Genomic DNA, 56216 nt, shown 5'->3' with positions numbered 1-56216 from the left:
ATTTCGTTGTATCTTATGCTTTTTACGCAGTTGTCAGCCAGCGGCGGCTATGAAAAATTCGTTAAATCAGAAGATTAATTGCCGCACGGGAGCAGTGATGAGCGCGAATCGCCTTGAGATGCATAACATTAGCCTGGCCTTCTCCGGCTTTCAGGCGCTGAACAAGGTGGCCTTCACCCTTCATGGCGGGTCGGTGCATGCCCTGACCGGCGCCAACGGCGCGGGTAAGTCGACGCTGATGGCGGTGCTGTGCGGCACCCACGCCCATTATCAGGGCGAAGTGACGATCAATAACCAGTCGGTCACTATTCGTTCGCCGCGGGATGCCAAACAGCTGGGGATCCACCTGGTGCAGCAGGAGGTGGACGTGGCGCTGGTGCCGGGCCTGAGCATTGCCGAAAACATCATGCTGGACAGGCTGGCGGAGCCGGGGACGACCTTCCGCTGGTCGCGGGTTCGGCAGCTGGCGCGTGAGGCGCTGGCGCAGCTGGACGTGGCGCTGGACGTCAGGCGCTCTATTGACAGCTGCACGCTCGCCGAAAAACAGCAGATCCTGCTGGCCCGCGCCCTGTCGCACCATTGCCGCTTTCTGATCCTCGATGAACCCACCGCGCCGCTGGATCAGCATGAAAGCGAACGCCTGTTTGCGGTGGTACGCCGTCTGCAGCAGCAGGGGATCGGGGTGGTGTTTATTTCGCACCGCATCCACGAGCTGAAGGCGATCTGCGACACCCTGACGGTGCTGCGCGACGGGCGTCTGATTGAGAGCGGCCCGATGGCGCCGCTGAGCGGGGAACAGATTGTCGAAAAGATGCTGGGCCACGAGCTGAGCGATATCTTCCCGCCGCCGCGTCCACCGCACGGTGAAGACGTGCTGCTGCAGGTGGAAGGGCTGCACGATGAGGCGCTGCTGCAGGATATCTCGCTGCGCCTGCGTAAGGGGGAAATTCTGGGTATCGCCGGGCTGGCCGGGGCGGGCAAAACCGAGCTGTGCAAAGCGCTGTTCGGCGCCAGCAAAAGCCGGGTGCAGCGCGGCGAGCTGAACGGCCAGCCGTGGCGGCCGCGGGATCCCGCCGACTCGGTGGGGCGCGGCCTGGCGCTGGTCCCGGAGGAGCGGCGCAAAGAGGGCATTTTCATCGAAGAGCCGATCGCGATGAACCTGGCGGTCAGCGCCGATAACCACTTTTCGCGCTGGAGCCTGTTCGGCCATCGCCAGGCCTGGCGCTGGGCGGAGGAGGTGATTGCCCGCCTCGGCGTGCGCGCCACCGGTCCCGGTCAGACGCTGCGCCGTCTGTCCGGCGGCAATCAGCAGAAGGTGGCCATTGGCAAATGGTTGCGCGGCGATGCCAACGTTTTGATTTTTGACGAACCGACCAAAGGGGTCGATGTGAAAGCGAAAACCGATCTGTTCATACTGATCGATGGTCTGGCGCGGGAAGGCAAAGGGGTGATTTATGCCTCGGGTGAATTCGCCGAGCTGGTCGGTTTATGCGATCGCATCTGCGTACTATGGGACGGACGGATCGTGGCGGAGATCCCCGGCGCGGAAGCCCGGGAAGAGACACTGCTTTATTATTCAACCGGAGGAGCGGCAGCGTGAGCAAGGCCCTGGCAGTGAACGCGACGGTATCGGGCCGTCAGCGATTTTTTGATTTTCTCTATAAGTGGGGCATGTTGCTGACCGTGGTGCTGCTGGTGGCGGTCTTTGGCTTCGCCTCGGACAACTTCCTTGACCCGTTCAACATCATCAACATTCTGCGCTCGATAGCCATCGTGACGGTGATTGCCATTGGGGTGTCGATTTCCCTCACCATCGGCGGCTTCGATCTGTCCGTCGGATCGACGGCGTCGCTGGCCAACGCCCTGGTGATCTCCCTGTTTGTCTGGCACGGCCTGGGGACCACCGAAGCCATCCTGATCACCCTCGCGCTCTGCACCCTGGTGGGGCTGTTTAACGCCTTTCTGATCGTGGTGCTGCGCATCCCCGACATGCTCGCCACCCTGGCCAGCCTGTTTGTGATTCAGGGGGTGGCAATGACATACAGCTACGGCGGGTCGATTACCGAAAACATGGTGCTGCCGAGCGGCGAGATGGCAGAAGGCACCCTCCCGGCGGCATTTGGCGCGTTGGGCCAGGTGCCGACCATCGTCATCATCATGCTGGTGGTGACGCTTGTCGCCCAGCTGGCGCTGTCCTTCACCACCCACGGCCGGCGGATGTACGCCATCGGCGGCAACCCGGAGGCGGCGCGGCTCTCCGGCCTGCGGATCACGCGTTATAAAGTGGCGGCGTACGTGGTTGCCTCGCTGCTGGCCGGGCTCGGCGGCATTCTGCTGGCCTCGCGTATCGGATCGTCGCAGGTTAACGCCGGCGGCGGCTATCTGATGGACGCGGTGGCGGCGGCCTGGATCGGCTTTTCGCTGGCCGGCTCCGGCAAACCGAACGCCCTGGGGACGCTGGTGGGGGCGGTGATCCTCGGCGTGCTCTCCAACGGGCTGGTGATGCTCTCGGTGCCGTATTACGCGATGGACATTATTAAAGGGCTGGTACTGGCTGGCGCGCTGGCACTGACCTATTTTCAGCGCCGTACTTAACATTTTACAGGGTAAACCGCATGAAAAAGATCGCACTCTCTCTCATTACGCTGGGTCTGCTGCAGTCGACGGCGGCGCTGGCCACCGCCCCGACGCCGGTGCCGGCGGCCATTGCCGAACACAATGGCCCGATCCGCATTGCAGTGATCCGCAACCTGGGGTCTGACGATAACACCACCCAGTTTGTCGCCGGGGCGCTGCAGGAAGGCAAAAAGCTCGGTTTCAAAATCAGCACCTTCCTGAGCAACGGCGATGACGCCAAATTCCAGGACTTCGTCAACCAGGCGATCAGCCAGAAATACGACGGCATTATTCTCTCCCAGGGGCGTGACCCCTATTCGACGGCCCTGGTGAAGAAGGCGGTGGACGCCGGGATCAAAGTGGCGGTGTTCGATACCGCGGTGAGCGGCGAGATCCCCGGCGTGACGGTCAGCCAGCAGGATGACGCCTCACTGACCGATCTCTCCTTTGGCCAGCTGGTGAAAGACTTCAACGGCAAAGCCAACATCGTCAAGCTGTGGGTGGCGGGTTTCCCGCCAATGGAGCGCCGTCAGGCGGCTTACCAGACACTGCTGAAGCAAAACCCGGGGATTAAAGAGCTGGAGTCGATCGGCGCCGTTTCGTCCGATGTGCAGGGCGACACTGCCAACAAGGTGGGGGCGATCCTCGCCAAATATCCGAAAGGGAAAATCGACGCTATCTGGGGCACCTGGGATGCCTTTAGCCAGGGGGCCTATAAGGCGCTGAAAGAGAACGGCCGCACCGAGATCAAACTCTACAGTATTGATATTTCCAACCAGGATCTGCAGCTGATGCGCGAAGCCGGCAGCCCGTGGAAGGTGAGCGTGGCGGTGGATCCGAAGCTTATCGGCGCGACCAATGTGCGGCTGATCGCCAATAAGATCGCCGGCGAGCCGACGCCGGCCACCTACGACTTCAAGGCGGCGGCGATCCCGCAGGCGCTGCTGGCGGCCCAGCCGGGGGCGGTGAACGTGGCCACGCTGGGGAAAATCATTCCGGGCTGGGGCCAGACGGAAGACTTTATCGCGCCGTGGTTTGCGACGCTGGAAGCGAAAAACAAATAAAACGAAGCCGGGTGGCGGCGGGGGCGGCCTGTTGCCCTTTCCCACAGGGAGAGGGGGAAAACCAACAGCGCCCGTAGGCCCGGTAAGCGCAGCGCCACCGGGCGAAAGGAATTCCCTATGTCAGCATTACCTTCCCCAGAATACAGCCGCAATATGCGGCTGATCGGCCATAGCGACCAGGGCGGTCGTCCGGACGGCGTCCAGCTGATGGTGCACCGCGGATTCGCCTATATCGGCCATATGGTGTCGCAGGGTTTTTCCGTGGTCGATGTTCGCGATCCGACCCGGCCCAGCACGGTCAACTATATTGCCGCGCCGCCGGGCACCTGGAACGTGCACCTCCAGGCGCATGACGATCTGCTGCTGGTGATCAACGCCCGGGATCTGTTTGCCGACGCCCGTTTTGCCGATGAGAAGGTGTACTACACCCGCTCGGTGGGTGACACGGTCAGCGATGTGCAGGACAAAGGCTGGAGCGCCGGGCTGCGCGTGTTTGATATCTCCACGCCGGATAAGCCGCGTGAAATTGGCTTTCTGTCGCTGAGCGGTATCGGCATTCACCGCATCTGGTACGTCGGCGGCCGCTGGGCGTATGTGTCCGCGCTGATCGACGGTTTTACCGACTACATCTTCCTGACCATCGATCTGGCCGATCCGCGTAAACCGCAGGTTGCCGGGCGCTGGTGGCTGCCGGGGATGCACCAGGCGGGCGGTGAAACACCGGACTGGCCGCAGGGTAAACGCTATGCGCTGCACCACGCCATTATTGCCGGGGATACCGCCTACGGCAGCTGGCGCGACGGCGGCCTGACGCTGCTGGATGTCAAAGACCGTACCCAGCCGACGCTGATTAGCCATCGCAACTGGAGCCCGCCGTTCGGCGGCGGAACGCATACCGCGCTGCCGCTGCCGGATCGCGATCTGCTGGTGGTGCTGGATGAAGCGGTGCTCGACAATCAGGAGGACGGCGAGAAGCTGATCTGGCTGTTTGATATTCGCGAGCCGGCGAACCCGGTGAGTATCTCAACTTTCCCACAGCCTGACGAAATCGACTATGCGGCGAAAGGGGCGCACTTCGGGCCGCATAACCTGCATGAGAACCGGCCGGGGAGCTTTGTCAGCTCAACGCTTATCTTCGCCACCTATCAGAATGCCGGCGTGCGGGCGTACGATATTTCCAACCCGTATCGTCCGCTGGAGACCGGGGCGCTGGTGCCGGCTGCTCCTGAGAGGATGATGGATACCCGTCCCGGCCGCCCGCGGGTGATCCAGTCCTGCGATGTGTTTGTCGATGCGCAGGGCATTATCTACAGCACCGATTACAACGGCGGGCTGTCGGTGATTGAGTATCTGGGGTGAGGACAAGGTAAACGCAAAATTGTGCTCGCATGTCTGCCGGGTGGCGGCTTTCGCCTTACCCGGCCTACAAAAGACTGCAATATCAAACCGTCATGCGGTTATCTGTAGGCCCGCGCAAGCGCAGCGCCGCCGGGCAATCCCTGAAGATTGCACTTTTTTAGGGTTTGCTCCCTCTCCCAGGGGAGAGGTCTGGGGTGAGGGCAAGGTCAACGCAAAATTGTGCTCGCATGTCTGCCGGGTGGCGGCTTTCGCCTTACCCGGCCTACAAAAGACTGCAATATCAAACCGTCATGCGGTTATCTGTAGGCCCGCGCAAGCGCAGCGCCGCCGGGCAATCCCAGAAGAATGCACTTTTTAGGCTTTGCTCCCTCTCCCTGTGGCAGAGGGCCGGGGTGAGGGCAAGGTAAACGCAAAAAGGCAATGACAATTGCCTTTTTCTGGCTGATGACAAACCTGTTTCGTTATTGTGCTCGCATGTCTGCCGGGTGGCGGCCTTCGCCTTACCCGGCCTGCGAAAGACTGCAATATCAAACCGTTATGCCGTTATCTGTAGGCCCGCGCAAGCGCAGCGCCGCCGGGCAATCTCAGAAGATTGCACTTTTTAGGCTTTGCTCCCTCTCCCAGAGGAGAGGGCTGGGGAGAGGGCAACAGGCCGCGCTCAGCTGTACTGGCGCACCCGCGCCAGCAGCTCGTCGACGCTGTCGATACGCTCGGCCAATACGATCAGCGCTTTGCCCAGGGTAATGGCGTGGCGCAGGCACTCATGCCGCATAGCGTCATCCTGGATAGTGTCGATATCCGCGACGTGCGACAGCCCGACGCTGCGGCGGATCAGTTCGCTGCCGCAGAAGCCGACCGCGTCCGCCCAGACCTTTTTCAGAAAGGCGGAGGCGTAGCCGGGGTAAGCCAGCGCCGCGTCGCGGGTTTTCTCCGCCGCCAGCGCCTGGAAGCGCTCGGCAAAGGTGGTCCACAGCTGGTGGATGTCGTTCAGCCGCTGCTCGCGCGCGGCGGCGGCGTCGCGAATGCCGAGCTGGCCCGGCAGGCCGCAGTAGTTCAGCAGCAGGTTGCCGATGGCGGTGCCGATATCGAAGCCGATGGGGCCGAAGTAGCCGAACTCGGCGTCGATGGCCTTCAGGCTGCCTTCGGCAACGAAAATCGACCCGCTGTGGATATCGCCATGCAGCAGCGCTTCCGCATGGGCAAAGAAACGGTGCTTCAGCGCCGCCACCGCCAGCTTAAGCTGGGCGTCGTCGCGCAGGGCGGCGACATCGGCCTCCAGCTCCGCCGGGTAGTTATTGCGCGCGTGGATCTGATACGGGTCGTTAAAGAACAGATCCTCGGTGATCTCGCACATCGCCGGGTTAATAAACTGCGCCACCTGCGCCTTTTTCTCGTGGGGATGGAGATAGAAATCGCTGGTGTGAAACAGCACCTGCGCCAGATAGTCGCCAAGCTGGCGGGCCGCCTGAGGGTAGTAGACGTTAGCGATAAGCTCCCCGCGCCAGATGCGGTGGTCAGAAAGATCTTCCATCACCATCACCGCCAGTTCGGGATCAAAGTGATGGATTTTTACCGTGTGCTGCGGGCTGTGCTGATAGTGGGCGACCAGGGTCTGCGCTTCCAGACGGGCGCGGTCAAGGGTCAGCGGCCAGGATTCGCCGACGCAGCGCACGTAGGGCAGGGCCTGTTTGACGATCGCCCGGCTGACGCCCTGGCGATCGAACACTTTAAACACCAGATTGAGGTTGCCATCGCCCACTTCCTGCGCGCTGACCAGCTCAGATGGGTTGTCGATGCCGGCGAACTGCTGCGCGTAAGCCACGGCGTCGTGGGCGGTGAAGGTATGGTATTGCGACATTGCCTCGATCCTCGAATTCTGATTAAGCCGTTCAGACGTCTATACTTCTGGATTTCATCCTGACACAATGTGATACAACAACGCAACAGGGATTTAACGACATGCAGACATTACAGACCACCAGCCTGCGGGTGAGTGAAAATCAGCTTTTTATTCTCGACCAGCAGGCCTTGCCACAGGAAAAACGCTGGCTGGCGGCGGATAACGTTGCGCTGCTGGTGGACCATATTCACGCCCTGCGGGTGCGCGGCGCGCCGTTGATTGGCCTGTCCGCCAGCCTGCTGCTGGCCCTGCTGGCCCAGCGCGGCCTGAGCCGGGATGAACTCCAGCAGGCGCTGGAGACGCTGCGCGCGGCGCGGCCGACGGCGGTCAACCTGATGAATAATCTGGATCGCATGAAGCAGGCGCTGGCCCGGGAGGATTACCCGCAGGCGCTGGAAGCGGAAGCCCTGCGTCTGGTCGAAGAAGATAAACAGCTGTGCGATCGCATCGCTGAGGCGGGCAGTGCGCTGGTGAAGCCCGGTAGCCGTCTGCTGACCCACTGCAACACCGGTGGCCTGGCGACCGCCGGGGTGGGGACCGCCCTGGGCGTTATCGCGCTGGCGCACTGGCAGGGAAAGGTGGCCAGCGTGTGGGTCGATGAAACCCGGCCGCTGCTGCAGGGCGGACGTTTAACCGCGTGGGAGCTGGGCGAGCTGGGCGTGCCCTATCAGCTGATCACCGATTCAATGGCCGCCAGCCTGATGGCGCAGGGGCAGGTGGATGCGGTGTGGGTCGGCGCCGACCGTATCGCCGCCAACGGCGATGTGGCGAATAAAATCGGCACCTATTCGCTGGCGGTTTTGGCCCATTACCACCAGATCCCGTTCTACGTCGCTGCGCCGCAGACGACCCTCGATCGCCATTGCCCGAACGGGGCGGCCATCCCCATTGAGCAGCGCGCCGCGGCGGAAGTGACCGGGGTGGCGGGCAGCTTTGGCGCGGTACAGTGGGCGCCGACCGGGGCCGCCGTTTACAATCCGGCGTTCGACGTCACGCCTGCCGGGCTGATTAGCGGCTGGGTGCTGGACAGCGGGGTGGTCACCCCGGCGCAAGTTGCCGCCGGGGCGTTTGCGGCGGACCACGGATAGCGGACCCTGTGCCGGGCCTGGAAAAACGGTTTCCCGGGCCCGGGCAATCGCCAGGCCGCTACGGCAGGACCATCGCTACCGCCGGGGCGGAGGGCCGGTCGATACGCTGACCCAGCGCAGTGATAGCCGCCTGGAAGGGACACAGCGTACCGACGTCGGTCTGACGGCAGCCCGGCTGACGCCACTCCTGACGCAGCATCGGGTGCTGCGCGTCCGGCGTCTGCAGACGACGCAGGTCGTCGAGGCCTTGCGCCTGGAAATAGACCCGCAGATAGCGTTCCCCGCTCTTCGCGTCGCGCCAGCGCTCCAGCACCAGGCTACTGCCCGGCGGGATATTTCCCCGGCTGTAGCCCGGCAGCTGCCAGCTAAAGTTCATCAGCGTGCGCACCATGGCGATATTGGTGTCATGGGCCACCAACAGCAGCCAGCGTACGTTCGGATTGGCCTCTGGTTTGACGCCGTCGAGCATGGCGTTGAGCAGCACCGACCCGCGTTTTTGCGCGGTATACAGCACGTCGTTGCTCAGATCGTAGTTTTCCGTTAACAGCGGCAGCAGGGCGGTGATCTGACTGGCCTGGGCGATCTTGCCCCACGCCAGCTGGCTGAGAGGCAGGTTTTCACTCCAGCCGAGACGCAGCGTCTCCACCATATTGGCCATCACGCTCAGTCCGCTAATGGTGGTTTTCCCGCTTTTACTCTGCTCGACCTGCCACGGGGTGTCGAAGACCGGACAGGGCTTATCGGCCTGACAAACCGCCTGTTTCAAAAGCTGGATGGCCGGCTCCAGCGCCTGCCGACGCTGCGCCAGATCCCCGGCCTTCTCTTTTACCGCCGCCAGCTGGCGGGCGGGGTCGGTTTGCGTGGCGGCGAATTTGTCGGTCTGAAACAGCGGATCGGCGTCCCCGCTGACGTAATGGATAGCGACGCCGCAGCCGGGGAAGGCGCCATCCACCAGCGCCTGGGCGGTCGCCCGCGTCCGCTGCAGCGGGCTGGCGCGCACGTAAATCGACTCCGCCGTCGGGCATCCCGCCTGCAGCAGGCCAAGCTGGCGATAGTGCTGGCCTTCCTCACGCCCTTTATTGACCACGGCGGCATAGCCATGACCGGTGAGCTCGCCGTCATGGGTGGTCCACTCGGTCCACGGTCGTCCGGTGGCGGCCTCGATGGCTTCCCGGTTGCCGGCCGTCGGCGGACGAATCCCGTGGCGGCTAAGCTCCACCACTTTCTCCAGCTGCCAGTCCGCGGCGGCGGCAGATTGCAGCGCCAGCAGCGGCAGCGCGCAGGCGATAAACAGGCGTAACAGCCCCTGATGTCTTGCAGGCATCATATCTTCTTCCTTAATTCGTTAATCGGTTATGAGGAGAACGAGGTCTGCCGTTCGACGGCATGGCGCCGGGCGACGATGGCGGCAGTGGTAAAACAGAGTAGCGCGGAACCCAGACCGGTACCCACCCAGAACAGAGCCAACGTGCTGAAATCATACAGCGTTTTGCCGTTCTCAAGGATAGCCGTTTTATCAATAATGATCCCGGTGAGAAACTCGCCCAGGCCGGCGCCGGCGTAGCTGGCGATGCCGATGGTGCCGAGCGCGGCCCCCGCCGCTTTGCGCGAGGAGATATCGACGGCGATCAGCCCGCCGAGGAAGCAGGTCAGAGCGCCAATGGTTGCTCCGAAGATAATCATCGCCAGAATATCAGTGTAATAACTGTGCGGCGACCAGAGCATCAGGGCGAAGCCGGCGGTGTTCAGCAGGCTGATAAACCCGGCCATCACGCTGCGGTTGCGCGGGAAAAAGCGGTCGGAGAGCATGCCGGCGATGATGGTCCCGGCGATGCCGGCGATGGCGTTGACGCCGATAATCCCAGAGGCCTCCAGCGTGGAGTAGGCTTTATCCTGCTCCAGAAAGAAGATCCCCCAGGAGTTGACGGCGTAGCGGTCGATGTACATAAAGGCGGAGGCGAGGGCGAGGGTCCACAGCGCCGGGTTGCGCAGCGCCAGCAGCTGGTTTTTAAACACCGAGCCGCGGGCTTCGGTCTCCTCCTGCGGTTCATCGCGGATGACGTTGATGGACGGGAAGCCGCTGCTCTGCGGCGAATCGTGCATGAACAGCACCAGCAGCACCACGCCGGCGGCGCCGAGCGCGGCGGTGGACAGGTAGCCCATCTGCCAGCCAAACCCGGCGATCACCGCGGCGATCACCATATAGGTGACGGCCTCGCCGATATTATGCGCCGTCGACCAGATGCCATAGAAGGTGCCGCGCTCCTTAACGCCGTACCAGCGCGCCAGCGAGACCGCGCAGGGGCCGACGCCCATCGACTGCGCCCAGCCGTTGATCCCCCAGAAGATGGCCAGCAGCAGGGCGTTGGTGGTCATCCCCATCATCAGGTTCATCCCGGCGCTGAGCAATAAACCGAGGCTCATATAGCGCACCACGTTGGCGTGATCGGCGATAAAGCCGTTGACCAGTTTGCCGATGGCGTAGCTGAAGAACAGGGTGGAGCCGATCATGCCGAGCTCCGTCGGGGTGATCCCCAGCTCCACCAGCGCGCTTTTGGCGACGGTGAACGATAACCGGCAGACGTAAAAGGTGACGTAGGCCAGGGTCATGGCGATAAAGGTTTGCCAGCGCACCCGGCGAAAACGGTGTTCATCAAACGCGGCGCCCGCTTTCGGCGGCGACGCCCGGAAAAAAGCGATAATTCCAGACATAGGTGGTTCTCCGCAGGTCGGAGGCCTGACTGATTGATGTGGTTCGTCCGTGAATGAAGTTATCGTTACTGTGTAGAGTACATAATCAGAAATAGCCTGACCCGTAAGGGTTAATGTAATGGTTGTAGGATCATCTTTTTCAGCTGCGGGTAGAGCGTCTGGCTGGCCAGCAGTAGCGGGTTGCCGCGCTGGATCCCCTCCTGCGCCAGAAAATCGTTGCTGGCGCCGCCCGCTTCGCGCATCAGCACCAGCCCCGGCAGGGCGTCCCACGGGTTCATGTGCGGCTCGTAGTAGCCAATCAACCGGCCTGCCGCCGCCCAGGCGCTCATCAGCGCGCCGGAGCCGTTGCGGATAAACATGCCGCCGTCGCTGAGCAGCGCCTGCAGAAACGGCAGAAAGTCCGCCGGGGTGACGCGATGCGAGGTGCCGACGCCCATCACCCCCTCCCTGACCGTCGTCGCGGGGTGCGGACGGATCGGGGCGTCGTTGAGCCAGGCGCCATGGCCCCGCAGGGCGTGAAACAGCTCGCGATGGTTGGGGTCATAGACCACGCCGATGACCGGTTCGCCGTCGGCGACGATCGCCAGCGACAGGCACCAGGTGTGCAAGCCGTTGAGGAAACAGCTGGTGCCATCGATGGGGTCGACCACCCACAGCACCCGCGCGTCGGACAGGCGGGCGCCGCTCTCTTCGCCGAGAAAGCCATCCTCCGGAAACGCGCTCTGAATGCGCTGTTTCACAAAGGCCTCCACCCGCTTATCGGCCACGCTGACCACATCCTGCAGATCGTCGCCCTTATGGTCGACGGTCAGCGCTTCGCGTTGTTGATAGTATTCAAACGCCAGCTCAGCCCCCGCTTTCGCCAGCTCGCAGGCCAGGCGGTAGCGGGCCTGTAGCGCTTCTGATTCCTGAGATTGCATAGTGACTCCCTATTTTGCACACGTGTGCATTTTGCGTGAAAAAAACAGCCCCGAAGGGCCGAATGAGTGTGGCCGGGTTTCACAGAAGATTCTGTGATCGAACCAGCATAAAATGATTTTTTCATTTCGCACTTTGACGAATAATCAGTTTCACCGGCACTTCGCGATGGCGCGAGGGCAGGCTGAAGCGGGCGATCCGCGTCATCAACAGATCCACCGCGTGGTGGGCCAGCAGGGCGGTATTCTGTTGAACGGTGGTGAGCTGATAGGGGCGCCAGTCCGCCTGCGGGATATCGTCAAAGCCGACGATGGCCGGTAGCGGGGCGGCGGCGGGGGCGTCCCGCAGGCCGTCCAGGGCGCCCAGCGCCAGCATATCGGTGGCGCAGAACAGGGCCTGCACCCCGGGGTTTTCAGCAACTAATTCTCTGGCGGCCTGGTGGCCGGCCTGATAACCGCCGCCGTCGCACAAGCGGCTGGTTACCGTCATGCCCGACGTCTGAGCGATGAAAGCGTCATAACGCTGGCGGGTGCTGAAGTTCTCGCGATTTTCGCCAATAAAGCCAACCTGCCGCCAGCCTCGACGACTGAACAAGCCCGCCACCAGCTTCGCCCCCTGGGCGTTATCGCTGCACACCCGGTCGCAGCCGGCGAGGTCCGCATGACGGTTGATCAGGGTGACGGGGATCTTGCGCGCCAGGTACTCTTCCGCCAGCGACAGCGGCGGCGCGCCGGAGGTGATGATCACGCCGGCGACGTGGTAGCTCAGCAGCTGTTTAAGCGAAGGGGCGAGCTGCTGCGGATCGTCAGCGTTCATCAGCAGCGGCATAAAGCCGTTGAGCGCCAGCTGATGGACCAGCGGCGCCAGCAGTTTGCTGCGAAACGGGTTGTCGAAACCGGCGGTGACGATGCCGATAAAATTACTGCTGCCGGTGATCATCGTCCGGGCGATGATATTCACCTGATAGCCCAGAGCTTCCGCGGCGCTCAGCACCTTCTGCCGGGTCTTCTCCGACACCGAGGCGCCGGGGGTGAAGGTCCGGGAGACCGCCGAGCGCGAGACGCCGGCCAGTCTGGCCACATCCTCGGCCTTAATCCATTTTTTATCGCTCATCGTCGTTTCGCGCCGTCTGTTTTCCAGGAAGCCGACGCCCGGGCGGGCGTCGGTCACGCACACTGCCTGAAAAGGTATCACAGAAAGGCGCCGACGCGCAGCGCCTTGCGCCTTATGCCGGGTAGCGGATGTGCTCCACCTCACGCTGTAAAATCACCTTACCGTGGCGAATGGAGGTTAGCACCCGCGCCTGGCGGCGGACGGCCTCGTAGTCGTTTTCCGCATCGAGGATCAGCAGGTTAGCCGGGCGGCCTTCGGCGAGGCCGTAGTTATCGCCCAGACAGAGCGCCCGGGCGCTGTTGTCGGTGACGAAGTCGAGGCAGCGCTGCAGATCGTCATAGCCGAGCATATGGCAGATGTGCAGTCCGGCATCCAGAATGCGCAGGATATTGCCGTTCCCCAGCGGATACCACGGATCCTGAATCGAGTCCTGAGCAAAGCAGACGTTGATGCCGGCGCGATCCAGCTCCGCCACCCGGGTGACGCCGCGCCGTTTCGGCCAGCTGTCAAACCGGCCCTGCAGATGAATGCTTTCGGTCGGGCAGGAGATAAAGTTGATCCCCGAGGCTTTCAGCAGGCGAAACAGCTTCGAACAGTAGGCGTTGTCATAAGAGCCCATCGCGCAGGTGTGGCTGGCGGTGACCTGCGCCCCCATACCGCGCACCCGGGCCTCTTCCGCCAGCACTTCGAGGAAACGCGACTGCGGATCGTCGATTTCATCGCAGTGGACATCCACCAGGCGGCCATAGCGCTGGGCGAGGTCCATCAAAAACATCACCGAACTGACCCCTTTGTCGCGGGTGTTTTCATAGTGCGGAATACCGCCCACCACGTCGGCGCCCATCTCGATGGCGCGCGTCATCAGCCCCCGACCGTCGGGGTAGGATTCAATCCCCTCCTGCGGAAAGGCGACAATCTGCAGATCGATGAGATCGGCGGCCTCTTTTTTCACCGCCAGCAGCGCCTGCAGGGCCGACAGCGACGGGTCGGTGACATCCACATGGGTCCGGACGTGCTGGACGCCGAAATCGCGCAGCATGCCGATGGTTTTCAGCGCCCGCTGGCGGGTGTCCTCCGGGGTGATGCTCGCTTTGCGCTGGCTCCAGCGGGTGATGCCTTCAAACAGGGTGCCGCTGCGGTTCCACTCCGGCTCGCCCGCGGTGAGGGTGGCGTCAAGATGAATATGCGGCTCGACGAAGGGGGGGATCGCCAGCCGGCCCCGGGCGTCGATATCGCCTGCGTCGGCGGTCTGCATCGCGGTTTGGGCGGTCATGCGCTGAATCAGGCCGTCCTGCAGCTCAAGGGTAAACAGCGCCTCCTGGCGGCGCAGGCGGGCGTTAACAATTTTCATGGTTGGTCCTGTAAATGGTTTTGCGATAAACGCCAGATCACCAGCGCGACCGAGGCGTTGAGATGAAACTGAGGGTGGCTGACCGGGTAGCCGGTCAGTTTTTCAATACGCTGGATGCGCTGATGCAAGGTGTTGCGATGGAGACCCAGCCGGTCGGCGGCCCGCACCACGTTGCCGTTCTCCTGCTGCAGCGTCTCGAGGGTCTCCAGCAGCAGCCACGGCGCTTTACGGCCCGGCTCGATCAGGCAGCCCAGGGTGTCGTGCATAAAATCGTTGAGCAGCGCCGGGTCGCTGACCGCGGACAGCAGTTTGATAAACCCCAGCTGCTGATAGTCGCTGATCCGCTGGGTCGGCCGCAGGGTATCGCAAAGATCCAGTGCCTGTCGCGCCTGCGACAGCGCCCGCGGGTAGCCCTGCAGCTGCCTGACCGGCGCGGAAAGGCCGCAGAGCAGCGACAAACTCTCTTCTCCCTCCGCCAGCGTCTGCAGCCACTGCTGTAGCCACTTTTTCTGCTGAAAGCCTTCCCCCTCCTCATCCGGCAGCAGGAAAAGGAACATATTGCTGCGCTCCAGCAGCGGGAAGGGGTTGCCCTGCTGGTTGAGCTGCAGCTGCAGCTGCTGGCGCACGCTGCGGTGGGCCTGCTGCAGCCAGGCTTCGGCCTGTTCGGGCGGAAACTGGCGAAACAGGCGGGACAGTCCCTCCAGGCGCAGCGCCGCCAGCCGCAGCGGGCGGGTAAAATCGAGCTGCTGGTGGAGGGCGCGCTGGTGGAGCATCTGCAGGTCCGGATAGTCGCCGGTGACCAGCTGCATCAGGATGTCGCGCTGCGACTGCAGGGCGCTTTCGCTGCGGACCAGCGCGGTGCCGACCCGCTCGGTGACAATCACCATCTTCAGCAGGTAGGGCTGCTCGATCAGCGGAATGCCCAGCTCGTCGGCAAGGGCGATCAGCGTGGCGGGAATGGCGTGGATATAGGCCTCGCCGGTGAGGATCACCATCCCGGCGATGCCGCGCTGTTTGCCCTCCATCAGCAGCTGGATCAGGTTGGCTTCATCCCGGGGATGGTTGATGCCAGTGATAAAGACCAGCTCGCCGCCCATGATCCACTCGGCGATATGCTCATTTTCCGCCACGTAGTACCAGCGTACCGCCCGCTGCAGCCCTTGCTTTCCCGCCCGCAGACGCAGGGCGGAGAGTCCCTCAAGGGCCAGCAGTTCGCTGACCGTCAGGCTCATGGCTCCTGCTCCGCGACGGCGGCAGGCTGACGCTTGCTTAGCAGGGTCAGGGCGATATAGACCAGCGCGGAGACGGTGATCCCCACCAGCGGCGCGATCCACGGCGACAGATAAGCCACCACCGCGCCGGCGGCGTAGGCGCCGAGTCCCAGCCAGTTAAAACGCGGCAGGCGGGCGTTCTGCAGCAGGGGATAGCGCCCGCCGCGGGCGAACCAGTAGTCGGCGAGGATCACCCCGCCGATGGGCGGGATAATGCTGCCCAGCAGCACGAGGAACGGGATCAGCATTTCGTACATACCGCCAATGGCCAGCACAATGCCCACCCCGGCGGCGGCGAGGGTCAGCGTGCGGCGACGTTCGCTGCGCAGCAGATGGCAGGCGGCGGCGGAGACGTTATAGATGGTAGGGCCCTGGATAGTCAGTAGATTGAGACACAGCATGATCACCGCGGCCACCGACAGCCCCTGCAGGATCAGCACTTCGACGATATCGGCCTGTTGATAGACGATAGCGCACCAGGCGCCGGCGACGATCATCAGCCCGTTGCCGACGAGGAAGCTGCCCATGCTGGCGAGAATGGCGGTACGGCTGGAGTTGGCCAGCCGGGTCCAGTTTGTCGCCTGGGTGGCGCCGCTGGCGAAGGTGCCAAAGACCATGGTGATGGCCGCCGACCAGGTCATGGCGTCGCCTGGCGCAATGCGGGTCATCGCCTGCCAGCCGCCGGCGTGGCGCAGCGCCAGATACATGGAGACCACCAGCAGCACGAACATCAGCGGCACCGACAGGCGCGACAGCGCGTCCAGCCCCTTGTAGCCCACCAGCGCGGTGACGCAGAACAGAATGCCAAACAGCACCATCAGCGGCAGGGTCAGCGCCTCGGGCAGGGCGAGGATCTTCACCAGCGAGATAGCGACCGTGGCCGTCCCCCACGCGTACCAGCCCAGCTCGGCAAAGCCAAGGATAAAATCGGCCAGCTTGCTGCCGATCTCGCCGAAGCAGAAGCGGCCCATCAGCACCGTATTCAGGCCGCTGCGCGCGGCGATCCAGCCCAGCGATGCGGCATACAGGGCCAGCAAGGCGTTGCCGATGAAGGCTATCCACAGCAGATTGACGATGGAAAAGGAGACGCCGAGTTTACCGCCGGCGAACATCGTGCCGGTGAAAAAGGTAAAGCTGAATAACACCATGGCGATGGAAAATACGCCTTTACGTCCGGCGGCGGGCGCTTCGACGAGGGGAAAATCATTGCTGTTTGACATCCTGGAACCTCTGGCTGGTTAGATGGGCGGTGATAGCCGGAAGTAGCAAGAGATGTGCCAGGAAAAACCGGGCACGGGGAATAGCGCGCGGTGTGCAATATGCACAGTTATTGCAGGATGCAGGGGGAGTAATGCCATTTTAGTGTGCATTCTGCCATGTTTTGCACCAGTCGGGGGCAGAGGAGAGCGGCGACGGTATTCCCGGCGCAGGCGGAGAATTTCAGCCAGCAGAATCCGCCAGCGTTTTGGCGCCAGACAGGAGGGAATCGTAGCGGACTCACCGCGGTTGGTTAAATTGCTGTGAATAAAGGTTATTTAATATGCATTTATGATATAACCATTTGTCTTATGTGTGTTTCCTGAAATATTGTTCCCTCCGGTTAGCGGTGTTAGTATCGGGTAAATAGCCATTTAGACGGCTAAATAAATCATCGCTAACCTAAGGAACTGCTATGTGGCAAGAAAGACTCGCGCAACTGGTTACCACCTGTCATTGGATCGGCGCGAAAGGCTGGGCGCCGGCGACCGGCGGCAATATGTCGGTGCGTCAGGATGACACCTGGTGCTGGCTAAGCGAGTCGGGCCGCGACAAAGGCAGCCTGACGACCGAGGATTTCCTGCAGGTGGAGATCGCCACCAACCAGGCCCCTTCCGGACGGAAACCGTCGGCCGAGACCGGCCTGCACACGCTGGTCTATCGCCTGTTCCCGGAGGCCAACGTGGTGCTGCATGTGCATACCGTCAACGCCACCGTGCTGTCGCGCATCGAAAAAAGCGACACGCTGGCGCTGCAGGGGTATGAGATGCAGAAAACCCTCAGCGGGCAGCACAGCCATCTCGACACCGTTCCGGTCGCCATCTTCGATAACGATCAGGATATTGACGCCCTGGCGGCGCGGATTGCCGATTATGCGCAAACCCGCCCGCTGCGCTACGGCTTTCTGCTGCGCGGACATGGCCTGACCTGCTGGGGGAAAGATATTCAGGAGGCCCGCCGACAACTGGAAGGGCTGGAGTTCCTGTTCGAGTGCGAGCTGATGCGCCGCCGCTACGAGCCCTGAGCCGGAGCAGGTATGGATTTTTATCTTGGTATCGATATCGGCACCTCCCGGGTGAAAGCGGTGCTGTTTGATCAGCATTTCACCGCGCGCGCCAGCGCCGCGGAAAACACCTCCCCCCGCCTGTCGGCCAATGGCTACGCGGAACAGGATATGACCCAGCTGTGGCATTCGGTGCTGGCTATTCTGCGCCAGATTGCCCACCACCCGGCGCTGCAGGCGGGGCGGCTGCGGGCCATCGGCCTCGCCGGGCAAGGGGAGGGAGTCTGGCTCAGCGATGAGCAGGGCGAACCGGTGGGCCCGGGGATCCTGTGGAGCGATACCCGCAGCCACGCGCTGATGAGCGACCTGCTGCGCCGGCCCGGCTTTGACCGGCGCTATTTCGCCGATACCGGCACCCACCTGCAGCCCTGCAATACCAGCCTGCAGCTGTACTGGCTGAAACAGTATCAGCCGGAGCGGCTGGCGGCCGCGCGCTATCTGTTTTTCGCCAAGGACTGGATCCGCTTTCGCCTGACCGGCGTGGCGGCGCTGGAGCTGACGGACGCCAGCAGCTCGTTACTCAATCAGCAGAGCAGCAGCTGGTCCTCGGTGGTGATGAACGAGATGGGGCTGGACGAACTGCTGCCGCTGTTTCCCCCGCTGCTGGCCCCGGATGCTCCGGCCGGCACGCTGAGCGACGCGGTGGCGGCGCTGACCGGGCTGCCCGCCGCGACGCCGGTGGCCGCCGGGGCGCTGGATGTCTGCAGCGCCGCGCTGGGCTGCGGCGCGGTCAACGAAGGGGACATCTACACGATCCTCGGCACCACCTGCTGCACCGGGATCGTCTGCCGCGGCCCGCAGACGGTGAACGAGGCGACGCGCTTTGTCACCCATACCGAAGCCGGACAGGTGATCTCGCTGTTTCCGATGCAGGCCGGTACGCCAAACATTGACTGGCTGCAGCAGCATATTTCGCTGGACGCCGATCTGGGTCGGCTGGAGCAGGCGATCGCGGACGTGGAGCCGGGCAGCGGCGGCGTCTTCTGGCAGCCCTACCTCAATGGCGAACGCGCGCCGTTTTACAGTCCCGACGCGCGGGCCGGCTTTATCGGCATTAGCCCGCACACCACCCGCGCCGAACTGCAGCGCGCGGTGTTTGAAGGCCTGGCCTTCGCCATTGTCGATGCGCTGCAGGGTTATCCGCAGGGCGGCGAGCTGTATCTGACCGGCGGCGGCGCCGCCTCGGCCACCTGGCTGCAGATTATCGCCGACTGTACCGGGCGCACGGTGGTCTCCAGCGCCTTTAACGAACTGAGCGCGCGCGGGGCGGCGATTCTGGCGGCCCGCAGCGTCGCTGCGCTGGCCGAGACGCCTCCGCTGGCGCAGACCCGCTATCAGCCGCGCCCTCAGGCGCATGCCCGCTATGCGGCGCTGTATCCCGTTTATCGCCTGCTGCGCGAGCAGATGCTGCCGGTATGGCAGGCCAGACAGGCCGCTCTTCAACGTCTTTCTCAGGAAGTACAACCATGAAAATCGTTTTTACCGCCGAGCATGCTGGCGACCTTAGCGCCTTCCACCAGCTGGGCGAACTGCTGGTAGAGGGATGGGCGCTGGGCAAACCGAAACTCAGCGCCGGCCAGCTGATTGAGCTGGCCCACGACGCCGAGGTGCTGGTGACCAGCTATGATGAAGTGACGGACGCGGTGATGGCCGCCTGTCCGCGCCTGCAGGTGATCGCCTGTACCCGCGCCAATCCGGTGAATATTGATACCCAGGCCGCGCAGGCGCGCGGCATCCGGGTGCTCTACACCCCGGGGCGCAATGCCGATGCCGCCGCGGAGCTGACGCTTGGCCTGATGCTCAGCCTGGCGCGCCACATTCCGCAATCCCATGCGGCGCTGAAGCGGGGGGAGTTCACGCAGGCTGATAATGCCGCCGCCGCCACCCAGCAGGGCCTGCGGCGCGATGTGGTCTGGGACGTGAGCCCGGAAAGCCCCTATGAAGTGTTTAAGGGCAGTGAACTGCGCAATAAAACGTTGGGGCTGGTGGGCTATGGCAACATTGGCCGCCGGGTGGCGCGTATCGCCCGGGCGTTCGGCATGGCGGTGCGGGTGGTGGATCCGTTCGTCGCCGCAGAGGATATCAATGAGCCAGGGCTACAGAAAACGACCCTCGAGGCGCTGTTCCGCGACGCGGATATCGTCAGCCTGCATCTGAGCAGCGGACCGCACAGCGACGGGCTGGTGAATGCGGCGCTGTTAAACAGCATGAAGCCCGGCGCGCTGCTGATCAATACCTCCCGCGCGGCGGTGGTCGACGAAGCGGCGCTGATTGATGCCCTGCGTCACGGCCCGCTGGGCGGCGCGGCGCTGGACGTGTATCACCGCGAACCGCTGTGGCGCGATCACCCTTTTGTCACCGAGTTCGATAACGTGATTATTACGCCGCATATCGCCGGGGCTACCCGGGAGAGTATCGCCAAACACACGGCGATGATTGCCGCCGATCTTCAGCGCTATGTCGCCGGAGAGCCGCTGCTGTACCAGTGGCGTTAAGCCGCTTGCGCCGCCGCGCCTGCGGCGGCGCGGGTCCAGCGTCAGGGGCGATGGGCCGCCATAAAAGCCCGGGTCTGTTCCCAGTCCACCACCCCGGCATCCGATCCCATCCCGGTCGCCACCAGCGCGGCCACCGCCGAGGCGACGTCGCACGCTGCTTTCACGCTGAGTCCGCGCGCCAGCGCGGCTATAAACCCGCCGCAGTAGCTGTCGCCGCAGCCTGTGGTATCCACCGCCTCGACCGGCCACGGCGCAATATGCTCCAGCGCGCCATCGCGGCCGATAAGCCAGGAGCCGTTCTCGCCGTCTTTCAGAATGCAGGTGCCCACGCCCAGCGCAAAGAAAAAGCGGGCGATGGCCTCCGGCTGCGTCTCCCCGGAGAGAAAGGCGGCTTCCTCCAGGGAAGGCATGAAATAATCCACCGACGGCAGCAGGGGCCGCAGCAGTTCCAGAGTGTGTTCATTCGGGGCGATAAGATCAAAGCTGGTGGTGACCCCGCGCGCTTTGGCCGCCTGCAACAGCCGCGCGCTCTGTCCCTGGTCCATTGCCGCCAGCAGTCCGGTCCCGCCGTGATGCAGGAAGCGACAGTCAAGGACGGCGTCAAATTCCGCCTCACTGACGAACAGGGCGTCAGACGCGCCCCGGCAGTGCAGGGCCGGACGTTCGCCGTTGGGGCGAATCGGCAGGATCGTCGCCGAGGTCTCCTTCAGCGCGGTGCGCTGGATAAGCGAGCAGTCGATGCCCAGCCGGGCATAGCTGGCGAGGATAAAGTCGGCTTTTTCATCTTCGCCCAGGCAGGCCACCGCTGCGGTGCGGATCCCGAGCTTCGCGGCGTTAATATTGGCCCCCGCGGCGGTGCCGGCGGGGTTGAGGCGAATTTGCTCAATAAAGGCGACGCCGCCGCGCGGCGGGATCGCCACCACCGGGCGCCCGGCGATATCCAGAATAGTCAGGCCGACAAACACGGCGTCAAAGGTTGCCATCGTTCTCCCGTTTAGCGATGCGTTTGGCGCAGGCGCGCCTGCCAGAAGGATAGGGCGAGGGCCACCACCAGAATCACGCCGACCAGCGCGTCCTTCACCAGATAATTGAGCCCCATCAGATTCAGACCATTATCAATAATGGCGAGGAACAGCACGCCGCCCAGCGTGCCGGCGATGCTGACCCGTCCCAGACGGTTAAAGGCGGTGCCGATAAACACCGCCGCAATGGCGTCCATCAGATAAGACTGCCCGGCCAGCGGGGTAAATTGCCGCAGGTTGGCGGAGAGGATCACCCCGCCGACGGCGCAGAGGGCCGAGGCGGCCACCAGCACGCCGAGCATGGTCAGGCGATCGCGGATCCCGGCGATGCGCGCCGCTTCGCTGTTCTGACCGATGGCGCGGATATATTTGCCCCACAGGGTACGCTCGGTGACCAGCCAGGCCGCCAGCCACAGCGCCAGCACGATCGCGACCGGCGTGGGGATGCCGCCAAGGTTACCCACCGCCAGGTCGTGATACTCGGGGGCCATCCGCCGATAGGCTATCGCGCCGCCGCCATCGGTATAGATGCGTTCGGCGCTGCTGGCGATAAACCAGGTGCCAAGGGTGGCAAGGAAGGGGCGGATCCGGCAGATGAGGATCAGAAAAGCATTGAGCAGGCCAATCAGCACCCCGCCGAGCAGGGCGCAGCCCACCGCCGCCTGCCACGGCAGATGCCAGGTTTTCAGGGCGACGAGGGCGAAGGCGGCGCCAAAATCGAGCGCGACGCCTACCGACAGGTCAATCGCGCCCGCGCTGACGATCAAGGTCATCGCCATCGCCACAATCAGCAGGATCGCGCTGCCCTGCAGCAGGTTGGTCCAGTTATCCACGGTTAAAAATACCGGATTCGCCCAGCCGAACAGGGCAATGGCCAGCAGGGTGATGACGCCGAATCCGGCCCGCGACAGCCAGGCCAGCGGGCTGCTGACCGTCTGTTCCGCAGGCGCTGGGGTTTTCAGGGTGATTTGGCTCATGCCTCGCCTCCTTTGTGTCTGACCGCCGATGCCGCCAGCACCACCAGGATCAGGCCGCCTTTAATGGCGCCCATCCAGAAGATATTGACCCCCAGCAGGCCGAGCCCGTTAGAGAGGGCGTTAACCAGAATCGCCCCCAGCAGCGCGCCCCAGATGGTGACCACCCGACGACGCGAGAAGGCGGCGCCGATAAAGGTCGCCAGCACGGTTTCCAGCAGCAGCGGCGTGGCCGTTCCGCTGGAGCTGCCGGAGCCCTGGCTGAGCAGCGGCAGAATAGCCAGCCCGGCGGCGATGCCCGCTAACAGCCAGACCAGTAAGGTTAAGCGGCGCACGTTCAGGCCGCTCATCTGCGCCATATCGCGATTGCCGCCCACCGCCTGCACATGCTGGCCGAAGCGGGAGTGATGGAGCAGGAACTGGAACAGGATAAACACCCCCAGCAGATAGACCAGCGGCCAGGGCAGGCCCAGCACGCTGTTATCGCGAAAGGCGACCATCAGCGGATCGCTGACCGCGATGCGCCGCTGGCCGGTCAACAGGTCCGTCAGGCCGGTAAACGCCACCGAAGTCGAGAGGGTGGCCAGCAGCGGCGGCAGGCCGGCCGCCAGCACCAGGAAGCCGTTGATCGCCCCGCAGAGCAGGCAAACCGCCGCCAGCAGCGCCAGCAGCAGGAGATACGGCGTGTGCCATTCGGCCAGCCCAAGGCTGAGCAGCGCGACGCCGAGCACCGCGGTCGCCGGCAGGGAGAGGTCGATGCCGCCGGAGACCACGTCATCTCCGCCAACGGCGATGACGCAGACCAGGCCGAAACAGAGGATCGCCAGCGGAACGCTCTGGACCAGCATCAGGCTGATATTTTGCCAGCTGAGGAAGTAGGGCGACTGCACGCTCAGCCACACCAGCAGCGCCAGAAACAGGATCAGGGGGAATTTTTCAATAAGCGTCGCCAGGCCCGGACGGCTGCGACGCTGGATAGCGGTACTCATGGTGAAGGCTCCTGTCCGCCATTGATCGCCACCAGCAGGGCGTCGAGGGTCAGCCCGCGGGTGGGCAGATTGGCCGCCAGCGCGCCGCGCCAGAGGACGAGGATCCGGTCGCATAGTCCGAGTAATTCGGTGGCGTCGCTGGAGGAGACCAGCACCGCCCGTCCTTGATCGGCCAGCTGGCGCGTACGTTGGTAAATATCGCGGCGGGCGCCGATATCAACCCCAAGGGTGGGTTCATCGAGAATAAACAGCCGGGCATCGGTGCCGAGCCAGCGGGCGAGGATCGCTTTTTGCTGATTGCCGCCGCTCATGTAGCGTACCGGCAGGGCCGGGCGTCCCGGGCGGATCGCCAGCTGCGCTATCCAGTCGCGCGCTTTCTGCTCGGCAAGCCCCCGCCGCTCCCAGCCAAAGGTGGCGGTCTCCGGCAGCGAGGCGAGATTAATGTTGTCAGCGGTGGTGAAAGGCAGGATCAGCCCCTGATGACGGCGGTCACGCGGGACCAGCGCCATTCCGGCGCGGATCGCCTGCTTTGGCGTACGGATACGTCGCGGCTGGCCGTCGAGGTGGATCGTACCGCGCTCCGCCGGGCGTAAGCCGTAGAGTAAGTCAACCAGCACATCGCGCCCGGCGCCGAGCAGGCCGGCGACGCCGACGATCTCCCCCGGGTGAATATCAAAAGAGAGGTCCTGTAGCTGCCGTCCGTCGCTCAGCTGGCGCACCGAGAGTAATGGAGCCGCCCCGTTGTCTGCCGCCGGGCGCTGGCGCGGGGTATACAGCTGGTCGATTTCCCGGCCGACCATCATGGCGATCAGCGCCTCGGTATTCTGCAGCAGGTCGCGGTCCGGGTAGCCGACCACTTCCCCGTTGCGCAGCACGGTGCCGCGGTCGCAGAGGGTGGCTATCTCATTGAGGTAGTGGGAAATATACAGAATGGCAATGCCCTGGTCGCGCAGGCGCAGAATGGCGGAGGAGACCAGACTGGCCTCCTGGGCCTCGAGGGGGGCGGTGGGCTCGTCGAACACCACCAGCCGCGCCGCGCCGTCGATCAGCGCGCGGGCGATTTGCACCAGCTTGCGCTCGGCCAGGCTCAGATCCCGCACCAGGCGTTCGGGGTCGATCGCCAGCTGCCAGTTTTGCTGGAAAAATTGCGCCGTGACGGCCCTCATCCGTCGGCGATCCAGCGCCCCCCAGCGGGTGCGATACTCCTGACCCAGAAACACCGATTCCGCGACGGTAAAGTGCGGGATCAGGTTGAGCTCCTGGTGGATCACGCGGATGCCGGCGGCTTCGATGGCTGCCGGGTTGCCGAGGGGCAGCGGACGGCCGTCGAGGGTCGCGCTGCCGCTGTCGGCCTGATAGACGCCGGCGAGGATTTTGATCAGCGTCGATTTACCGGCGCCGTTCTCGCCAATCAGGCCATGAATTTCCCCCGGATTGAGGCGCAGGGTAACCGCATTAAGCGCCGTTACGCTGGCAAAACGTTTGCCGATCTGGTCCATGACCAGACCCGCGGCGGGGCGCTCCCCGCCAGGGTGTTGATTTATCACTGCAGTTCGCCGTATCCCAACTGTTTATACACCGCTTTCGCTTCCTGCGGACCTTTCACCGGTATGACCGGGATAAAGGTTTGCACCGGCAGTTTCTGACCGGCAAAGTAGCGGGCCACGTTATCGGCGGAGGTCTGGCCGATCAGATGCGGCTGCTGCGCGACGTTAGCCACGAAGGGGCTGCCGGGCTCCGCCATGATCTCCAGTGTCTCCGGGCCGGCATCGATGGCCGTCACTTTCACGTCCTTATCACGACCGGTCTCTTCCAGCGCCTGGACGATGCCGATGGCCGGTTGATCCCAGCAGGCGACATGGATGGCATCCAGTTTGCCTTTCGGATACTGGCTGAGTAATTCGAGGGTTTTCTTCCGCGCGTCTTCCGGCGAGTTGGCGAACTGTTCCGCGAGCTCAGGCTGGATAATATGAATATCCGGATAATCCTTAAGGACATATTTCCACTGATCGTAGCGAATTCCGCAAATACGCAGCGCGCTGGAGAACGCGTTAAATACAGCCACATTACCTTTGCCGCCTAATTCGTCCGCCATGTAACGACCGATGGTGGAGCCCAGAGTGTAGTTATCGGAGGTGGAATTGTTGACCGAATATTGTGAAACATGATCCACGGTGAATACCGGGATGCCGGCATCACGTAATGCTTTAAATTTGGGTTCGACGGCGCTGTCGCCGAGAATACTAATTACCGCGTCCACCTTGCGTGACAGTAAAATATCGTGATTATTGGCTTGAACCTGATTATCCCGGCCGCCATCGACGCCAATGACTTTGCCCCCCAGCTTCTCCACTTCCTCTGTCGCGCCTTTGAAAGCCTCGCGATCCCAGAAATGCTGGGTGCCTACGACGGCAACGCCAATGGTTTTTCCCTGTAAGGAGAGGGCGTCAGCGGCGGTGACGCTCAGCGAGGCAAGGGAAAGCAGTCCCAGTGCGGCAGGCAATAATTTTCTCTTCTGCGACATTGTTATTATGATCCTGTGATGAAGGTGGTTGCGGACCGGTAGCATGACAAGAAGCACCTCGCCACCTCAAATACAAAATAAGTCTAAGTTATGCCGGCAATGTTATATCGCGGAAACGCCAGAGAAAAAGTTTATTTTGTCATGAAGAACCTGAAAATATTTCATGATGCCGGGTAGGCCTTTTTATTTTGTGGTTTTATTTTTGGTTTGTTCTGTGTTTATTTAGCGGATAAAGACAATTTTCTTAATATTATGAGTGCATGGGAAATACGGCCTCTACTGCGAAAAAGAGAAGATTGCGCGGGCTAACGCTTTTTTTAGCAGAGCAATGTCTGGCCGGGTAAGGAATATTACCGCATTTCCCCGCTTTATTTTAACGAACCTTAGGCTGAGAAGAACGCGGGCGCTATGAAGAAACAGCATAATTATACGGTGATGCACTGGGGAACCTGGCAGGTGGAGAGCCGCGAGGGCGAGATCGTGGCGGTTAAGCCGGTGCCCTGGGATAAAAACCCCTCACGCATCGGTCAATCGCTCCCCGACGCGGTGACCAGCCAAACGCGCATTCGCCGCCCGGCGGTGCGCGTCGGCTATCTGCAGCACGGGCCGGCGTCACGAGAAGGGCGAGGCAAGGAGCCCTTTGTCGAAGTCAGCTGGGAGGTGGCCCTGGACCTGATGGCTCGCGAGCTGCGCTCGGTCAAGGCGCGCTGCGGCAATGAGGCGATTTACGGCGGCTCCTACGGCTGGGCCAGCGCCGGGCGCTTTCACCATGCGCAGAGCCAGCTGCACCGTTTTCTTAAGGGCTTTGGCGGGTATACCGCCAGCACCAATACCTATAGCAGCGCTGCGGGCGAGCGCATTCTGCCGCATATTCTCGGGCCGCTGAGCCCGCTGCACCGTCAGCATACCCATTTTTCCGAGCTGGCGCGGGAGTGTCAGCTGTTTGTCGCGATTGGCGGTCTGCCGCTGCGCAATGCCCAGGTCAACGGCGGCGGCGCCAATGACCATATGCTGCCGTACTGGCTGGATAAGATGCAGGCCAACGGCACGCGGTTTATTAATATCAGTCCGGTGCGCAATGACCTCAGCGCGGTGGCCGACGCCGAGTGGCTGGCTATTCGGCCGGGCACCGATACCGCACTGCTGCTGGCGCTGAGCTATGTGCTGATCGCTGAGTCCCTCTACGACCAGCCGTTTGTCGCCAGCCATACCGTCGGGTTTGCCCCCTATCGCGCCTATCTGTTGGGCGAGCATGACGGCGTGGCGAAAAACCCGGCGTGGGCGGCGGCGATAACCGGCCTGGACGCGCAGCGCATCGCCGACCTGGCGCGGGAGATGGCCCGCCACCGGACGATGGTGAATATCTCCTGGTCTATCCAGCGCGCCCGTCAGGGGGAGCAGGCCTACTGGGCGACGGTAGCCCTGACCGCGCTGCTGGGACAGATCGGCACGCCGGGCGGCGGCCTCGGGTTTGGCTATGCCTGTACCAACCTGGCGGGCGCGGTGCGAAAAGCGTTTTCCGGCCCGCGCTTGCCCGCCGGGGAGAATGCGGTGGACAGCGTCATCCCGGTGGCGCGGCTGTCCGATATGCTGCTGCACCCGGGAGAAGCCTATGAGTTCGACGGTCAGCAGCTGCATTATCCCGACATCCGTCTGGTCTACTGGGCGGGAGGCAATGCGTTTCATCATCACCAGGATATTAACCGACTGTGCGAGGCCTGGCGCCGTCCGGAGACGGTGGTGGTGCATGAGCAGTACTGGACCGCGCAGGCCAAATTCTCCGACATCGTTCTGCCGGCTACCACCTCGCTGGAGCGAGAGGATATCGGCAGCGGCGGTCACGACGGGTTTATGATTGCCATGAGCGCGCAGATCCCGCCGGTGGGCGAGGCGCGTGATGATTACGCTATTTTCCTCGATCTTGCCGGGCGGTTGGGCTTCGGAGAACAGTTCAGCGAGGGGCGGGACGCCGGGCAATGGCTGCGCCATCTCTATGAGGAGTCAAGACCGCGGGCGCAGGAGGAGGGCATTGCGCTGCCCCCGTTCGAAGACTTCTGGCAGCAAGGGGTGCTGGAGTACAGCGCGCCGGCGCGGCCGCAGGTCTTTCTCGCCGATTTTCGCGCCGATCCGCAGCGCTATCCGCTTTCCACGCCCTCCGGCAAGATTGAACTCTTTTCCGCTACCGTCGCCGGGTTTGGCTATCGCGAATGCCCTGGCCATCCCTGGTGGGATGAGGAAGAGGCCGCCCGGCAGCGACAGGAGGCGGCGCGCTGGCCGCTTCATCTGCTCTCCAGTCAACCGCGCGCCCGCCTGCACAGTCAGTACGACCACGGCAGCGTCAGCCGGGCGACGAAAATTCAGGGACGTGAGCCGTTGTGGATGCATCCGCAGGATGCGCAGGCAAGAGACATTCGCGAAGGCAGCGTGGTGAAAGTGTATAACGACCGTGGGGCGATTCTGGCGGGCGTGCACCTGAGCGAGCAGATTTTGCCGGGGGTGGTACAGATGTCCACCGGCGCGTGGTATGACCCTCTGGATCCGAATGAAAAAGGATCCCTCGATAAGCACGGTAATCCCAACGTGTTAACCGCGGATCGCGGCAGTTCGCGTCTGGGACAGGGCTGTAGCGCCCAGAGCTGTTGGGTGGAGATCGCCCCGTGGCGAGAGGAACTGCCGCCGATCACCGCCTTTGACCCGCCGAAGTTTATTGCGGTTTAGGTGTCAGGGATCGCCGGCGGCGGGTCGGCTATCCCGGAGAAGGCGCGGTATGTGCCGCCTCCGGGAAAGCGCGCGCCAGGCGGTTTAAGGCTGATGACAGGGCGACGTTACGCCAGCCGTGGGTAGGCGCTGGCGATATCGTCGCCGGTAAACTGGGCGATCCAGCCTTCCGGGTTATCAAAAATGCGAATGGCGGTGAAGTTCGGTTCTGAACCCATATCAAACCAGTGCGGAGTGTGGGCGGGAACCGAAATCAGATCGTTCTTTTCGCACAGCACCTGGAATACCTCGTCGCCAATGTGCAGGCAGAACAGGCCGGCGCCCTCAACAAAAAACCTGACCTCGTCTTCGCCATGAGTGTGTTCGTTCAGGAATTTTTCCCGCAGCGCCTCTTTCTGCGGGTTATCGGCGCGCAGGCTGATGACGTCCCAGCTCTGATAGCCCTTTTCGGCGACCAGTTTGTCAATCGCATGCTGATAGGCGGCAATCACTGTTTCTGCGCTGGGGGCCGCGCCGAGATCGCGGTCAGCCTGCCAGCGCTCAAAACGGACGCCTTTGGCGTTAAGCTGCTCCTGAATCGCTTTGGCGTCGGTGCTGTGCCAGACCGGCGTTTGCGGATCTTTCACGGAAAAAAGGGTTAATGCGCTCATGCTGGGATCTGCTCCGGATGAATGTCGTCAAAACGCTGAACCTGAGGGTGGCGGCTTGCCGGGTCGCGGTCGCCGCGTACCAGCTGGACAGTGCGCAACCCCGCGGCTTCGGCGGCGTCGAGTTCCTGATGGATATCCGACAGGAACAGGATGGCCCCGGGGGCGTGGCCCAGGTGTTCAGCAATGTTGCGGTAGGACTGCGCTTCGCGTTTGGCGCCTACCAGGGTATCGAAATAGCCCGTAAACAGATGAGTAATATCACCTTCATCGCTGTAGCCAAATAACAATTTCTGCGCTGCCACGGAGCCAGAAGAATATACATACAGATCAATGCCCTGTGCTTTCCATTTCTCCAGCGCCGGCAGCACGTCCGGATAGAGATGGCCGGTAAAGTCGCCGTTGAGGTAGCCATCGCGCCAGATGATCCCCTGCAGCGCCTTCAGCGCAGTGGATTTCCGATCTTCGTCCATAAAATCGAAGAGGGTAGCAATCAGGTCGGCGGTGCTGGCGGCGGGGGCGTCTGTCTCGCGGCGCAAGTTGTCGAGGATCGTTCTCACCGGTTCAGCGTGCTGTTGAGCGGTCACAAAGCCGGCCAGTCGTTCGCGGGCGTAGGGGAACAGCACGTTATGCACGAAGCGGATATCGCTGGTGGTGCCTTCTATGTCGGTCACGATGGCGCGGATCATGGTTTCTCCAGAGTGGGCGTAGCGTGGAATAACATTAGCATTTAGACGTCTAAGCGTCTTGATTGCCAAATATTAACATCGTGTTATAGTGGCTTCAACAACAGCATTACAATCGGTACAAAAAGAATGAGTAATAACCCATTGATTCCAGAGAGTAAACTCCCGTCACTTGGCACCACCATTTTTACCCAGATGAGCGCTCTCGCCCAGCAGCATCAGGCCATAAACCTGTCGCAGGGCTTTCCCGATTTCGACGGCCCGCGCTATCTTCAGGAGCGTCTGGCGTACCACGTGGCGCAGGGGGCGAATCAGTATGCCCCGATGACCGGCGTGCCGGCGCTGCGTGAGGCGATCGCTGACAAGACGGCGGAGCTGTATGGATATCGACCCGACGTCAACAGCGATATCACGGTCACCGCCGGGGCGACGGAGGCCCTGTACGCGGCGATTACCGCTCTGGTGCGCCGCGGCGACGAGGTGGTCTGTTTCGATCCCAGCTACGACAGCTATGCTCCCGCGGTGGCGCTGGCCGGCGGCGAATTACGCCGTATTGCCCTTCAGCCGCCGCATTTTCGCGTCGACTGGCAGCAGTTTGCCGCGACGCTGAGCGACAAAACCCGGCTGGTGATCCTCAACACCCCGCACAATCCCTCGGCCACGGTCTGGCAACGCGAGGATTTTGCCGCCCTGTGGCAGGCGATTGCCGAACGCGAGATCTATGTTCTCAGCGACGAGGTCTATGAGCATATCAACTTTGCCGAAGACGGCCACGCCAGCGTGCTGGCGCATCCGCTATTGCGCGAGCGGGCGGTGGCGGTCTCTTCGTTTGGCAAAACGTTTCATATGACCGGCTGGAAGGTTGGCTACTGCGTGGCCCCGGCGGCCATCAGCGCGGAGCTGCGCAAGGTGCACCAGTATCTGACCTTCTCGGTAAATACCCCGGCGCAGCTGGCGATCGCCGACATGCTGCGCGAGGCGCCGGATCACTATCGAGAACTACCGGCCTTTTATCGTGAACGCCGCGATCTGTTTATTGAGGCGCTGCGCCCCAGCCGGCTGGAGCTCCTGCCCTGTGAGGGGACCTATTTCCTGCTGGCGGACTACAGCGCCATCTCCGACCTTGACGACGTCAGCTTCTGCCGCTGGCTGACGACAGAGGTTGGGGTGGCGGCGATCCCGCTCTCCGTCTTCTGCGCCGACCCGTTCCCGCACAAGCTGATCCGCTTGTGCTTCGCTAAACAACCGGAGACCCTGCTGGCCGCGGCGGCGCGTTTGTGCGAGCTGTAGTTACTTTATGGTCCACGCCTGAGAGAACTGGCGGTCGGCGAACATCTCTGCCAGGCCGCTAATTTGCTTCAGGCGCAGCACCTCATCGGCATCCATCCCCAGCTCTTTGCCGATCTTCTGCGGCGTCCAGCCGAGCCGGGTTAGCTCGCGGACAATATCTGACATGGCGTGGATCTGGTGGCGTCCGCGCGCCCGGTTGTGGCGTATTGTCGCTGCCATCAGCCCGTCGCGTGAGGCGTTTTCATGCGTCAGGCAGGTGACCGGTAGATAGCCTTTCAGCTTTTTTTTCAGCGACGCTTTGCTGCAGGCCAGCTCATGGCGGTGAAAACCGTCGACAATCGCGTACCCCTGCGGTCCCTGCCTGATGACCACCACCGGCTGGGTAAAGCCATCGGCCTCCAGCGAGGTCTGCAGCAGGCGCTTCTCCGGCGGCGCCACGTTATTCGGATTATAGTCGTTGGGGATAACCTGCTCCTGTTTGACCCACAGCACACAGTCAACGGGCTGCGAGCGGAAGGGACTGTGTTGGTGGAGCACCTGGCGAAACGCGTTGATAGCCTCGATACGCGCTTCGTCATCCAGCGTTTGCAGGAAATCCTCCAGCGCCTGCGTTAGTTGTTGTTGCATAATATCCCCCATTGTTGGCGATGTTTTTCCATACGTTTTCGGTAGCGCTGATAGTGGCTGCTTTTGGTTGGGCTGAAGGAGAGCTGGCGGCACCAGTAGTCATTATTGAGTAGCACTTTGCAGATCCGTCGCCAGGAGGGGATATCTTTGGTGCCAACGTCCGCGGGTTGAGTGTCGGGGATCTCTTCCATGCCTTTTTTCTGGTACCAGCGCAGGTAGACGGCGATCTTATTGCGGTAATGCTCGGCGGTGGTTTCCGGCATGCTGTCGAGCAGAAACAGCGCATAGCTTTTCCATGTCAAATGGTCCGGTTTGTCGATTTTTCGGTGACCGTAGAATTGATTATCATGCCCGGCATAGACGCCGCCGCTGTGCGCGCCGCTCACCCGCTGGCACATCGCGGCCCAGCGCTCCGGCTCCAGCACATGGTACAGCCATAGCCCCTGGCGCTGCTCAGGACCGAAGGGTTCGCAGATGCGCATATAGCGCAGCGGCACACCGGCCTGATACATCAGATCGTACAGCGGGTTATAGGGCTGGCCGCTTTTAGCAAACCAGGTCCAGATATCGGCGGTTTTCCAGTCATAGATCGGGTAGATGTACCAGGCGTGGCCGCCCGGCGCCGAGGTGGTCCACGGTTTATCGTCGGCGAAGCGCTGTTTTCGCTGAGAAGAGATGGTCATAAAGCGATTCAGCGACTCATCTGCCCGAATACCCACCAGCACGGCGGCGGGACGGCGCTGTGAAAACCACTCGGCAAAGTGGCTGACGAAGGCTTCAAAGCTCATCCCCGGCTGATAAAACGAAAAATAGCCCGGGTGGGTAATGGCCCAGGAGGGGGGCTGGCGGACCCAGGCGGTCCCGGGCTGCCAGCATTGCCATTGCGGCTTATACTGCGTCAGGGCATTTTGGGTAGTGAGCGGCAGGGCGACCCAGTAAAAGGTATCGATAACATCCTGATAGAGGGCGCGCAGTTTTTCACAGTGAGCGATGGTGCAGGAGAACTGCGCTTCCCAGTCAATAAACAGCACACTGATTTTCTTACCCTGTAACCGCGCTGCCTGCGCGGTTAAATGGAGCATAACGGTAGAGTCTTTTCCGCCAGAGAAAGAGACGCAAATGCGTGAAAAATTATCCATAACCCAATCGATCCGCTGCTCCGTCGCCTGCAGCACCGATTCCGCTAAGGGATATTTGATAAACGACATGACCATTAATCCTTTAATACTAGAGATTCCCGTTCGCTCAGTATAAACGATGACGAGCGGGAAATTAATGGTCGACTTTCCTTTCCCTTGGGGAGGGTCAATAAGTTGGATCGTTATTGGCTGTTATTGAATTGGGGACGTGATATCTCTCTGTCATTCATTAAAATGGTGATTAATTCAGATAAAAAATGATTTTGTGCGGATGATTGATGGTAGTTAATATATATCGTAATGTCTGGAAAAAGTTCGTTTATATCGAGGATGTTAAGTTGCATGGCTGGCGAAATAAAATCATATAAATAGGACGGCAAGAAACCAATCAGATCGGTTTTATTGATCATGTTAAGAATGGTCATAAAAGAGTCGCTGCGAAAGGCAATATTACGCGGGTTCAGCCAGGGCGTGCTGCTTTGCTGAACGCGCTGGATAACGGGATCGTTGGTAATATAGTGGGTGAAAAACTCCTGCGCCAGCGCGTCAACTGACGTGAGCGCCCCGCGCCGCGGATGGTTCGTCCGACACACCGCGAGGGTCTGCACCGTCTGATAGGGCTGACAGATGGTGGCGCGGTTGGTGATGGGCATTCGGGTGAACACCAGGTCAGCCTGGCGATATGCCAGCAGCTCCTCAGCCGATTCGGTGGTGGTCAGGTTATGATGCTCAATTTGCAAGTTGGCCTGATGACAAAGCTGGTTAATCATAAAGTGGCTGTTTACTGAACAGAACAGCGGGGGGCCATATATTACAATACGTTTACGCAGATCGGAGCGGTTATTGAGATTGATCGTTTTTTCCAGCTGCTCCAGATTTTCCTGCAGGTGGTAATGAAGATTCACGCAGGCGGTGGTGGGCGTCATTCCCTTCCCGACGCGCACAAATAGCGGATCGTCTAACTGCTGACGCAGACGCTGTAATGACTGACTTACCGCTGACGGGGTGATAAATAACATCGCCGCCGCTTTGCTGATGCTTAAATGCTGATAGATACATTCAAAAATAACCAATAAATTTAGATCGAACTTTTTCAGATCGTAAAGATTTGCCATTAATACAGTCCTGTTTATTGCCAGTGTAAGTTAAAATATTTCTAACGATAATATCTTGAGTCTTAGTATTTGTGGTGTGAATTTAATTGTGGGCAAATAAAGTTAAGTTTTGCTTAATATATCTTACTATCGGTAGTGGCACCAGAGGTCGGTTTCGCCAGGCGCCACACCGGGACGGAATTACTCTTTTTCACCCATCATAATAGTCAGCTTCTCTTTATCCGGCAGGCCGACCACCTGCTGCAGCATATTATCCTTATTCATATAATAGATAGCTGGCGTGACGTTGGCCCCCAGATCGTCCATCAGCTGCTGATTGACGTTGAGCATTTTCATCTTCTCCGGCGGGATAGCCTTCGGTATCGTCAGGGCCATTTTGCCGTTCGATTGCTCGTAATCGTGCCAGGTTTTCGCCGGATCTTTACTGGCGAGGATCGCCGCGGCGGTGGCCGGGCTCTCCGGCTTGATCACGCCTACCAGCAGGGTGCGGATCTGCACTTTACCGGCCTCCACCCAGGGACGGGACTGCTGCCAGAACTGTTTGCAGTAAGGGCAGAAGGGATCGGCAAAGACATACAGCACGATGGGGGCGTCCTTGTCGCCATCCTGCAGCCAGTGGGCGCTGGCCATCTTCTTCCACATCTCCTGTCCCGCCGGCGTGTAGAGCGCTTTTTGAAATAACTGCTCGCTGAGGTTGTTGCCGTTTTCGTCGTACATATAACCGGAAATGGCATGTTTGCCGTCAGGCGTGAGGTAGATGGCGACGCCCATATCCTGGTATTTCCCCAGCCAGCCCTTCATTCCCCCCGGCGCGTCAAAGGGTTTGATGATGGTAATGCCCTGTTTTTCAATTGCTTTTACCGGGGCGGGCAGTTCTTCCGCATAGCTACAAAAAGGCAAAAGGCTGAGCAACAGCAGACGTTTTAACATGAGTATTCCTTGTAAAATCAGCAGGAAAGGAAGAAACATTGCCAAACCTATTACAGTTATAGGCAGGATCAGCAGAACGACGGATTGCCCTTTCCTGGCGTGGGTGATGTAATCCTGGATGCTGTTACATTAAGGTAATGTAGAGCGCAACACATAGCCAGTCTGACTGGCGCTGAACCTACCTTCGGGTATTTCAGGTAACGGGGCCGCCTGAAAGGGTGGCCTTTTTACTTTTGTCGCGGCAAATGATGCGAAAAACAGCGAACTGCGCTGAACGCGTCGACAGGTTCACATTGTTGTCTTGTTCCGGTTGTTAGATAACGCTTATTGATTCGATAATGTAAACGCATTGGTCGGGTCAGGAAAAATTCGTTAACTTAGACCTCAACGAAAACACGGAGGAAGTATAGATGTCCTTAATTAACACCAAAATCAAACCGTTCAAAAACCAGGCATTCAAAAATGGTGAATTCATCGAAGTCACCGAGAAAGACACCGAAGGCCGCTGGAGCGTCTTCTTCTTCTATCCGGCTGACTTCACCTTCGTCTGCCCGACCGAACTGGGCGACGTGGCTGACCATTACGAAGAACTGCAGAAGCTGGGCGTAGACGTTTACTCTGTTTCTACCGATACCCACTTCACCCACAAAGCGTGGCACAGCAGCTCTGAAACCATCGCGAAAATCAAATACGCGATGATTGGCGACCCGACTGGCGCCCTGACCCGTAACTTCGACAACATGCGTGAAGATGAAGGTCTGGCTGACCGCGCCACCTTCGTGGTTGACCCGCAGGGTATCATCCAGGCGATCGAAGTTACCGCTGAAGGTATCGGCCGTGACGCGTCTGACCTGCTGCGTAAAATCAAAGCGGCGCAGTATGTTGCTTCCCACCCAGGCGAAGTGTGCCCGGCGAAATGGAAAGAAGGCGAAGCGACCCTGGCTCCATCCCTGGACCTGGTCGGCAAAATCTAATAATCACGGCGTCTTTCGCATCATAGCGGCGTTGGCTGCGCTTAATCACCCCGGTCACTTACTCGTGTAAGCTCCCGGGGGTTCATAAGCTTGCCGCATTGCTCTAACGCGAAATACTGGTGAATTAAAATTTCCGTCGTCTTTCATGCCATAGCTGCGTTGGCGTCGCCTGCTCACCCCGGTCGCTTACTTCAGTAAGCTCTCGGGGATTCTCAGGCTAGCCGCCTTGCTCTGACGCGAAATACTTTGGAAATTACTTCAGTCATGGGCGCACCTGCGCCCATTTCATTCCAACACCATGATGCAAGCGCATTCAGGCAGCCTGATAAGGCCGCTTGCATGATGATGTTTTAAGCCCAGGAGATAACAATGCTCGACACCAACATGAAAACCCAGCTCAAGGCCTATCTTGAGAAGCTGACCAAGCCTGTTGAGCTGATTGCCACGCTGGATGACAGCGCTAAATCGGCAGAAATCAGGGAACTGCTGGCTGAAATTGCTGAACTGTCAGACAAAGTCACCTTTAAAGAAGACAACACGCTGGCGGTACGCAAGCCATCGTTCCTGATTACTAACCCCGGTTCCGACCAGGGCCCACGCTTTGCGGGCTCCCCGCTGGGCCACGAGTTTACCTCGCTGGTGCTGGCGCTGCTGTGGACCGGCGGTCATCCGTCGAAAGAGGCTCAGTCTCTGCTGGAGCAGATCCGCGATATCGATGGCGACTTCGAGTTTGAAACCTACTACTCGCTCTCCTGCCATAACTGCCCGGACGTGGTCCAGGCGCTGAACCTGATGGCGGTGCTCAACCCGCGTATCAAACATACGGCGATTGACGGTGGGACGTTCCAGAATGAGATCACCGAGCGCAACGTGATGGGCGTGCCGGCGGTGTTCATGAACGGCCAGGAGTTTGGTCAGGGGCGGATGACGCTAACGGAAATCGTCGCCAAAGTGGACACCGGTGCGGAAAAACGCGCAGCGGAAGAGCTGAATCAGCGTGACGCTTACGATGTGCTGATCGTCGGTTCCGGCCCGTCCGGCGCGGCGGCCGCGGTTTACTCTGCGCGTAAAGGGATTCGTACCGGCCTGATGGGCGAGCGCTTCGGCGGCCAGGTGCTGGATACCGTGGATATCGAAAACTACATTTCGGTGCCGAAAACCGAAGGCCAGAAGCTGGCCGGGGCCCTGAAAGCGCACGTTAGCGACTATAACGTCGATGTGATCGACTCCCAGAGCGCGACCAAACTGACGCCAGCGGCGACAGAGGGCGGCCTGCATCAGATCGAAACCGCCTCCGGCGCGGTGCTGAAGGCGCGCAGCGTCATCATTGCCACCGGGGCGAAATGGCGCAACATGAACGTGCCGGGCGAAGATCAGTATCGCACCAAGGGCGTAACCTACTGCCCGCACTGCGACGGCCCGCTGTTTAAAGGTAAGCGCGTGGCGGTGATCGGCGGGGGGAACTCCGGCGTGGAAGCCGCCATCGACCTGGCGGGCGTCGTGGAACACGTGACCCTGCTGGAATTCGCACCGGAGATGAAGGCCGACCAGGTGCTGCAGGATAAAGTCCGCAGTCTGAAGAATGTCGACATCATTCTCAATGCGCAGACCACGGAAGTGAAAGGCGACGGCAGCAAGGTCACCGGTCTGCAGTATCGTGACCGGGTGAGCGGCGATGAGCATCACGTCGCGCTGGCGGGCATCTTCGTCCAGATCGGCCTGCTGCCTAACACCACCTGGCTGGAAGGCGCGGTTGAGCGTAACCGCATGGGCGAGATCATCATCGATGCGAAGTGCGAAACCAACGTTAAAGGCGTATTCGCCGCCGGTGACTGCACCACCGTGCCGTACAAGCAGATTATCATCGCGGCAGGGGAGGGGGCGAAAGCGTCGCTGAGCGCCTTCGACTATCTGATCCGCACGAAAACCGCATAACAAGTCAGACAATAGACCTGCATAACAAAGAGGCTACCCCGGGGTAGCCTCTTTTTTTATGCGCTTTTCCTCAGCCTTACCTGACGATCATCACCGGGATATGGGCGTGACGGATGACGCTCGAGGCGTTGGAGCCCAACAGGTGAGTACTGATGGAGGGATTGCGTGAGCCAATCACCACCACGTCGGCGTTTATTTCGCTGGCCAGTTCGTTGACCATGTCGCGCACGCTGCCGAAACGCACATGCAGCTTGATCCGCGATGGGTCAATGCTGAAATGGCTGACCATGGTCTGCAGGCGGGTTTCCGCCTCGTGCTGCAGATGTTCCTCAAAACGCCGCAGGTCGGCGGTAAAACGGCTCATCGTGAAGCTCGCTGAACCGGGTAAGACGTGGAGCAGATGGATCACCCCGTCCTGCTGGGCCAGAAACTCCGCATGCCGGACGGCTTTATCGCTCAGCGCCATCTCAAAGACATCAACCGGCATAATGATAGTCTTATACATATGCAATCCTCCTTGTTCGTTTGCGTCTATATCAACATATTATATGCGGATATTGTGTCATTCAGGTCGCAAAACTGTCAGTCAGGCAGGCGCAAAGCGTAAAAAAGGTTAGCGGGGGGAAAGACAGCAGAAAGAGGATGTGTGGACATCCTCTGAATAAAGCGCGATACGCCTCAGGCAGCGGGGATTAACGGTGGAATTCGCCAGCGGCTTCCGGCTGGTACAGCAGCGCCAGCACTTCCAGGTGCGTCGACGCCCCGCCCGGCAGCTCCCAGTGAATGGTGCTGCCTACCTTGAGGCCGAGCAGCGCGGCGCCCACCGGCGCGAGGACGGAGAGCTGGCTGGCGCTGTCGGTCACCTGCGTCGGAAACACCAGCGTCCGCACGCGCTCTTCGCCGCTGGTTAAATCGCGGAATTTAACCGTACTGTTCATGGTGACGACATCGTGCGGCATCGCTTCCGGCGCCAGCATTTGCGCGCGGTCGAGCTCGTCGTTCAGGGCATCGGCAACCGGCGAGCTGGCGAAAGCCGGCTGCTCCAGCAGCCTGTCGATACGTTCGGCATCCAGTTCGTTAATGATGATTGCGGGTCTGGTCATTGCATACTCCATGTTATCCAGGAACCTGTCCGTAAAAGAAAACCCTCGCCGAAAAAGGCAAGGGTTAAGGTTCTCCCATCATACTGAGAGTTGCCGGCAGTTTGAAGTGATGAAACGCACAATCAGCGCGCAACGCCTCCGGCGAAGGACGTTTTCTGAACAGTATGCCGCGTTGCGCTAGTGGCCAACCTTATCGAGGATAAACTGCGCGCCGCAGTTACCCGGGTGAGGCTGGGGCAGAAAGGCGGAGGTGGCCAGTGGGGCGTTGATGGACGCGGCGTTGAGCGAGATTTGCATCTCGGTCAAATAGGCAGGATTACCGTTACAGGTTAATTTAAACGCCTTCACGCTCTGCGGACCCCAGGCGCGGGCCACGGCGGCGTCGAAGTCGGCCCGGCTGACGGTTTGGCCATAGTGTTTGGCAAGGAAATCACCAACCGGGCTGCGCTTAATTTCCCCGTTCAGGCGCACCATGGCGCCAAAATAGCTGTCGGGATCGAAGCCGAAGCAGACACCATGTTTGGCATATTCGTAACGTTCGAGGCAGGAGGTGCCGCCCGCGCCCGGCATTACGCTATTCAGTTTGTTGGCCATCTCCAGCGACAATCCCGTCTCCGCCGCCTGACATTTGCGGTTCGCTTTCACCTCCGGCATGTCGGGCAGCGGGCGCGTGGCGCAGCCGTAGCGCATCCAGCGTCGTTCATCCACTCCGCGCGCGGCAATGGACTTTGGCAGCCCGGGCCACAGACCGTGCACGGTCAGAAAATCGGCTTTATTCGCGGTTTCCTGCTGCAGGCGGCACTCTTCCGGTTCGTTGCGGTTACGGTCATACATGCTCTGACAGAATCCGGTTTGCCAGGAGAGGGCCAGGACATAGCGGTCAAAATCAGCGTATCGCGTCGCGGTGAGCGGTTCAGCGCCGGCCTGAGTGGCGGTAAGCACAAGGGCAAGCGCGGCGAATTCCTTCCTGAACATGTTTATTCCTGATTGTGGATGGCAAAAGATAACGGGGAGTTATTAAAGCATAAAAAAGGCGCCTGCTGGCGCCTTTTCACGTGGTTAGACCATTAGTGGACCGCGCTGCCGGGGACGAGGATCTCGGTCGCGACGATCACCACCAGCAGGCCAACCATCACCGGCACCGAGGTGCGTTTGACCACTTCGAACGGGGAGATCTTCGCCATCCCGGCGACGGCCACCACCACGCCGGAGACCGGCGAGATCGTGCGGCCAAGGTTAGAGGCCTGCAGCATCGGGATCGACAGATAGGCGGGATTGATGCCGGAGGAGTGCGCCAGCTTGGGGATCATCTCGACAAAGGCGTAGAACGGGGCATTGCCGGAGCCGGTGGTCATCGCCGCCAGCATGGTCAGGATCACCAGCACCAGCATCAGAATAATACTGGCCGAGCCGAAGGAGGTGGCGATGGAGATCAGACCGTTGATGAAGCCGATGGTGCTTAATCCCTGAGCAAAAACGCCGGCGGCGACCAGCAGCATCACCACCCCGGCGAAGGCGTCAGCCATCCCGCGGTAGGCGACTTCCAGTCCGCTGAAGACATTTTTGGTGTTGAACCCGCGCAGGAATTCGAGGATCGCCGCCAGCAGCATGCAGCCGACGAGGATGGTAATAATGTGCAGTTCCGGCCCCCATTTGCCATCAAAGATCAGTACGCCAATAATCGGGGTAAACGGCAGGATGGCGTACAGCGCCGGGGCATTGGTGGTGATCTCGTTGACGTCGAGCATTTCGTGGGAAATGTTCTCTTTTTTATCCAGATAGCGCTGCCAGAAGAAGTGGGCGATCGCCATGCAGATGATAGCGGCGATGGAGATCGGCAGCGTGGTCTTGAAGGCAAAGTCGATCAGCGGCATTTCGGCCGCTTTTGCCGCCAGCACGACGTCACCCGAGGTAGGCGAAAGGATAATCGCCGCCGGGGAGGCGCAGATGGCCGCCGCCGCACCGCGGCTGATACCAACGTTTACCATCACCGGGAACAGCGTCGCCATCAGCAGGACGCCGAGGCCGGTCGCGGAGGAGACGGCCAGCGACATCAGGCAGGCGACAAAGTAGGCGGCAATCATCAGCAGATAGGGCGAATTGATATAGCGCAATGGCTTTGAGGCTAATTTCACCACCATATCATTGGCGCCAATATGCGTCATATAGGTGGCGAAACCGCACAGCATCATGATCATCATACCCAAATCGCCGCCACGGCTCATGAGTAGAATCTTAATGTATTCAATAATGTCAGTGGCGGAGTAACCGGTGCCCTCGGTATTGCCTGGTAAGACTTTATGACCCAGCAGGGCGCTGACGATCAGCAATATTAAGCCGCCGACGAACAGCACGCCGGTGGCTGAATAGCCCTTAATGATATAGCGGGCGACGCCCACAATGACCGCAATCCCGATCAGGATCTCAACAAACGTCAGCATTCATTTCCCCTAAGCCCAAAGAATATGTAGTTAAAAAGCGCCACACCAAATTTTAATGTGCGAATGTGCCGAAAAAACGGACGAAACTCGCTGATGCAAATCAATAAAGCGATAAGAACTACGCCCCTCCCGTCCAGCCTGGATATAATCACCAGATGGATAGTTAAGCGGTTCTGATGGTCAGCGGGCGAAAATCAGGAGTTTGCCTTATTTCGTTCAACCTGTATTGAGACTATCTTTGCTATCTTAGGTGGCTTTTAAATGAAAGTGGTAATAGAAAAGTGTTGATGTTACGTCGTTTTTCATTGTTTTCTCTTGGTTTTTTAGGATGGTTATTGGTATCCGGAAACGCCAGCGCGTCGTTTTCATCGACCCTTAGCGAAGGTTACCATACCTTAAGTAATAACGTTGCGCAGACCTGGAATGAGCCGGAGCACTATGATCTGTACGTTCCAGCCATCACCTGGCACGCGCGCTTTGCTTATGATAAGGAAAAGACGGACAAGTATAACGAACGTCCGTGGGGGGCAGGCTTCGGCGTTTCGCGCTGGGATGAGAAAGGGAACTGGCACGGCCTGTACCTGATGGCGTTTAAAGACTCTTTCAATAAGTGGGAGCCCATCGGCGGCTACGGTTGGGAGAAAACCTGGCGTCCGCTGACGGACCAGAACTTCCGCCTCGGTCTCGGCTATACCCTCGGGGTGACGGCGCGCGATAACTGGAACTACATCCCGATTCCGGTGATCTTGCCCTTAGTGTCAATAGGTTACGGTCCGGCAACGTTCCAGATGACCTATATTCCCGGCACCTACAATAACGGTAACGTTTACTTCGCCTGGGCTCGCATACAGTTTTAATTCGCTAAGTCTTAGCAATAAATGAGATAAGCGATGCGTCTTGTGGAAAAACAAGGACTAAAGCGTTACCCACTAAAAAAGATAGCGACTTTTATCACTTTTTAGCAAAGTTGCACTGGACAAAAGGTACCACAATTGGTGTACTGATACCCGACACAGCATTAGTGTCGATTTTTCATATAAAGGTAATTTTGATGTCTAAGATTAAAGGTAACGTTAAGTGGTTTAATGAGTCCAAAGGATTCGGTTTCATTACTCCGGAAGATGGCAGCAAAGATGTATTCGTACACTTCTCTGCAATCCAGTCCAACGGTTTCAAAACTCTGGCTGAAGGTCAGCGCGTAGAGTTCGAAATCACTAACGGTGCCAAAGGCCCTTCTGCTGCAAACGTAATCGCTCTGTAAGCAACGCGTCAGTAGAATATAAAAACCCGCTAATCAGCGGGTTTTTTTTTGCCTGTTGATTACGCCTTTAGCGGCTGGCGGCCTGCGAGAAGAGCCAGAAGGCGACAGCCGTCATGGCAAACGAGCCCAGCAAGTTCACCGCGACGTTGAGGAGCGCCCAGCTCACTCGCCCCTGCTGCAGAAGAAACACCACTTCCGCAGAGAAGGTGGAGAAGGTGGTCAACCCGCCGCAGAAACCCGTGGTGATCAGCAGTTTCCACATCGGGTCAATGCCGGTCAGTCTATTAAACCACGCCAGCCCGGCGCCGATCACAAAGGCGCCTAACAGGTTGGCAGTCAGCGTCCCAATCGGGATAGCATGGTGCACAGGATTGAGCTTCATGCCGAGCCACCAGCGCAAAACGCTGCCGGTGCCGCCGCCAATAAAAACGGCGCAAAGAAGTTGAAACACGGTCGTTTCCTGCTATTTGATGTAAGAGAGTGTCAAGTGTAGCGCGCAACGGGCGCAATTGGCTATTCATAACCTGACGGGAGAAAAACATGCGGGTAGCGGCAGGGCAGTTTATCGTCACGCCAGTATGGCGGACGAATGCGCAAACTTGTGTGGCGATGATGCAGCAGGCGGCGCGTGAAGGGGCGGCGCTGCTGGTGCTGCCGGAGGCGTTGCTGGCACGTGATGACAACGACCCGGATCTGTCGGTGAAATCGGCCCAAACGCTGGATGGAGAGTTTTTACAGCTGCTGCTGGCCGAGAGCGCGCGTAACGGCCTGACGACGATCCTGACGCTGCATGTGCCGTCGGGGGAGGGGAGAGCAACCAACACGCTGGTGGTATTGCGTGAAGGGAAGGTTATTGCCCATTATCACAAACTTCATTTATACGACGCCTTCGCAATGCAGGAGTCCCGGCGGGTGGATCCCGGCCGGCAAATCCCGCCGGTGATTGAAGTGGCGGGTTTCCGCGTTGGCCTGATGACCTGTTACGATCTGCGTTTTCCGGAGCTGGCGCTGTCGCTGGCGCTGAACGGGGCGCAGCTGCTGGTGCTGCCCACCGCATGGGTGAAAGGGCCGCAAAAAGAGCATCACTGGGCGACGCTGCTGGCGGCGCGCGCGCTGGACACGACCTGCTACGTCGTGGCGGCAGGCGAATGCGGGACGCGTAACATCGGGCAGAGCCGCATCGTCGATCCGCTGGGGACCACCGTGGCGGGCGCGGGGAGCGAGCCGCAGCTGATCTATGCCGATATATCCGCAGACTACCTTGCGCGGGTTCGCGAGCGTTTGCCGGTGCTGCAGAACCGACGGTTTGCGCCACCGCAATTATTGTGACGTTTTTTTAAACAAGGCTTGATTCACCTTGTTACAGATTGCTATTGTGTCCGCGCGCCAAATACCCGTATTGTTTATCCCAATAATTCGCTGTGCACGTCAGGACGGACACCCCAGCGCTCGCTCCCGGAGGGGAGGCCTCGGGCTGAATCACGCAGCCCACGCACAGGTGGATTACAATATGACGGATAAATGCGTGTATGATGGCGTATTCGCAGCTTGTATAGAGAAGAAGGTTAGCTATGGGTGAGATTAGTATTACCAAACTGCTGGTAGTCGCAGCACTGATTATCTTAGTGTTTGGTACCAAGAAATTACGTACGCTGGGCGGCGACCTGGGATCGGCTATCAAGGGCTTTAAAAAAGCCATGAACGAAGATGATGATAGCGCGAAAAAAACCACCGCTGAAGACGAAGCACCGGCGCAGAAGCTCTCTCATAAAGAGTAATTCTCCGGCTGCGTCCCCTGGCGGGATGCGGGTGGTACGGCGAAGAGGCCGCGACGTTTGACGTTGCGGCCTTTGTCGTTTTTGTCGACGCCGCGCAGGAAAGATGCAACTAACTGTTACGGGAAGGCGAAGCGAATGAAGCGGAGAGCGCCGCTGCGCCGGGAAGTGACGCAGCGGGAGAAGCGGCAGGTTATTTAACTTCCATCCCTTTAGCCTGCAGGTCGGCGTGATAGGAAGAGCGAACGAAGGGGCCGCAGGCGGCGTGGGTGAAGCCCATCGCCATGGCTTCCGCTTTCATCTCTTCAAACTCTTCCGGGCTAACGTAACGCTGCACTGGCAGGTGGTGACGGCTCGGCTGCAGATACTGGCCTAATGTCAGCATGGTGACGCCATGACGGCGCAGGTCGCGCATGACTTCGATGATCTCGTCGTTGGTTTCGCCCAGGCCCACCATCAGGCCGGATTTTGTCGGGATCTCCGGGTGCGCTTCTTTAAAACGCTCCAGCAGCTTCAGCGACCAGTTGTAATCCGCGCCCGGACGCACCTGACGATAGAGGCGCGGTACGTTTTCGAGGTTGTGGTTGAAGACGTCCGGCGGGGTCACCGTCAGAATATCCAGGGCGCGATCCATGCGGCCGCGGAAATCCGGGACCAGCGTTTCGATTTTAATCGTCGGGTTTTTATCGCGAATGGCGCTGATGCAGTCGGCAAAATGCTGTGCGCCGCCATCGCGCAGGTCATCACGGTCCACCGAAGTGACCACCACGTAGCGCAGCCCCATATCGGCGATAGTTTGCGCCAGCTTCTGTGGCTCGTTCGCATCTGGCGCGACCGGGCGGCCATGCGCCACGTCGCAGAATGGGCAACGGCGGGTACAGATCGCGCCGAGGATCATAAAGGTCGCGGTACCGTGGTTGAAGCACTCTGCAAGGTTCGGGCAGGAGGCCTCTTCGCACACGGAGTGCAGGCCGTTCTTACGCATCGCTGCTTTGATTCCCTGGATACGGGACGAGTCTGCCGGAAGTTTGATTTTCATCCATTCCGGTTTTCTGAGCAGAGCTTCACGCTCAGTTGCCACGTTCTTCACCGGGATAAGGGCCATTTTATCGGCGTCGCGGTACTTAACACCGCGTTCCATCACAATGGGTTTACTCATAGCGTGCGTGTTCCAGTTGCGAGTCACGAAGGAAAGCGAATTAATTCAATGAAATGTTGCAATTATCAACTATTTTTGAATCAAGAGCAGGCAGTATACCATTGAAAAGGGGCAGAAAGCAGCCTGCCTGCCCGGCAAATTGTAAAATAGTTGTTGTTTTATCCTTTTCCCTTCCGTGCGCTACGCCTTAAACGCCTGGATCACGGTCTCAATGATCTCTTTCAGCAATGGCTCTTTCCCGCTCTGCTTATTGAAGTGCAGCGCAACATCAATCTGCTCTTCCCGCAGGGAGGGGAAGTCCAGGGTCTGCAGCGGCCAGAGACGGGATACCATGGCGAACAGGCGCTCGGTGGTCAGCCCCAGCATGTCGCTCTCGGCGATCATTGCCGCCTGGGTTAGCAGGTTGAAGGTGCTGAAACCGCAGCGGCGCTCGCCCATCTCTTCCTGCAAACGTCGGTGGAGGGTGGGGTAGCGCTGGCCTTCCGGCAGCAGCAGCGCAAATTCATACTTCGCGAGGGTAGTTTCATCCTGTGGACCGTCCAGCGCGGGATGCCCTGCGCGGCAGTACATCTGCACCCGATCCTGATACAGGACATGATGGCTTATCGCCTGGCCGCTGTGCAGATGGGTATCAATTAACAGATCCACCTGGCGCTGCTCTAGCTGCCGCGCGGCGTCGGTGAGGGCGATGTTGTGCAGCAGGATCTGCGGAAAGACCGGCTTCAGCGCGCAGGCCAGGCCAGGCATCAGCAGCGCCCCCATGGCTGGCGTGGTGGCGATAGTGATCACCCGCTGCTGATGCGGGCTGCCGGTGATATCCAGCGCGCTGAGGAAAGCCTCCATACCGCGGCTGATGTACTGGTGAAGATGGGTGGCATAGGCGGTGGGCGTTACGCCCTGGCCTTTACGGATAAACAGCGGATCGGGGAACAGCGCCCGCAGTTTGTTTATTGACTGGCTAATGGCCGACGGCGTGATATTGAGTATCTTCGCGGCATTGACGATACCTTTGTGTACGTACACGGCTTCGAAGATGGTCAACAGATTGAGGTCAATATTACGCAGGATGCGAAACATCTGACGGTCGTAACGTTCGTCCTGTCGGTCAGGAGATTCTGACGGCGGCGTATTCTCTGGCACGCGATGAGTCCGGTTGGGAATGATAGGCCAAGTATAGCGGCCCACCGCGTTGCCGTGCGTGACAATTGATTGCAAAAATAATGTGTTACTCGTTCAGCACCCCGCCGTCAGCGGGGCGCTGGTCTGCCCTTAACCCTGAGGAAGGTATTCGTGCGGGGGATTGTTCAGCAGCGCCAGCAGATGGGCGACCAGCCGCGGAGCGACTGTCTCCGGAGTGGCTTCCGGCTGCCACTGGCGCATTTGCGTCATCTCCATACCGGCATAGCCGCAGGGGTTGATACGCAGAAACGGCGTCAGATCCATCGCGATATTGAGCGCCAGGCCGTGGAAAGAGCAGCCTTTACGGATCCGCAGCCCCAGAGAGCATATTTTGCGATCGCCGACGTAGACGCCAGGGGCGTCGGCGCGGGGGTGCGACTCAATACCGTATTCGGCAAGGGTATTGACGACCGTTTGCTCCAGCAGCGTCACCAGTTCACGCACGCCCAGCTTGCGGCGCTTGAGGTTCAACAGGACGTACATTACCTGCTGTCCCGGGCCGTGATAGGTTACCTGGCCGCCGCGATCGCTCTGGATCACCGGAATATCACCGGGCACCAGCAGGTGTTCCGCTTTGCCGGCCTGACCCTGGGTGAAGACCGGGTGATGTTCCACCAGCCAGATCTCATCGAGGGTATCTTCATCACGGGCGTCGGTAAATTCGTGCATCGCCTGCGAGACGGGTTCGTAAGGTTGCAGGCCAAGCTGCCGGATTAGAATTTTATTGTGCTGCAAAACAACATCTCCGCCGGGAAGAGAGAATTCAGGTCGGGGAGTATATCACAGCCGTGCGGGAGGGAATGAGAAGACCCGGCACGGCGGCCGGGTCAGGGAAAAGGTTACAGCACCATCCGAACGATATCGATATTGCCTAACTCTTCGTACAGCGTTTCCACTTGTTCAATGTGAGTGGCGTTGATGGTGATGGAGACCGAGTGGTAGTTACCTTTGCTGCTCGGTTTTACTGACGGCGAGTAATCACCAGGCGCATGGCGCTGTACCACTTCCACCACCTGATCAACCAGCTCAGGCAACGCCTGCCCCATTACTTTGTAAGTAAATGGCGTAGGGAATTCAAGCAGTTCGTTAAGTTTGGTTTTCATGTCAGCTCCGGTGTTACGACAAAATAATAACTCCCACCAAGGGCGGGAGTTATCAGGTTACTTGGATGAATAGTATATGGGGATGGAAATCACACTTTCAAGTGTTCGATTTTTAACCAAACCAGTGGTGGAACATTAATTTAATGTAATCAATAATTTTACCGAAGAAATTACCTTCCGGAATTTCCTGCAGCACCACCAGCGGGCGCTGGTCAATGGTTTTACCATCCAGCTGGAAGTTAATGGTGCCGACGACCTGGTTTTTCTGCAGCGGGGCGTGCAGCTCAGTGTTATTCAGCACGTAGCTGGCTTTCAGATCTTTCATCCGGCCGCGCGGGATGGTCAGGTAGACGTCTTTATCCACCCCCAGCGAAGCGCGATCGCTGTCGCCGAACCAGGCCGGTTCGGATGCAAACTCTTTGCCGGCTTTAATTGGGTTGACGGTTTCAAAGAAGCGGAAGCCCCAGGTCAGCAGTTTTTTGCTTTCCGACTCACGCCCTTTGAACGTCCGGCCGCCCATTACCGCCGAGATCAGACGCATCTGCCCTTCGGTGGCGGAAGCGACAAGGTTGTAGCCCGCTTTGTCGGTGTGGCCGGTTTTGATGCCGTCGACGTTCAGGCTGTTATCCCACAGCAGGCCATTACGGTTCAGCTGGCGGATACCGTTGAAAGTGAACTCTTTCTCACGATAGATGGAGTACTCGTTCGGCACGTCGCGGATCAGCGCCTGGCCAATCAGCGCCATGTCGCGCGCCGAGCTGAACTGGCCGTCAGCATCGAGGCCGTGAACAGTCTGGAAATGGGTGTTTTTCAGGCCGAGGGCGTTGACGTAGTTGTTCATCAGGCTGACGAAGGCGTCCTGGCTGCCGGCGACATAGTCGGCCATCGCCACGCAGGCATCGTTACCGGACTGCAGGTTGATACCGCGGATCAGCTGGGAAACCGGCACCTGCATCCCCGGCTTGAGGAACATCAGGGAAGAGCCTTTGAATACCGGGTTGCCGGTGGCCCAGGCGTCGTTGCCGACGGTGACCAGATCGGACTCTTTGAATTTGCCCGCTTTCATCGCCTGACCGATAACATAGCTGGTCATCATTTTGGTCAGACTGGCCGGGTCGCGGCGGGAGTCGGCGTTGTTTTCAGCCAGCACCTTGCCAGAGTTGTAATCGATAAGGATCCAGGATTCGGCGTCAATCTGCGGGGCGCCTGGGATCATCGTTTTGATATTCAGGTCATCGGCGCGGGCAGCGGAGGAGAGCGCTGCAACGGAGAGCGCCGTGATGAGTAAACGAGCGGTGAAAGAGGTCTTCATGGTCAGAACAACGGCATCCGTGATGGAGTTAAAAAAAGTGCCTTACTATAGCAAATGCTCTGCGGGCCAGCATCCGACATTGCGCATGAGTTTGTTAATGACTTTTACATGCGCAAGGTGAACGGGCTGCCCGCGGCCTTTAGTTGGCGCGAGTAATAAAGGACTGCAGCTGCGCTTCGCTTTGCAGGCGCTGCTGAACGGCGCTGGCCTGCGCCTTGTCGGCAAACGGCCCCAGCTGAATACGCCACACCGCGCCGTTTTGCATGACCCGGCCTGGCACAGAGAACTGCTGGCTCAGACGCTGCTGATACTGCTGCGCCCGCGCCTGGTCGCTCACTGCGCCTACCTGCACAACAAAGCTACCGCTGGCGCTGGAGGCGGCGGAAGACGAAGCGGCAACGGCGCCTGCGGCGGTGGCCGCTGCGGGCGCGACGCTACCCTGGATGGAGCCGGGCGCGGTCACCGGCGCTGCTGGCGTGGCGCCGGCGGCAGGTGCCGTCGCGGCGGCGGCGGCGGGTTCGCTGCTCTCCAGCACGCCGCTGTTCAGCGGCGTCGGGGCGCCGAGGAAACCGCCGCTGTTCACCGGTGCGCCAACGCTGTCTTCCGGCTTCAGCGTGCTGTTGCTGATCGGGCGAACGTCAGTGGGCGCGGGCTGGCTCATGCCAGCGGCGTCACCGCCGTCCAGATTCGGACGGGCGGGCAGGGCGTAAGTCTGTTTGGCGACGGTGGTACAAGCCATTCCCGGGCCGGAAAGCGAACCGTCAGGCGCGACGATGATCGGGTCGATACGCACTTTGGTGTTATTCGAGGTGTTCAGGCGGTCGGCGGACGCGCGGGAGAGCGAGATAACCCGATCGTTGCCGTAGGGACCGCGATCGTTAATCCGCACGACGATCATGCGCCCGTTGGCAAGGTTGGTGATCCGCGCATAGCTCGGGATCGGCAGCGTCGGGTGCGCCGCGGTCAACTGCGTCGGGTCGAAGGTTTCACCGCTGGCGGTCAGGTTGCTGTTGGGTTCCGCGTCATAGATCGCCGCGAAACCGGCCTGAGTAAAGTTTGCCGGATCCTGGACGATGTTGTAGCGCTTACCGTCGCGCTCATAATCCTGATTCGCCGTCGCGTTCGGCGTTTCATACTGCGGATCGGCGCCGCTGATCTCAACCGTCGGGCCATTACAGACGGCCGGCTGTGGAGTACTGACCGTCTTTTGTTGCACGTCATCACTCGAACATGCCGCCAGCAGCCCCGCTGCTATGCAGATCCCCAGCCATTGCTTACGCATTGCGAACCCCTTTAAACGCTTTTCGACAACATTTTTCTGTGGGTATGGATCGACATCACGATACCAAACCCGGCCATCAATACGATCAGGGCGGAGCCCCCGTAGCTCACCAGCGGCAACGGTACGCCCACCACCGGTAAAATACCACTCACCATACCAATATTTACGAAGACATAAACGAATAAAATCAACATTAAACCACCGGCCATGACCCGGCCAAAGGTGGTCTGCGCCTGGGCGGCGATCCACAGTCCGCGCATGATCAGCAGAATATAGAGCGCCAGCAGGATCAGTACGCCAATCAGGCCCAGCTCTTCGGCGAGAACGGCAAAGATAAAGTCGGTATGGCGTTCCGGCAGAAATTCCAGCTGCGACTGGGTGCCGTGCAGCCAGCCTTTGCCGCGCAGACCGCCGGAGCCAATGGCAATTTTAGACTGAATAATGTGATACCCCGCGCCCAGCGGGTCGGTTTCCGGATCGAGCAGCATCATCACGCGCTGGCGCTGATAGTCGTGCATCAGGAAGAACCACAAAATCGGGATAAAGGCGGCGACCAGCACCACCGCAATGCCGATCAGGCGCCAGCTGAGGCCGGAGAGGAACAGTACAAACAGACCGGAGAGGGCGATCAGAATCGAGGTCCCGAGGTCAGGCTGCGCCGCCACCAGCAGCGTCGGCAGGAAGATCAGCACCAGGGCAATACCGGTATTCTTCAGCGAAGGCGGGCAGACGTCGCGGTTAATAAAGCGCGCCACCATCAGCGGCACGGCGATTTTTGCAATCTCCGACGGCTGAAAGCGGACGATACCGAGATCCAGCCAGCGCTGCGCCCCTTTGGAGATGGCGCCGAAGGCGTCGACGGCCACCAGCAGAATAATACAGAAAATATAGAGGTAGGGCGCCCAGCCCTCATAGACCCGCGGCGGGATCTGCGCCATGACGATCATGATCACCACGCCCATGGCGATCTGGCCGATTTTACGCTCCATCATGCCGACGTCCTGACCGCTGGCGCTCCAGATAACCAGCGCGCTGTAGGTCAGCAGCGCCAGCAGGATCAGCACCATAGTGGGGTCAAGATGGATCTTATCCCACAGCGATTTTTTGTTCGGATTATCCGTCATTATTGATCCTCCCCTGCGGTTACCGCCGGGTTTTCGCTTGGCAGCGTGGTGTTGTTATCGCCCAGCATGATGTGATCGAGGATTTGGCGCATAATCGTACCGACCGCCGGGCCGGCACCGCCGTTTTCCAGGATCATCGCCACGGCAACCTGCGGGTTGTTATAAGGCGCAAACGCCGTCATCAGTTTATGGTCACGCAGACGCTCAGAGATTCGGTGCGCGTTATAGGTTTCGTTGGCCTTCAGGCCGAACACCTGGGCGGTACCGGACTTGGCCGCGATTTTATACGGCGCGCTGGCGAAATATTTGTGCGCGGTGCCGTTGCCGCGGTTGGCCACGCCGAACATGCCGTCTTTGGCGATTTCCCAGTAGCCGGAATGGATGTCGCCTACCGGCGGCTCATGAGGCTGGACCCACGGAACGGGCTTGCCGTCTTCCACGGTGCTTTGCAGCAGGTGCGGCACTTTCACCACCCCGTCGTTAATCAGGATCATCAGCGCTTTGTTCATCTGGATCGGCGTGGCGGTCCAGTAACCCTGGCCGATGCCCACCGGAATGGTGTCCCCCTGGTACCAGGGTTTCTTAAAGCGTTTGAGCTTCCATTCGCGGGTCGGCATGTTGCCCGAGCGCTCTTCGGCGAGGTCGATACCGGTATAGTGGCCGTAGCCGAACTTGCTCATCCACTCCGAGAGGCGATCGATGCCCATGTCATAGGCGACCTGATAGAAATAGGTATCCGCGGACTCCTCCAGCGCTTTGGTGACGTTCAGGTGGCCGTGGCCCCATTTTTTCCAGTCACGATAGCGTTTTTCCGAGCCGGGCAGCTGCCACCAGCCAGGGTCGAACAGGCTGGTATTGCGCGTGATCACCCCGGCGCTCAGCGCCGAGACGGCGACGTACGGTTTGACCGTCGATGCCGGCGGATAGACCCCTTGCGTCGCACGGTTGACCAGCGGCGTGTTGGGATCGTTGAGCAGGCCGGAGTAATCTTTGCTGGAGATGCCGTCGACGAACAGGTTCGGGTCGTAGCTCGGCGTCGAAACCAGCGCCAGAATGGCGCCGGTACGCGGGTCGGTGACCACCACCGCGGCGCGGCTACCGGCCAGCAGCGTTTCGATATACTGCTGTAGCTTGAGGTCGAGGGTGAGATAGATGTCGCGTCCGGCCTGCGGAGGCACCTCTTTGAGCTGACGAATAACGCGGCCGCGGTTGTTTACTTCAACCTCTTCGTAGCCGGTCTGACCGTGCAGGACGTCCTCGTAATAACGCTCAATACCCAGCTTACCGATGTCATGGGTCGAGGCGTAGTTGGCCAGTTTGCCCTCTTTATCGAGGCGGTCGACGTCTTTATCGTTAATTTTCGACACGTAGCCGATGACGTGCGTCAGCGCCGAGTTATAGGGGTAGTAACGGCGCTTGTAGCCTTTGACTTCCACGCCGGGAAAGCGGTACTGGTTGACGGCAAAGCGGGCCACCTGCACTTCGCTGAGGTTGACCTTGACCGGAATCGAGGTAAAGCGATGGGAGCGGGCGCGCTCCTTTTTGAAACCGGCGATATCATCGTCGGTTAAATCGACGACATCGCGTAGCGCATCCAGCGTCTGCTGCACGTTATCGACTTTCTCCGGCATCATCTCCAGCTGATAAATGGTGCGGTTAAGCGCCAGCGGGGTGCCGTTGCGATCGTAAATAATGCCGCGGCTCGGCGGGATCGGCACCAGCTTGATGCGGTTTTCGTTCGAGCGCGTCTGATAGTCGTCGAAGCGAACGATTTGCACATTGTACAGGTTGGCGATCAGAACGCCGGTAAGCAGCAAAATCCCCAAAAAAGCGACCAGCGCCCGGCGCACGAACAGCGAGGATTCAGCCGTATAGTCGCGGAAAGAATTCTGTAATTTCATTCGCTGCTCAGTCTACCCTGATCATCATTACTCACGGTGGTACGGATGGTTGGTGGTAATGCTCCACGCCCGATACAGGCTCTCGGCCACCAGTACGCGCACCAGCGGGTGAGGTAAGGTGAGGGTGGAGAGCGACCAACTCTGTTCCGCCGCTGCTTTACAGGCTGGAGAGAGGCCTTCCGGGCCGCCGACCAGCAAACTGACGTCGCGCCCGTCCTGTTTCCAGCGTTCCAGTTCGCGCGCCAGCTGCGGCGTATCCCATGGTTTACCCGGAATATCCAGGGTCACGATGCGGTTTTTACCGGCAGCGGCTAACATCATCTCGCCCTCTTTTTCGAGGATGCGCTTGATATCAGCGTTCTTGCCGCGCTTACCGGCAGGGATCTCCACCAGTTCGAACGGCATATCTTTGGGAAAACGGCGCAGATACTCGCTAAAGCCTGTCTGTACCCAGTCCGGCATTTTGGTGCCAACGGCCACCAGCTGCAACTTCACGCATTAACTCCAGAGTTTTTCCAGCTCGTACAGACGACGGCTCTCTTCCTGCATAACGTGAACCATCACGTCGCCGAGGTCGACGACGATCCAGTCGGCGGCGGCTTCCCCTTCAACGCCCAGGGGCAGCAAGCCGGCGGCGCGGGATTCCTGAACCACGTGGTCGGCGATGGACATCACATGACGCGTGGAGGTGCCGGTGCAGATAATCATGCAATCGGTGATGCTGGATTTGCCATGTACATCAATGGCAACGATGTCCTGACCTTTCAGGTCATCAATTTTGTCGATAACAAAATCCTGGAGTGCTTTACCCTGCAAGTGTTCCCCCTGGGTGCGTGAAGATTGATAATCATAAAGAGCCTGACAGTATACCTGAACTAATGAAAAAGTCGGGTGAAATGTCTGTCGGCAGGCGTTCGCGGCGGAGTATCATCCCATCCCTCGCCGAGGATTGCATCGCCATTTTTGTAAAACAATTTCTGCAAACCTGCTTTGGCGGATGCTGCCTGGCAGCGGAGAATAGCAGCCTGCTCTGGCCTGTCAATGGTTCGGCGGGAATTCTTCTTGCGGCTGCCAGACGGCCTGGCTATTTAATACCCGCAGGGTGGTGAAATCGTCGCGAATGTCGAGGAGACTCCAGGCGCCATGGGCTATCGGAAAGTGCCACATCGCCGCGGCGGGCATCTGCAACAGCAGGGCGGTCAGCAGGCTCAGGACGCCCTGATGGCCGACGATCAGCAGGTGGTCAAGATGGCGGCAGTCGGTCAGCGTGGGGGTAAACTCGCTGACGCGGCGGGAAAAACGCTGAAAGCTTTCGCCGTTGGTCGGGGCCGCGTGCTGCCAGTCAGCGCACCATGCGGCATAGTTTTCCGCATCTTCTCGCTGGAGGTCGCGATGATGGCGCATCTCCCAGTCGCCGAAAAACATCTCATTGAGCGCGGCATGGCATTCGCGCGGGATAGCGCGATCGCCAAGCAGCAGATCGGCCGTTGTCCCGGTCCGCGCCAGCTCGCTGCAGAAGACTTTATCGAAAGGCACCGCGCGCAGTCGTTCACCGAGCGCTCGCGCCTGAGCGACGCCGCGCGGCGTCAGGGGCGTGGGGGCGTGGCCGCTGTATAACCCGGCAACGTTGGCTTCGGTTTCGCCATGGCGAACTAACCACAATTTCATGAACAGGCTCTGACAGGCGTTGGAGAGGTGGCGTTACGATAGCGCTTTTTTCGCGCCAGGCCCAGCCCGGGGTCAGCAATAGAGACCCTGCTCGCGGATGTAGTCCAGCACCGCGGCCGGCAGCATCTCGGCGCAGGATTCGCCGCGCTCAAGGCGCTGGCGAATGATCGTCGCCGAAATATCGAACCACGGGGTCTCAGCCAGGTAGATCACGCCGGAAGGGCGGTGATGCAAAGACTCCACGTCGTGGGTTAAATGGCGATCCAGCCAGCGCTGATCGGCCTCATGGGCCATGGTCAGCGGGTAACCCGGCCGGCGGCAGACAATCAGGTGGACATTGTCGAGGATAGTTTCATAGTTATGCCAGGTGGGAAAGGTGAGCAGCGAATCCTGGCCAATGATAAACGCCAGCGGCTTGTGCGGCCCCTGCTCCTGGCGCCACTCCTGCAGCGTTTGCGCCGTCCAGGAGGGGGTATCGCGCCGCAGTTCGCGTTCATCGAGCGTGAACAGCGGCTTATCGGCAATCGCCAGCTTCAGCATGTGCACGCGCTGGGCGCTGGTGGCTTCCGGCTGGGGACGATGCGGCGGGACGTTATTAGGCATGATGATGACCTTGCTCAGGCCAATCTGATTCGCCAGGATCTCGACCGGCTTGAGGTGACCATAATGCACCGGATCGAAGGTGCCGCCATAGATTGCCTGTAAGTGAGTCATATCAACCATCAATAAAAACGTCCGCCAGGGCTTTGTGGCAGAGCAACAACGAAAGACTTTCCAGTTCGGGCCAGACGTCGTACCCGTAATCCTGTTTAAAGGTCAGTTCCGCGCGGGTCAGAAGGGTCACCGCCTGGCGCAGCTGTTCGCCGCTGAGTCGGGCGAGGGCGTCGCTGAGCAGCTGACGGCGGTTTTGCCAGACCCGATGTTTATCAAACAGCGAACGCAGCGGCGTCTGTGCCGACTGGCGCTTGAGGGTGACCAGCAGCAGCAGCTCCCGCTGTAGCGTACGCAGCAGGATCGCCGGCTCGCAGCCTTCAAGACGGAGCTGCTGCAGAACGTGCAGCACGCGCTTACTTTTGCCTGCCAGTAGGGCATCGACCCAATGATAAGGGGTAAAGTGCGCGGCATCGTTCA

At 60.0% G+C, this 56216-nt stretch carries 53 protein-coding genes (1 of these 53 cut by a window edge); 16 read left to right on the top strand and 37 right to left on the bottom strand.

Annotated features, from left to right (window positions below; translation table 11 throughout):
* Nucleotides 1-97: 97 nt before the first annotated feature.
* The 4 genes from ACOI6Z_RS10250 to ACOI6Z_RS10235 all read left to right on the top strand — a co-directional run bounded on the left by ACOI6Z_RS10250 (nt 98) and on the right by ACOI6Z_RS10235 (nt 5039).
* Nucleotides 98-1600, top strand: coding sequence for a sugar ABC transporter ATP-binding protein (locus ACOI6Z_RS10250; protein WP_064155094.1), 1503 nt, complete (start codon nt 98-100; stop codon nt 1598-1600).
* The gene (locus ACOI6Z_RS10245; protein WP_023288795.1) at nt 1597-2595 is read left to right on the top strand and encodes an ABC transporter permease; all 999 of its coding nucleotides are present in this window, start codon (nt 1597-1599) and stop codon (nt 2593-2595) included. Before ACOI6Z_RS10250 ends, ACOI6Z_RS10245 begins: the two co-directional genes overlap by 4 nt.
* A 20-nt stretch (nt 2596-2615) precedes the next feature.
* Entirely contained in the window at nt 2616-3680 is a 1065-nt protein-coding gene (locus tag ACOI6Z_RS10240) for a sugar ABC transporter substrate-binding protein (RefSeq protein ID WP_032455089.1), read from the top strand.
* A 117-nt stretch (nt 3681-3797) separates the two neighbouring features.
* Nucleotides 3798-5039: an LVIVD repeat-containing protein gene (locus ACOI6Z_RS10235; protein ID WP_065812446.1), complete on the top strand. Its 1242-nt coding sequence runs from the start codon at nt 3798-3800 to the stop codon at nt 5037-5039.
* A 658-nt stretch (nt 5040-5697) separates the two neighbouring features.
* Here the strand turns inward: ACOI6Z_RS10235 and mtnK are convergent.
* Nucleotides 5698-6897, bottom strand: a complete 1200-nt coding sequence (gene mtnK, locus ACOI6Z_RS10230) for an S-methyl-5-thioribose kinase (protein ID WP_023288798.1) — start codon at nt 6895-6897, stop codon at nt 5698-5700.
* Between the two features lie 101 nt (nt 6898-6998).
* On the opposite strand from mtnK, the gene mtnA reads away from it, so the two are divergent.
* Nucleotides 6999-8027, top strand: coding sequence for an S-methyl-5-thioribose-1-phosphate isomerase (mtnA, locus tag ACOI6Z_RS10225; protein WP_065812447.1), 1029 nt, complete (start codon nt 6999-7001; stop codon nt 8025-8027).
* Between the two features lie 58 nt (nt 8028-8085).
* On the opposite strand, the gene ACOI6Z_RS10220 is transcribed toward mtnA, so the two are convergent.
* The 7 genes from ACOI6Z_RS10220 to codB all read right to left on the bottom strand — a co-directional run bounded on the left by ACOI6Z_RS10220 (nt 8086) and on the right by codB (nt 16612).
* Nucleotides 8086-9354 (bottom strand): histidine phosphatase family protein, encoded by a 1269-nt coding sequence (locus ACOI6Z_RS10220; RefSeq protein ID WP_044521580.1) that lies wholly within the window; start codon nt 9352-9354, stop codon nt 8086-8088.
* 26 nt (nt 9355-9380) lie between these two features.
* Nucleotides 9381-10739: an MFS transporter gene (locus tag ACOI6Z_RS10215; RefSeq protein ID WP_065812448.1), complete on the bottom strand. Its 1359-nt coding sequence runs from the start codon at nt 10737-10739 to the stop codon at nt 9381-9383.
* Nucleotides 10740-10849: 110 nt separating this feature from the next.
* Nucleotides 10850-11659 carry an inositol monophosphatase family protein gene (locus tag ACOI6Z_RS10210; protein WP_023288802.1) on the bottom strand — a complete coding sequence of 270 codons (810 nt, stop codon included), beginning with the start codon at nt 11657-11659 and terminating at the stop codon, nt 10850-10852.
* Between the two features lie 121 nt (nt 11660-11780).
* The gene (locus tag ACOI6Z_RS10205) at nt 11781-12737 is read right to left on the bottom strand and encodes a LacI family DNA-binding transcriptional regulator (protein ID WP_420687357.1); all 957 of its coding nucleotides are present in this window, start codon (nt 12735-12737) and stop codon (nt 11781-11783) included.
* 145 nt (nt 12738-12882) lie between these two features.
* Complete coding sequence (gene codA / locus ACOI6Z_RS10200; protein WP_064158176.1) at nt 12883-14121, bottom strand: cytosine deaminase; 1239 nt, start codon at nt 14119-14121, stop codon at nt 12883-12885.
* Nucleotides 14118-15353, bottom strand: a complete 1236-nt coding sequence (locus ACOI6Z_RS10195; protein ID WP_023288805.1) for a PucR family transcriptional regulator — start codon at nt 15351-15353, stop codon at nt 14118-14120. Before ACOI6Z_RS10195 ends, codA begins: the two co-directional genes overlap by 4 nt.
* Nucleotides 15350-16612, bottom strand: coding sequence for a cytosine permease (gene codB, locus ACOI6Z_RS10190; RefSeq protein WP_044521587.1), 1263 nt, complete (start codon nt 16610-16612; stop codon nt 15350-15352). The genes ACOI6Z_RS10195 and codB overlap by 4 nt, the downstream gene beginning before the upstream one ends.
* A gap of 452 nt (nt 16613-17064) precedes the next feature.
* Here codB and ACOI6Z_RS10185 point away from each other — a divergent pair, with 452 nt between their 5' ends.
* Genes ACOI6Z_RS10185 through ACOI6Z_RS10175 form a run of 3 tightly spaced genes read left to right on the top strand, consistent with a single transcriptional unit; the run spans nt 17065 to nt 20207 of the window.
* Nucleotides 17065-17673 (top strand): methylthioribulose 1-phosphate dehydratase, encoded by a 609-nt coding sequence (locus ACOI6Z_RS10185; RefSeq protein WP_008805607.1) that lies wholly within the window; start codon nt 17065-17067, stop codon nt 17671-17673.
* 12 nt (nt 17674-17685) lie between these two features.
* Entirely contained in the window at nt 17686-19182 is a 1497-nt protein-coding gene (locus ACOI6Z_RS10180) for an FGGY-family carbohydrate kinase (protein WP_065812449.1), read from the top strand.
* The gene (locus ACOI6Z_RS10175; protein ID WP_023288808.1) at nt 19179-20207 is read left to right on the top strand and encodes a 2-hydroxyacid dehydrogenase; all 1029 of its coding nucleotides are present in this window, start codon (nt 19179-19181) and stop codon (nt 20205-20207) included. Before ACOI6Z_RS10180 ends, ACOI6Z_RS10175 begins: the two co-directional genes overlap by 4 nt.
* 41 nt (nt 20208-20248) lie before the next feature.
* On the opposite strand, the gene ACOI6Z_RS10170 is transcribed toward ACOI6Z_RS10175, so the two are convergent.
* From ACOI6Z_RS10170 to ACOI6Z_RS10150, 5 genes are read right to left on the bottom strand one after another with little or no spacing between them, the layout of a single operon-like run.
* The gene (locus ACOI6Z_RS10170) at nt 20249-21190 is read right to left on the bottom strand and encodes a carbohydrate kinase family protein (protein WP_065804700.1); all 942 of its coding nucleotides are present in this window, start codon (nt 21188-21190) and stop codon (nt 20249-20251) included.
* 11 nt (nt 21191-21201) lie between these two features.
* On the bottom strand, nt 21202-22206 hold the full coding sequence (locus tag ACOI6Z_RS10165) for an ABC transporter permease (protein ID WP_065812451.1): 1005 nt from the start codon (nt 22204-22206) through the stop codon (nt 21202-21204).
* Complete coding sequence (locus tag ACOI6Z_RS10160) at nt 22203-23192, bottom strand: ABC transporter permease (protein WP_049015308.1); 990 nt, start codon at nt 23190-23192, stop codon at nt 22203-22205. Before ACOI6Z_RS10160 ends, ACOI6Z_RS10165 begins: the two co-directional genes overlap by 4 nt.
* On the bottom strand, nt 23189-24691 hold the full coding sequence (locus ACOI6Z_RS10155; RefSeq protein ID WP_072421914.1) for a sugar ABC transporter ATP-binding protein: 1503 nt from the start codon (nt 24689-24691) through the stop codon (nt 23189-23191). Before ACOI6Z_RS10155 ends, ACOI6Z_RS10160 begins: the two co-directional genes overlap by 4 nt.
* A gap of 44 nt (nt 24692-24735) precedes the next feature.
* Nucleotides 24736-25716: a sugar ABC transporter substrate-binding protein gene (locus ACOI6Z_RS10150; protein ID WP_065812452.1), complete on the bottom strand. Its 981-nt coding sequence runs from the start codon at nt 25714-25716 to the stop codon at nt 24736-24738.
* A gap of 408 nt (nt 25717-26124) precedes the next feature.
* On the opposite strand from ACOI6Z_RS10150, the gene ACOI6Z_RS10145 reads away from it, so the two are divergent.
* Complete coding sequence (locus ACOI6Z_RS10145; protein WP_420687259.1) at nt 26125-28434, top strand: molybdopterin-dependent oxidoreductase; 2310 nt, start codon at nt 26125-26127, stop codon at nt 28432-28434.
* Nucleotides 28435-28541: 107 nt separating this feature from the next.
* Here the strand turns inward: ACOI6Z_RS10145 and ACOI6Z_RS10140 are convergent, their stop codons facing one another.
* The gene (locus tag ACOI6Z_RS10140; RefSeq protein ID WP_023288815.1) at nt 28542-29084 is read right to left on the bottom strand and encodes a 1,2-dihydroxy-3-keto-5-methylthiopentene dioxygenase; all 543 of its coding nucleotides are present in this window, start codon (nt 29082-29084) and stop codon (nt 28542-28544) included.
* The gene (gene mtnC, locus ACOI6Z_RS10135; RefSeq protein WP_044521599.1) at nt 29081-29770 is read right to left on the bottom strand and encodes an acireductone synthase; all 690 of its coding nucleotides are present in this window, start codon (nt 29768-29770) and stop codon (nt 29081-29083) included. Before mtnC ends, ACOI6Z_RS10140 begins: the two co-directional genes overlap by 4 nt.
* 141 nt (nt 29771-29911) lie before the next feature.
* Here mtnC and ACOI6Z_RS10130 point away from each other — a divergent pair, with 141 nt between their 5' ends.
* Complete coding sequence (locus tag ACOI6Z_RS10130; RefSeq protein WP_072421916.1) at nt 29912-31057, top strand: pyridoxal phosphate-dependent aminotransferase; 1146 nt, start codon at nt 29912-29914, stop codon at nt 31055-31057.
* Here ACOI6Z_RS10130 and ACOI6Z_RS10125 read toward each other — a convergent pair whose 3' ends face one another.
* From ACOI6Z_RS10125 to dsbG, 4 genes are all read right to left on the bottom strand, one after another.
* Nucleotides 31058-31684 (bottom strand): IbrB-like domain-containing protein, encoded by a 627-nt coding sequence (locus ACOI6Z_RS10125; RefSeq protein WP_023288818.1) that lies wholly within the window; start codon nt 31682-31684, stop codon nt 31058-31060.
* On the bottom strand, nt 31669-32892 hold the full coding sequence (locus ACOI6Z_RS10120) for a phosphoadenosine phosphosulfate reductase (protein ID WP_048334386.1): 1224 nt from the start codon (nt 32890-32892) through the stop codon (nt 31669-31671). The genes ACOI6Z_RS10125 and ACOI6Z_RS10120 overlap by 16 nt, the downstream gene beginning before the upstream one ends.
* Nucleotides 32893-33005: 113 nt before the next feature.
* Nucleotides 33006-33938 carry a DNA-binding transcriptional repressor CitR gene (citR, locus tag ACOI6Z_RS10115; protein WP_064158170.1) on the bottom strand — a complete coding sequence of 311 codons (933 nt, stop codon included), beginning with the start codon at nt 33936-33938 and terminating at the stop codon, nt 33006-33008.
* A 180-nt stretch (nt 33939-34118) separates the two neighbouring features.
* A complete protein-coding gene (gene dsbG / locus ACOI6Z_RS10110; RefSeq protein WP_064155105.1) occupies nt 34119-34868 on the bottom strand; it encodes a thiol:disulfide interchange protein DsbG in 750 nt (249 codons plus the stop codon).
* A 410-nt stretch (nt 34869-35278) separates the two neighbouring features.
* On the opposite strand from dsbG, the gene ahpC reads away from it, so the two are divergent.
* A complete protein-coding gene (ahpC, locus tag ACOI6Z_RS10105) occupies nt 35279-35842 on the top strand; it encodes an alkyl hydroperoxide reductase subunit C (RefSeq protein ID WP_002894394.1) in 564 nt (187 codons plus the stop codon).
* Nucleotides 35843-36211: 369 nt separating this feature from the next.
* Nucleotides 36212-37777, top strand: a complete 1566-nt coding sequence (gene ahpF, locus ACOI6Z_RS10100; protein ID WP_017899084.1) for an alkyl hydroperoxide reductase subunit F — start codon at nt 36212-36214, stop codon at nt 37775-37777.
* Between the two features lie 76 nt (nt 37778-37853).
* Here ahpF and uspG read toward each other — a convergent pair whose 3' ends face one another.
* From uspG to dcuC, 4 genes are all read right to left on the bottom strand, one after another.
* Entirely contained in the window at nt 37854-38282 is a 429-nt protein-coding gene (gene uspG, locus ACOI6Z_RS10095) for a universal stress protein UspG (protein WP_064158168.1), read from the bottom strand.
* A 187-nt stretch (nt 38283-38469) separates the two neighbouring features.
* Nucleotides 38470-38880 (bottom strand): nucleoside diphosphate kinase regulator, encoded by a 411-nt coding sequence (gene rnk, locus ACOI6Z_RS10090; RefSeq protein WP_032455114.1) that lies wholly within the window; start codon nt 38878-38880, stop codon nt 38470-38472.
* Between the two features lie 177 nt (nt 38881-39057).
* On the bottom strand, nt 39058-39855 hold the full coding sequence (gene rna, locus ACOI6Z_RS10085) for a ribonuclease I (protein WP_048297041.1): 798 nt from the start codon (nt 39853-39855) through the stop codon (nt 39058-39060).
* A 92-nt stretch (nt 39856-39947) separates the two neighbouring features.
* A complete protein-coding gene (gene dcuC / locus ACOI6Z_RS10080) occupies nt 39948-41321 on the bottom strand; it encodes an anaerobic C4-dicarboxylate transporter DcuC (RefSeq protein ID WP_023288824.1) in 1374 nt (457 codons plus the stop codon).
* A gap of 335 nt (nt 41322-41656) precedes the next feature.
* On the opposite strand from dcuC, the gene pagP reads away from it, so the two are divergent.
* The gene (pagP, locus tag ACOI6Z_RS10075) at nt 41657-42178 is read left to right on the top strand and encodes a lipid IV(A) palmitoyltransferase PagP (RefSeq protein ID WP_227524353.1); all 522 of its coding nucleotides are present in this window, start codon (nt 41657-41659) and stop codon (nt 42176-42178) included.
* Nucleotides 42179-42372: 194 nt separating this feature from the next.
* Nucleotides 42373-42582 (top strand): transcription antiterminator/RNA stability regulator CspE, encoded by a 210-nt coding sequence (gene cspE, locus ACOI6Z_RS10070; protein WP_002439184.1) that lies wholly within the window; start codon nt 42373-42375, stop codon nt 42580-42582.
* A 67-nt stretch (nt 42583-42649) separates the two neighbouring features.
* On the opposite strand, the gene crcB is transcribed toward cspE, so the two are convergent.
* On the bottom strand, nt 42650-43033 hold the full coding sequence (gene crcB, locus ACOI6Z_RS10065) for a fluoride efflux transporter CrcB (RefSeq protein ID WP_002894459.1): 384 nt from the start codon (nt 43031-43033) through the stop codon (nt 42650-42652).
* A gap of 89 nt (nt 43034-43122) precedes the next feature.
* On the opposite strand from crcB, the gene ACOI6Z_RS10060 reads away from it, so the two are divergent.
* Nucleotides 43123-43911: a deaminated glutathione amidase gene (locus ACOI6Z_RS10060; protein ID WP_032455116.1), complete on the top strand. Its 789-nt coding sequence runs from the start codon at nt 43123-43125 to the stop codon at nt 43909-43911.
* A gap of 242 nt (nt 43912-44153) precedes the next feature.
* Nucleotides 44154-44360: a twin-arginine translocase subunit TatE gene (tatE, locus tag ACOI6Z_RS10055; protein ID WP_023288827.1), complete on the top strand. Its 207-nt coding sequence runs from the start codon at nt 44154-44156 to the stop codon at nt 44358-44360.
* 190 nt (nt 44361-44550) lie between these two features.
* Here the strand turns inward: tatE and lipA are convergent, their stop codons facing one another.
* From lipA to holA, 13 genes are all read right to left on the bottom strand, one after another.
* Nucleotides 44551-45516 (bottom strand): lipoyl synthase, encoded by a 966-nt coding sequence (gene lipA, locus ACOI6Z_RS10050; RefSeq protein ID WP_420687254.1) that lies wholly within the window; start codon nt 45514-45516, stop codon nt 44551-44553.
* A 180-nt stretch (nt 45517-45696) separates the two neighbouring features.
* Entirely contained in the window at nt 45697-46656 is a 960-nt protein-coding gene (locus ACOI6Z_RS10045) for a YbeF family transcriptional regulator (protein WP_101991824.1), read from the bottom strand.
* Between the two features lie 129 nt (nt 46657-46785).
* Complete coding sequence (gene lipB, locus ACOI6Z_RS10040; protein ID WP_023288830.1) at nt 46786-47430, bottom strand: lipoyl(octanoyl) transferase LipB; 645 nt, start codon at nt 47428-47430, stop codon at nt 46786-46788.
* A gap of 104 nt (nt 47431-47534) precedes the next feature.
* Nucleotides 47535-47798, bottom strand: a complete 264-nt coding sequence (gene ybeD / locus ACOI6Z_RS10035) for a DUF493 family protein YbeD (RefSeq protein ID WP_002894474.1) — start codon at nt 47796-47798, stop codon at nt 47535-47537.
* A 112-nt stretch (nt 47799-47910) separates the two neighbouring features.
* Entirely contained in the window at nt 47911-49110 is a 1200-nt protein-coding gene (gene dacA / locus ACOI6Z_RS10030) for a D-alanyl-D-alanine carboxypeptidase DacA (RefSeq protein ID WP_023288831.1), read from the bottom strand.
* 139 nt (nt 49111-49249) lie between these two features.
* Complete coding sequence (gene rlpA / locus ACOI6Z_RS10025; protein ID WP_064158166.1) at nt 49250-50392, bottom strand: endolytic peptidoglycan transglycosylase RlpA; 1143 nt, start codon at nt 50390-50392, stop codon at nt 49250-49252.
* A gap of 11 nt (nt 50393-50403) precedes the next feature.
* Nucleotides 50404-51516, bottom strand: coding sequence for a peptidoglycan glycosyltransferase MrdB (mrdB, locus tag ACOI6Z_RS10020; protein WP_004885876.1), 1113 nt, complete (start codon nt 51514-51516; stop codon nt 50404-50406).
* Nucleotides 51516-53417 carry a peptidoglycan DD-transpeptidase MrdA gene (gene mrdA / locus ACOI6Z_RS10015; RefSeq protein ID WP_023288833.1) on the bottom strand — a complete coding sequence of 634 codons (1902 nt, stop codon included), beginning with the start codon at nt 53415-53417 and terminating at the stop codon, nt 51516-51518. The genes mrdB and mrdA overlap by 1 nt, the downstream gene beginning before the upstream one ends.
* A 27-nt stretch (nt 53418-53444) precedes the next feature.
* The gene (gene rlmH, locus ACOI6Z_RS10010) at nt 53445-53912 is read right to left on the bottom strand and encodes a 23S rRNA (pseudouridine(1915)-N(3))-methyltransferase RlmH (RefSeq protein ID WP_002894620.1); all 468 of its coding nucleotides are present in this window, start codon (nt 53910-53912) and stop codon (nt 53445-53447) included.
* A gap of 3 nt (nt 53913-53915) precedes the next feature.
* Entirely contained in the window at nt 53916-54233 is a 318-nt protein-coding gene (gene rsfS / locus ACOI6Z_RS10005) for a ribosome silencing factor (RefSeq protein ID WP_023288834.1), read from the bottom strand.
* Between the two features lie 222 nt (nt 54234-54455).
* Nucleotides 54456-55085 carry an adenosylcobalamin/alpha-ribazole phosphatase gene (locus ACOI6Z_RS10000; RefSeq protein ID WP_064158165.1) on the bottom strand — a complete coding sequence of 210 codons (630 nt, stop codon included), beginning with the start codon at nt 55083-55085 and terminating at the stop codon, nt 54456-54458.
* A gap of 72 nt (nt 55086-55157) precedes the next feature.
* A complete protein-coding gene (gene nadD / locus ACOI6Z_RS09995; protein WP_032455122.1) occupies nt 55158-55808 on the bottom strand; it encodes a nicotinate-nucleotide adenylyltransferase in 651 nt (216 codons plus the stop codon).
* Nucleotides 55801-56216: the final stretch of a DNA polymerase III subunit delta gene (holA, locus tag ACOI6Z_RS09990; RefSeq protein ID WP_048297049.1), read on the bottom strand. Its footprint extends 616 nt past the window's final position; only the last 416 of its 1032 coding nucleotides appear in the window; the start codon falls outside the window, past its right edge — the gene reads right to left on this strand; its stop codon occupies nt 55801-55803. Before holA ends, nadD begins: the two co-directional genes overlap by 8 nt.

This window comes from Klebsiella sp. C239 (genome assembly GCF_048822715.1).
Lineage (GTDB): Bacteria > Pseudomonadota > Gammaproteobacteria > Enterobacterales > Enterobacteriaceae > Klebsiella > Klebsiella quasipneumoniae.
Note: the sequence above shows the minus strand (reverse complement) of the source record. Positions and strands in the feature narration are given on the sequence as shown.

What these genes read in the sequence shown, in the direction of transcription:
- ACOI6Z_RS10185 (WP_008805607.1), top strand. Translation starts at nt 17,065, where the DNA reads ATGTGGCAAGAAAGACTCGCGCAACTGGTTACCACCTGTCATTGGATC.
- rnk (WP_032455114.1), bottom strand. Translation starts at nt 38,880, where the DNA reads ATGACCAGACCCGCAATCATCATTAACGAACTGGATGCCGAACGTATC.
- mrdB (WP_004885876.1), bottom strand. Translation starts at nt 51,516, where the DNA reads ATGACGGATAATCCGAACAAAAAATCGCTGTGGGATAAGATCCATCTT.
- ACOI6Z_RS10125 (WP_023288818.1), bottom strand. Translation starts at nt 31,684, where the DNA reads ATGCAACAACAACTAACGCAGGCGCTGGAGGATTTCCTGCAAACGCTG.
- ACOI6Z_RS10150 (WP_065812452.1), bottom strand. Translation starts at nt 25,716, where the DNA reads ATGTCGCAGAAGAGAAAATTATTGCCTGCCGCACTGGGACTGCTTTCC.
- citR (WP_064158170.1), bottom strand. Translation starts at nt 33,938, where the DNA reads ATGGCAAATCTTTACGATCTGAAAAAGTTCGATCTAAATTTATTGGTT.
- ACOI6Z_RS10250 (WP_064155094.1), top strand. Translation starts at nt 98, where the DNA reads ATGAGCGCGAATCGCCTTGAGATGCATAACATTAGCCTGGCCTTCTCC.
- ACOI6Z_RS10175 (WP_023288808.1), top strand. Translation starts at nt 19,179, where the DNA reads ATGAAAATCGTTTTTACCGCCGAGCATGCTGGCGACCTTAGCGCCTTC.
- mtnC (WP_044521599.1), bottom strand. Translation starts at nt 29,770, where the DNA reads ATGATCCGCGCCATCGTGACCGACATAGAAGGCACCACCAGCGATATC.
- tatE (WP_023288827.1), top strand. Translation starts at nt 44,154, where the DNA reads ATGGGTGAGATTAGTATTACCAAACTGCTGGTAGTCGCAGCACTGATT.
- ACOI6Z_RS10170 (WP_065804700.1), bottom strand. Translation starts at nt 21,190, where the DNA reads ATGGCAACCTTTGACGCCGTGTTTGTCGGCCTGACTATTCTGGATATC.
- codA (WP_064158176.1), bottom strand. Translation starts at nt 14,121, where the DNA reads ATGAAAATTGTTAACGCCCGCCTGCGCCGCCAGGAGGCGCTGTTTACC.
- cspE (WP_002439184.1), top strand. Translation starts at nt 42,373, where the DNA reads ATGTCTAAGATTAAAGGTAACGTTAAGTGGTTTAATGAGTCCAAAGGA.
- ACOI6Z_RS10145 (WP_420687259.1), top strand. Translation starts at nt 26,125, where the DNA reads ATGAAGAAACAGCATAATTATACGGTGATGCACTGGGGAACCTGGCAG.
- mtnA (WP_065812447.1), top strand. Translation starts at nt 6,999, where the DNA reads ATGCAGACATTACAGACCACCAGCCTGCGGGTGAGTGAAAATCAGCTT.
- ACOI6Z_RS10140 (WP_023288815.1), bottom strand. Translation starts at nt 29,084, where the DNA reads ATGAGCGCATTAACCCTTTTTTCCGTGAAAGATCCGCAAACGCCGGTC.
- ahpF (WP_017899084.1), top strand. Translation starts at nt 36,212, where the DNA reads ATGCTCGACACCAACATGAAAACCCAGCTCAAGGCCTATCTTGAGAAG.
- ahpC (WP_002894394.1), top strand. Translation starts at nt 35,279, where the DNA reads ATGTCCTTAATTAACACCAAAATCAAACCGTTCAAAAACCAGGCATTC.
- codB (WP_044521587.1), bottom strand. Translation starts at nt 16,612, where the DNA reads ATGTCAAACAGCAATGATTTTCCCCTCGTCGAAGCGCCCGCCGCCGGA.
- rna (WP_048297041.1), bottom strand. Translation starts at nt 39,855, where the DNA reads ATGTTCAGGAAGGAATTCGCCGCGCTTGCCCTTGTGCTTACCGCCACT.
- lipA (WP_420687254.1), bottom strand. Translation starts at nt 45,516, where the DNA reads ATGAGTAAACCCATTGTGATGGAACGCGGTGTTAAGTACCGCGACGCC.
- ybeD (WP_002894474.1), bottom strand. Translation starts at nt 47,798, where the DNA reads ATGAAAACCAAACTTAACGAACTGCTTGAATTCCCTACGCCATTTACT.
- ACOI6Z_RS10220 (WP_044521580.1), bottom strand. Translation starts at nt 9,354, where the DNA reads ATGATGCCTGCAAGACATCAGGGGCTGTTACGCCTGTTTATCGCCTGC.
- ACOI6Z_RS10120 (WP_048334386.1), bottom strand. Translation starts at nt 32,892, where the DNA reads ATGTCGTTTATCAAATATCCCTTAGCGGAATCGGTGCTGCAGGCGACG.
- ACOI6Z_RS10060 (WP_032455116.1), top strand. Translation starts at nt 43,123, where the DNA reads ATGCGGGTAGCGGCAGGGCAGTTTATCGTCACGCCAGTATGGCGGACG.
- uspG (WP_064158168.1), bottom strand. Translation starts at nt 38,282, where the DNA reads ATGTATAAGACTATCATTATGCCGGTTGATGTCTTTGAGATGGCGCTG.
- dacA (WP_023288831.1), bottom strand. Translation starts at nt 49,110, where the DNA reads ATGAAGACCTCTTTCACCGCTCGTTTACTCATCACGGCGCTCTCCGTT.
- ACOI6Z_RS10160 (WP_049015308.1), bottom strand. Translation starts at nt 23,192, where the DNA reads ATGAGTACCGCTATCCAGCGTCGCAGCCGTCCGGGCCTGGCGACGCTT.
- ACOI6Z_RS10240 (WP_032455089.1), top strand. Translation starts at nt 2,616, where the DNA reads ATGAAAAAGATCGCACTCTCTCTCATTACGCTGGGTCTGCTGCAGTCG.
- ACOI6Z_RS10000 (WP_064158165.1), bottom strand. Translation starts at nt 55,085, where the DNA reads ATGAAATTGTGGTTAGTTCGCCATGGCGAAACCGAAGCCAACGTTGCC.
- ACOI6Z_RS10210 (WP_023288802.1), bottom strand. Translation starts at nt 11,659, where the DNA reads ATGCAATCTCAGGAATCAGAAGCGCTACAGGCCCGCTACCGCCTGGCC.
- ACOI6Z_RS10155 (WP_072421914.1), bottom strand. Translation starts at nt 24,691, where the DNA reads ATGGACCAGATCGGCAAACGTTTTGCCAGCGTAACGGCGCTTAATGCG.
- ACOI6Z_RS10215 (WP_065812448.1), bottom strand. Translation starts at nt 10,739, where the DNA reads ATGTCTGGAATTATCGCTTTTTTCCGGGCGTCGCCGCCGAAAGCGGGC.
- mrdA (WP_023288833.1), bottom strand. Translation starts at nt 53,417, where the DNA reads ATGAAATTACAGAATTCTTTCCGCGACTATACGGCTGAATCCTCGCTG.
- ACOI6Z_RS10180 (WP_065812449.1), top strand. Translation starts at nt 17,686, where the DNA reads ATGGATTTTTATCTTGGTATCGATATCGGCACCTCCCGGGTGAAAGCG.
- dsbG (WP_064155105.1), bottom strand. Translation starts at nt 34,868, where the DNA reads ATGTTAAAACGTCTGCTGTTGCTCAGCCTTTTGCCTTTTTGTAGCTAT.
- ACOI6Z_RS10165 (WP_065812451.1), bottom strand. Translation starts at nt 22,206, where the DNA reads ATGAGCCAAATCACCCTGAAAACCCCAGCGCCTGCGGAACAGACGGTC.
- ACOI6Z_RS10195 (WP_023288805.1), bottom strand. Translation starts at nt 15,353, where the DNA reads ATGAGCCTGACGGTCAGCGAACTGCTGGCCCTTGAGGGACTCTCCGCC.
- mtnK (WP_023288798.1), bottom strand. Translation starts at nt 6,897, where the DNA reads ATGTCGCAATACCATACCTTCACCGCCCACGACGCCGTGGCTTACGCG.
- ACOI6Z_RS10235 (WP_065812446.1), top strand. Translation starts at nt 3,798, where the DNA reads ATGTCAGCATTACCTTCCCCAGAATACAGCCGCAATATGCGGCTGATC.
- dcuC (WP_023288824.1), bottom strand. Translation starts at nt 41,321, where the DNA reads ATGCTGACGTTTGTTGAGATCCTGATCGGGATTGCGGTCATTGTGGGC.
- rlpA (WP_064158166.1), bottom strand. Translation starts at nt 50,392, where the DNA reads ATGCGTAAGCAATGGCTGGGGATCTGCATAGCAGCGGGGCTGCTGGCG.
- nadD (WP_032455122.1), bottom strand. Translation starts at nt 55,808, where the DNA reads ATGGTTGATATGACTCACTTACAGGCAATCTATGGCGGCACCTTCGAT.